Raw genomic sequence first — 57,671 nt, forward strand, 5'->3', positions numbered from 1 at the left:
GCTCAATCAAATCAATGTGTGCCGCAAGCAAACGACGTAATCGCCCAACTTGATAACTGTGCTTTATCGAGGCGCCAATTAAAGGCAGGTTGGCCGTCTTACAAACATGAATCAATAACTTTTGTCTTTCTATCTTACCCTTGTTTAGCTCCTGCCCATTATCCAATTCAACGATAACGCGCGGCTCTAGTGTCCTTGGGTCACAAATAACGTAATCAAAATAGCTTCGAGATATACGATTGTTCGCGACAAAAAACTGCTTCTTATTTTTGATTTCTTTTGGCGTAACCAAACTGGACATGTTTACTTTCGCGAATACTACGGCATGCTCCCCTACCGCCGCTCTTAACGCATTATAGAACGCACCCTCTTGACCTCTGAGCAGAGGGCCTTTCGAGCGATAAGGATAATCACGCGTGTCATCGTGCTTAATCACGTACTTTTGAATAACAAAGAAGAATAAAACCAGAAGAACAACAATGATAAAAATGTTGGTCATAAATAAAGTGCATCCAAAACAACTCGTTGCTCAAAGCGTAAATGGAAATGTTATGCAGAGCAACAAAACCTCGCAATTTTGAGGCGCCACGACGATAGCGAGAAACAGAAAATTTTGCTCACCAATAAAAACGAGCCAATCACACACTTGGATTGGCTCGTTTAAATTTTGTTAATACATTATGTATGCTAAGAATCAACTATTAGCGTCTGGCTGATTCTCTGGCATCGCATCAATAAAAGCTGGCAGTTGATTGCATGACTGCACAACAGCGTTAATGGTTGGATAAAGAGAAGTATCTACACCAAAGCGTTGTGCGTTATAAAATTGTGGTACCAGACAAATATCGACAATAGATGGCGAGCTTGTCAGGCTAAACTTGCAATCACCATTTAGTTTACGATGCTTCTGAAGTTTCTCTTCTAATGCTGTAAAACCTTTGTGGATCCAGTGATGAATCCAAGCGACTTTGCGCTCTGGTTCGCAAGCTAGCTCCCCCTCTAAATACTGTAGAACTCTTAAGTTATTCAGGGGATGAATCTCCATTGCAATATCCTGAGCCAAAGCTAGCGCTTGGTATCGAAGCGGCGTTTGCTCGGGGATCACAGTGACATCCGGGTAGTGTTCTTCTAAGTATTGAATGATCGCCAGTGACTGGGTTAACTGAACCTCCCCATCCACCAGCAAAGGAACCAGTTCAGAAGCGTTTAACTCATGGTACTCGTCACTGTGTTGTTCGCCACCATTGCGCACCAAGTGTACCGATTTTGAATCATACGATAACTCTTTAAGATTCAAGCAAATACGCACACGATACGCCGCCGATGATCGCCAGTATCCGTATAAAATCATGCTATCGCTCATATCGTCTCCCAACCAGCATTGTTAGTGCTTGAGATATTGGCTAACTTGTTGGTCAATCGAGCCGAATATGTTGTTGCCATCCGCATCGAACATTTCCAATCTAATTGAATCTCCAAACGACATGAAGTTAGTCGACGGCTTACCATCACGAATGGTTTCAATCATGCGAACTTCCGCGATACATGAATAGCCAACGCCACCTTCTTCAATAGAAGTGCCATGTTCCGTTCCCTGCTTGTTGGATACCGTACCTGAGCCTATAATCGCCCCAGCAGATAGCGGGCGCGTTTTAGTCGCGTGAACAATTAAGTCTGCGAAATCAAACGTCATATCGATACCTGCATTCGGGCGACCAAACGGCTTGTGGTTGTAGGTCGAGACCAATGGTAAATGCACTTTGTTTTCGTACCACGCATCGCCTAGTTCGTCTGGTGTTACTGCCACAGGAGAAAACGCAGAAGAAGGTTTAGATTGGAAAAAACCAAACCCTTTAGCTAATTCTGCGGGAATTAGCCCACGCAGTGAGACATCATTCACCAGCATGATCAAACGAATCGACTCCTGAGCCTCTGCAACACTCGCGCCCATTGGTACGTCACCTGTTACCACAGCCACTTCACCTTCGAAATCAATACCCCATTCATCACTCGCAAACTCGATGTTGTCACAAGGACCAATAAAGGCATCAGAGCCTCCTTGGTACATCAACGGATCCGTCCAAAAACTCTCTGGCATTTCAGCGCCGCGAGCTTTTCGAACCAACTCAACGTGGTTTACGTAAGCACTGCCATCAGCCCACTGATAAGCGCGAGGAAGCGGCGACTCGCAGTAGTGCGCTTCAAACTCTTCATACCCTGCAACCGTGCCATTGTTCAGTGCAACGTATAGCTCTTCCAGTTGCGGTGCTAGCGTATCCCAGTTATCAAGTGCCACCTGCATCGTCGGTGCTAAGTTCATGGGGTGGAAAATTTCTGTCGCTGGTACGCAGCGCGTTAAGTCTTTGCTCACGACCATCAACAAACCGTCACGAGTGCCATTTTTCTTGGTTGCTAATTTCATCCTTGCCTCTTACTTCTCTTGCCAGCTATAGACGTATTCTTTGTTTTCTACTTTTTCCAGCTCATCCGAAAACTGAAGTGCGTGACGCGTATCAATCATGACCGCAACTTCGTCGGTGAAAGTCTTCTTATGCTCTCGCCCTGCTTTGAATGCTTTCGGGTGAGGACCATGCGTAAATCCTGCTGGATGGAATGTCACCATGCCTGCTTCAATGTTGTCACGGCTGAAAAAATCACCTGCATGGTAGAACAAGACTTCGTCATAATCGTCATTGTTGTGGTAGAACGGTACTTTGAGCGCTCCAGGATCACTTTCAATTGGACGAGGAACGAAGGTACACACCACAAATCCTGCTCCTACAAATGTAGTATGTGCAGAAGGCGGTAAATGGTAACGATGTGACATAAGTGGACGAATATCACGCCAGTTCACTTTTACTACCGCCAAATCACCATGCCACCCAATCGCATCCAGCGGGTTGAATGGGTAAGTGATAACACTGACTTTATCGTAGCGTTTCACCTGAACCTGTGTTTGATTCTCAGAATATTGAGCACGGAACTGATCGTTGATCGACGGCGTTTCTAAAACCGCCGGATCAAACACCGCGTGGTTTCCAACCATGCCTTTTTCGGGCAATGTATAAGCCGCATCGGTGTTTTCAATCATCAGAATGAACATCGGCTCGCTTGGTTCTAAACGCCAGCTCGTTGAGCGCGGGATCATGACATAATCCCCTTCGCTCACTTTCAAATGACCATAATCACAGTAGAGATCTGCCGTACCTTGGTGGATGAATAGCAGTTCGTCGCCATCTGCATTTCTCACCAAGAAGTCCATTTTTTCATCCATACGCCAAACACGAACTTTACAATTCGCGTTGTGTAATAGATGCGGGACTGCCCAAGGGGTAATATGGCTGGCTTTTTCGACTAGATTAAAATCAAACGCTCGTGGACGTAGCTCGCCCTCCCACTCAGACCACCCCGTTGGGGCATGTTGATGATGAAAATGTGTTGCGGGGCCGAAGAAGCCACTTCGACCTGCCTCACGTTCATAAATTGCCTCTTCCGGGAAGTCAGCATGTGCTTGTTTAGAGCACACTCCCTCCCGATGAGGGAATGTGATCCATTTATGCATCGCTCAATACTCCTCGGCGAATTTGGTCTTCTTCTATCGATTCAAACAACGCTTTGAAGTTACCCTCGCCAAAGCCTTCATTGCCTTTACGTTGGATGATTTCGAAGAACACAGGGCCGATAACGGTTTGAGTAAAGATTTGTAGCAAGATGCCATCTTTCGTTGGCGCACCATCAATAAGAATCTGCAAATCACGAAGCTTGCTTACATCTTCGCCGTGGCCTTCAACACGCTGATCGACTTTCTCGTAATAAGTATCTGGTGTTGGCATAAAGTCCATGCCTCGCTCACGCAAGGTTTTGACCGTTTCGTAGATGTCGTCAGTGGTCAATGCGATGTGTTGAATACCTTCGCCATTGTATTCACGGATAAACTCTTCAATCTGTGATTTATCATCTGACGACTCATTGATAGGAATTCGGATTTTGCCGCAAGGTGCGGTCATCGCACGGCTGACAAGACCAGTCAGCTTACCTTCGATATCGAAATAACGAATTTCGCGGAAGTTACCAATGCGCTCATAGAAACCTGACCAGACATCCATGTTGCCTTGCTTAACGTTGTGCGTTAAGTGGTCGATTTCGTAAAGACCAACATTCGCTTTTGATAAACGCTCATCAGCATCATCATAAAAACGAAAATCGACATCATAAATGCTCTGCTTTCCATAACGATCGACAAAATAAAGCAAGCTTTCACCGATGCCATAAATAGCAGGAATGCTAAGCTCCATCGGCCCAATTTCCGTTTTATATTCTTTACCGCCATTCTCTAACGCATGCGCCAGAGCAACGGTGGCGTCTTTCACACGAAATGCCATGCCACAAACCGACGGACCGTGAACTTTGGCGAATCCCTCAGCTTGGCTATGCGGCTGCGCATTCACAATAAAGCTAATGTCACCTTGTCGATATAACCACGCTTCTTTTGAGCGATGCTTTGCAATCTCCGCAAAACCTAACGATATAAACAGATCTTTAAGCTGTTGAATGCCTTTGTTGTCAGCAGCGGTATATTCAACAAACTCAAATCCGTCTGTTCCTAGTGGGTTATATGCATCAACCATGACTTTCTCCTTGTCTCAGTAGCTTTTGTTTGGACTTATTTTTCTAACTTGGCGCAGGTCTTGAGAAATTGGAATACGTGGGGAGAAATCTTTATCTTGGCGATTTTTACGCATAATTGTAAAATATATGTTACACATAGAGAGCACGTCGAACCCACTTTCGTAAACATCAAACAAACTGCTTATTTTCAATATATTAGATTGATATTTTCGGCTTTACGCCACCACATAAAATGTAAACAAGTTGTTACTTTGGCATTTTATCTTGGCAACGTAGCTCAAAAAGCAAAAGGGGATGGAAAGTCTATTGCACCCTATCTCTATCCGATTTATTCATTTGATCCTGCAAAACATCAAAAGTAATATTTCGTGACGCTTCATACAGTTCGAAAGGCTCATCGGTCAGAATCGTGTCATGGATACCCCTTTATTGATTCACCTCAGTTTTATTCAAAAGTAACTGTGCCATAAGTGGTGCTCTGTTCCCTATCGAGCCGAGCCACAAGGCTTCACGCTCGATCAGAAAAAGAGACATCTAATGACACACATCAATCAAGAACGCTTAGTTGAACACTTTTGCCAACTAGTACGTATCGACAGCGAATCAAAAAACGAAAAACAAATTGCAGAAACACTGGCAGAACAGCTAGGCGAGCTAGGCTTTACCGTACGCAAACTTCCAGTACCTGAGCACATTTCTAACGGTTTTAACGTGTACGCCCGTTTAGACGGCAAAAAAGACGGCTCTATTCTAATGAGCTGTCATATGGATACGGTCACTCCAGGTATTGGCATTGAGCCACTCATCGAAGACGGCGTTATCCGTTCAAAAGGCAATACGATTCTTGGTGGCGATGATAAATCTGGTATTGCTGCCATCATGGAAGCCGTTCGTTGTATTCAAGCGGAAAACCGTGAGCACAAAACGTTAGAACTTGCTTTCACCGTGTATGAAGAAGGCGGTTTATTCGGTTCACAATACTTCGATATGTCACACGTCACTTCAACGGAAGCAATCGTGTTAGATACGGGTGGCCCTATTGGCACCATTGTGACCGCAGCCCCAGGCCAGCAAAAGATCATGGCAAAAATCAAAGGTCGACCAGCACACGCAGGGCTTGCGCCAGAAGAAGGCATCAGTGCGATCATGGTGGCGGCAGATGCCATCAACCAAATGAAGCTGCTTCGAATCGACGAAGAAACGACAGCCAACATCGGTATGGTTAACGGCGGTCAGGCCACAAACATTGTTATGCCCGAATTAAAAATCGTGGCAGAAGCACGCTCCCTGAATGGCGATAAACTAGATGCTCAGGTCAATCATATGATCTCAACATTAGAGTCTGTCTGTAAAAAACACGGTGCAGAAGTCGAAATTGAATCTAGCCGAGCCTACGACGCTTTTGTTATTGAAGAAAACCACCCACACGTAAACGCTATAAAAGCAGCGTTTTCAGAGTTGGGCATTGACGCCTTCACAAAAGGCACTGGCGGCGGTAGCGATGCCAACAACTTTAACAAGAAAGGTCTCACAACGGTCAACCTTTCAACTGGCATGGCAAAAGTACACACGACAGAAGAGTTTATCGCGGTAAGTGATATGGTCAAAATCACTGAGTTCGTGAAACATTTCCTAGTCAGTTAACGTCGTGCCTTTTGAAGAGCAGACTGACTATCTTCCCCTTCTAGCCTGTGCTTGAAGGGGATTTTAATTTGTATCGAAGCAAAATTACTTCCCGTCATGCCAACTTGATATCAGATCTTCAAAGAAATTCCCCTAGCTCACTTTTTGAGACCAGACAGCTCAACACCCGACACCCTGTTACAGTAATGTTAAAACTCGATTGTGTAGACAATTTATACAATATACATTTTTGGCATCTTTCAGGATGAAAAGAGTGAGACAAGGATGAAATTACCTAAGTTGCTTTTATTAACGTCGATGATGAGTCCAATACTGGCAACATCAAGCTATGCCGCGCCGTATCCCGCAGGTGTGACCCTCGATGAGACACAAGAAATTACGCTAAACAATGGGGCTGAAGTTACTTCTATTGACCCAGCCAAGCAAGCCGCAGAGCCCGCTTTTAATCTTGGTCGAGACCTGTTTGAAGGTCTGGTCATTCAAGATAAGCAAGGTAAAACCATTCCTGGTGTTGCTGAGTCTTGGTCAGTCAATGACAACAATACGGTTTATACCTTCCACTTACGTGATGCAAAATGGTCAAATGGCGAAACGGTCACTGCACAAGATTTTGTCTACAGCTGGCAACGCTTACTGAATCCAAGCACTGCTTCACCGTACGCTTGGTTTGCGGCCATTCCAAATATCGAAAACTCGCAAGCCATTATGAAAGGCGACGCCGCACCCGAGTCTTTGGGCGTGAAGGCGCTGGATGAAAAAACGTTCCAGGTAACACTCGAAGAGCCTATTCCCTTCTTTACGAAACTATTAAGTCATCCAGTGCTTGCCCCCGTTCATAAAGCGACCATTGAAAAACATGGCAACCGTTGGACCCAGCCAGAACATATAGTTACAAATGGTGCGTTTACTGTCTCTGAATGGAAAGTTAACGAAAAACTGGTGATGGTTAAAAATCCACATTATTGGGACGCAAGCAATGTAGTGCTGGAAAAAGTCACCTGGCTACCAATTGGTGATGCAAACGTAGTGCTAAACCGCTACCTAGCTGGTGAGATAGACCAAGCGGTTTCCATTCCTGCCGCTCAGAAGAAAAAGTTAATTCAACAACGCCCGCAAGAAGTGGCAAGCACCAGTGCGTCTCTTGGCTCCACATTCTATTACCTCAACACTCAACAAGGGCCAACAAAAGACGTGCGAGTTCGTAAAGCCCTCTCATATGCCATTGACCGTCAACTGTTAACGAGTGCTATTTTGAGAAACGGTGGGGTTCCAATGTATACCCTTGTGCCACCTCAAACAGATGGTTTTAAATCTCACACTCCTGAGTTCGCAACTTGGAACCGCCATAAACGTATCGAAAAAGCGCGGCAATTACTGTCAGAAGCTGGATACGATAAAAGCAATCCGCTTAAGTTAACGTTTACCGTACCAACTTTCTCGATGGACGTAAAAATGGCAACCACCATGGCAGGCATGTGGAAAAGCCGATTGGGTGCGCAAGTCACGATAAAACAGCTAGAACCGAAAGTGTTCTACGCACTTAAAGAGCCGACCGACGTTACTCGCGGCGGCTGGACGGCCGACTACAATGAAGCCTCTACATGGTTGGATATCTTCGTTTCTAGTGGCGAGTACAACGATTCTCGATATAACAACCCGCAATACGACGAGTTAATGGCTCGCTCAAAGACCATGAGCAACCCATCAGAACTGTATCTACAAGCAGAAAGCATGCTGATTGAAGACATGGCCCTTATTCCTATTTATCGTCCGGGTAACGATCAATACCTCATCAAGCCTTACGTGGGCGGCTACGAACTGACAAACCCTGAGTCGTCGTACTACCGCAAGAATGTCTATGTAAAAGCCCACTAAAAGCATGTTTTCGGTCTGAGTCGGCAAGTTCAATGTTTACTTGCCGTTCCTCATATCTCTCGGTGGAGAAGGCAACCTGAGCTCAGACCATTTTTTATTCATAACCGTTCGAAGTGATTTCGGATGACCAAAGGATGATGGATCATGATTTGGTACATTGTTAAGCGATTAGCTATCGCTATCCCCACGCTTCTATTCATCGCACTCGTATCATTTTGGCTGATGCACATTGCACCAGGGGGGCCATTTGATATGGAACGGCCTATGCCAGAGGTGGTACGTGCGAATATCGAAGCAAAATTCCATTTGGACCAGCCCTTCCTTACTCAGTTTTGGATTTACATTGGTAATTTCATACAAGGAGATCTCGGTCCGAGCTTCGTTTATCAAGACTTCAGTGTTACACAGCTCGTCGCACAATCATGGCCAGTTTCAGCAGTATTAGGCGTACTCTCCTTTTGTATTTCCGTTCCACTTGGCATGTTGCTTGGCACCATTGCGGCATTGAACCGAAATAGCCGCCTAGATTACGGCCTGATGACACTTTCGATGACTGGAGTTGTGGTTCCGGCTTTCGTGCTTGCTCCAGTTTTAGTCATGATCTTCGCTATTCAGCTCGGCTGGTTCCCTGCTGGTGGTTGGGAAGGAGGAAAGCTGGCTTTTCTTGTTCTTCCCGTGCTCAGCCTAGCGATTGGCTCCATTGCGAGTATTGCACGCGTCATGCGTAGCGCAATGATTGAAACGCTCAACCAACCATACATTCGAACGGCAAAAGCCAAAGGTTTGTCCACAACCTACATTTTATTCCATCACGCTTTGCGACCATCCCTGATTCCCGTCGTTGCGATGCTCGGCCCTGCGTTTGTGTCTGTCGTGACAGGCTCGGTAATTATCGACATTTTCTTTGGTACAGGTGGCATGGGACAACACTTTGTGTCTGGTGCTCTCAACCGCGACTACGGCCTAGTAATGGGCATTACTCTGATTGTCGCTTCACTCACTATCTTCTTTAACCTTGTGGTCGACTTGCTATATACGATTATCGACCCTCGTATACGCGTTTAGGAGTCCGGCATGTTAACGATCAAAAAACTGGATACACAAGCTCTTCAAGATCAAGTCGTCGACAATATTGAAGCCGTCGAAGGTCGCAGTCTTTGGCAGGATGCATGGACTCGATTTCGTAAAAACAGAGCCGCGATGACATCAGTGTATGTTTTGGCGTTCATTACCTTATGCATCACTTTCGGCCCCTCTCTTGCCGCTTTTGGCCATGATGAAATTGACTGGGAAGTACTCATCGATCCATACGAGCTAGGGAAACCTTCACTGAGCAGTGGCCATTACTTTGGTACCGATGATCTCGGGCAAGATGTTTTCGCTCGCACGATGCAAGGTGGCAGGCTCTCTATTTTGGTAGGTTTTGTTGGCGCCTTAGTCGCCGTTGTTATTGGTACGATTTGGGGAAGTATTTCCGGCTATCTTGGCGGCGTTGTCGATAGCGTAATGATGCGCATTATTGAGGTGCTCGATTCGGTGCCATTTATGTTTATGGTTATCCTGTTTGTTACCCTTTTTGGCAACAACATCTACCTGATTTTTATCGTGATCGGAATGGTATCTTGGCTGGGCATTGCCCGTGTTGTACGTGGTGTCACCTTCGGTCTAAAAAAGAGAGAGTTCATCGAAGCCGCACACTCTATTGGGGTTTCTAAATTGACAATTGTCCGACGCCATGTTCTGCCTAATGTGCTTGGAATCGTGATGGTTTATTCCTCCTTAATGGTACCAGGATTCATTATGTTCGAATCGTTTTTGAGCTTCTTAGGGCTTGGTGTTCAACCACCAGACACGAGCTGGGGAATCCTAATTTCCGAAGGCGCAAAAACGATTGACGTTGCATTATGGATGCTGCTTTTTCCATCTCTGTTTTTAGTTGCCACCCTCTTTTGTTTTAACTTCATCGGCGATGGCTTACGTGATGCTCTTGACCCGAAAGACCGATAAGGACAAACCCATGCTATCTATTGAAAACATGAACGTGCGCTTCGATACGCCAGATGGGCAAGTGCAAGCGGTCAGTAATCTCTCCTACTCGATTAAAGCGGGCGAAACTCTTGGGATTGTTGGGGAATCAGGTTCGGGAAAAAGCCAATCTGTTTTCTCATTAATGGGGTTAACCGCGGACAACGGCGCCGTGTCTGGAAGCGCAATGTTCCACGGTGATGATTTACTCGCGATGTCGAAAAAGCAGCTCAACCGCATCCGTGCAGAGAAAATCGGAATGATCTTTCAAGATCCGATGACGTCACTTAATCCATTCATGAAAATTGGCAAGCAGCTTTGTGAAGTTCTCATGATTCATAAAGGAATGAGCCGAAAACAAGCAAAAATGGAATCGATTCACATGTTGGATGCGGTGCGTATTCCCTCTCCCGAAACTCGGATGAATCAATACCCTCACGAATTATCTGGCGGAATGCGTCAGCGAATCATGATAGCGATGGCGTTGTTGTGTAAGCCCGAGTTGTTAATTGCAGACGAACCAACCACCGCATTAGATGTAACCGTTCAAGCTCAAATTTTGACGCTATTACGAGACTTACAACAAGAGTTCAACACCGCAATTTTACTGATCACTCACGATATGGGCGTCGTCGCCGAGATGTGTGATCGCGTATTGGTCATGTATGGTGGTCAAAAAATGGAGCAATCAGATACCGAGACATTGTTCGCTCAACCTGCGCACCCCTACACTCAAGGCCTGCTAAAGGCTATTCCTTCTATCACTGAAGATATGCCACGTTTACCAACCATCCCAGGTAACCCACCAAGTGCGTTGATTAACCATCAAGGGTGTCCGTTTAGAGAGCGGTGCGAGCATCGAGAGACGCGTTGCCAATACGAAACCCCACGGTTTTCTCCATTAAACACGAGCCAGTCCATTGCCTGTCACGTTAACGCACCCAGTGTTATCACTCCTATTCAAATAAAAGCTTAAGGAGGCGTTATGAATAAAAAAGAAGTCCTCATGTCTGCTCGTGATTTAAACGTCCACTTTCCTGTGTCGCGTCACCTTATTCCAAGTCGACGTAAAATCGTGAAAGCGGTCAATGGTATCGACTTAGATGTTTACCGAGGTGAGACACTTGGCATTGTGGGGGAATCAGGCTGCGGAAAATCAACACTTGCACGCGCCTTACTTCGCTTAATTGAACCTACACATGGCGAGTTGACTTGGAAAGGTCAAGACATGCTCGGGTTTAGTAAGAAAGAGCTTTCCTCTCGACGTAGAGAATTTCAGATGGTGTTTCAAGACCCATCCGCTTGTTTGAATCCGAGGTTAACCATCTCAGAATGCATCGCCGAACCACTGCTCACCCATGAGCCGCAACTTAAACGGGCTGAGGTAGAAAAGCGTGTCATCGCTATGATGGATAAAGTGGGTCTCTTGGCGAGCCAGCGAAACCGCTATCCACATGAATTTTCCGGAGGTCAATGCCAGCGTGTGGGCATTGCTAGAGCGTTAATTCTCAATCCAGATTTGGTCGTGTGTGATGAACCCGTTAGTGCACTAGATGTCTCCATACAAGCTCAGGTCATCAATCTTCTAGATGATCTTAAACAAGAAATGGGGTTAACACTGGTGATGATTGCGCATGACTTAAGCGTGGTGCGCCATATCAGCGACCGCGTTATGGTGATGTATCTTGGTAAACCTATGGAAGTAGGACGTTACGATCAAGTATTTGATGATGCACAACACCCCTACACCAAAGCACTGTTATCTGCTGTCCCGATAGCTAATCCGCAATTAGCACGTGACCGTGAAATACAACTATTGCCCGGCGACCTTCCTTCTCCACTTAATCCACCGAGCGGTTGCGTTTTTCGTACTCGATGCCCAGAAGCAACAGAAGTATGCGGGCAACAGAACCCAATAAAAACAGGCTCGGAGCAGCATCATATCTATTGCTCAAATATGACTTTAGGAACCATTTAATGAACAATACTAACTCAGTAAACCAACGCCTTACGTTATTGCGTGAGGCAATGTCCTTTCACAACGTGTCTGCATATATCGTGACCAACAATGACCCACATAACAGTGAATACTCAGCGGATCATTGGTTAGCGCGAAGCTGGATTTCAGGTTTTACCGGTTCTGCAGGCGATGTCGTCATTACCCAACAAGGTGGTGGCCTGTGGACTGATGGTCGTTACTATATTCAAGCTGAAGAACAGTTACACGGCACAGGACTTGAACTGTTTAAAGCCAAACAACCAGAAACACCGACAATTGCCAAATGGCTGGCTACCACGCTACCAGAAAACAGTATTGTCGCGGTTGACGGGCGCGCCATCAGTTACGCTTTTTATCAAGGCCTCAAACAAGCCTTTGAAGCGAAAAACATTAAGATCATTCTCGACCTGGATTTACTCACACCAATTTGGCTTGAAAGACCACCTCGCCCAAGTGCACCCGTATTCGAGCACCCCACCGCTTTTGCTGGCGTTGACACTGAAAATAAGTTAGCGAGAATCCGTTCTTGGTTAACCGAGAACCAAGTAGATAGCTTATTAGTGTCAACGCTAGATGATGTCATGTGGACAATGAATATTCGAGGTGGTGATACGAATTACTGCCCAGTTTCTGAAGCCTATCTAGTCGTAGAGCAATCACTTGCGACACTGTTTATTGATAAAGCCAAACTGCCTCAAGACGTTGAAAGAGCGCTGACCGAGCAGAGTGTACACATTCGCCATTACAACTACGTAAGTCAGTATTTGAATCAGCAATGTGAGGGATTATCGCTCGCTTTTAACCCGACCCACACAGACAGCTTATTGGTGAGTTCGATTGAAGGGAATGTGAATCTAAAGCCAATGGCTTGCCCTGTAACGGCAATGAAGGCCATAAAAAATGCGACCGAGCTAACTAGCCTAGAACAGGCATTAACAGATGATGGTGTGGCAATCGTAAGGTTTATGAACTGGCTCGAAGAGCAAGTTCCAAGCGGACTCGTTACAGAATTGTCTGCTGAGGCACAACTGAATCACTATCGCCGTCAAACCCGACATTATGTGAGTGACAGTTTCCGCACTATCGCAGGCTTCGCAGCTCACGGGGCAAAAATGCATTATGCCGCCGATGAAGAAAGCAATGCGGCAGTCAATGAAAGCAACTTCTTTCTCGTCGATTCTGGTGGCCAATACCTTGGCGGGACAACAGACATCACCCGTACTTTCCACTTCGGGTCACCGACCATTAAGCAGCGCAAAGATTATACCTTGGTGCTCAAAGCGGTCATCCGACTGACTCAGACTCGATTCATGAAAGGCTCTACGGGTGCCAATCTTGATATCATGGCGCGTGGCGTCTTATGGCAACATGGTATTGATTACAAGTGCGGCACTGGACACGGCGTAGGCATTTGCTTGAATGTTCACGAAGGCCCACAAAATTTCTCGCAAAGCCACCATGAGGTTGAGCTAAAACCGGGTATGGTCATTACTAATGAACCAGGCGTTTATCGCGAAGGTGAGTACGGGGTAAGAATAGAGAACATTCTTAAAGTTGTAGAATTAGAACAAAATGAGTTCGGCACGTTCTACGGTTTTGAGACCATCACTCTTGCTCCAATTGCGACCAACGCCCTTGATTTATCAATGCTAGATCAAGCAGAGCTAGACTGGCTCAATCATTACCATTCACGAGTCTATCAAGCGCTTAGCCCTTTTCTTGATTCGCAAGATAAAAACTGGCTTCAACGCACAACCCAACTTATTGAGAAATAGGATATCAGCAAGTTTTATAACGTTTTCATTTTCATCTCAAACTCCTTGTTTGCCAGCCTTCGGGCTGTTTTTTTTATAGAGATAACGGCGTGAAAAACAAAAACGCCCCGCAATGTTAGCGAGGCGATCAATTAAATTAAAATGATGCAGTTAAAATGCCCTACTGACGACACTTCTGAGCATCAAAATCAACGACGATGGCGGCATTCTCAAAGTCACCAGAGACTTTAACGTAGCCCCAGTAGTTACTCTGATTTGACAACGGAATACACTCTCCATTACCAATATTATCTGACCACCCGTGAAGATTAGTATCATCCGGCCAACCAGAGTTACTGTATTCAAGCTTTAGGTTGCCCGTACCATTCCCCGTCGTTATCGCCAGATTTGAGCTCTCATTCACCGCTGGCACGCTTAGCCAAATGGTTTGTTGATTTGCCAAGCAAACGGGCTCTCCTGTTGTTAGGCGCCCACCGCTTACTTTACTTTGCACCGCGCAGTCTTGTGGCAATGTGTCATTACCGCCCAACGTTGAGATAACAACACTATGAGTGGCGGTTGCCGTCAAGCCTTCACTGTCTGTCACACTTAGACTGACCGAATACTCCCCTTCACTCCCATATTGGTGCGTCGGCTTGGTTTGTGTACTTGTCGAGCCATCACCGAAGTCCCATAAGACGCTGACGATCTTCCCGTTTGGGTCTGTACTGTTTTCACTGCTAAATGTAATGCTTTCACCGACTTTCCCCTTGTTGTTTGCGGTTATGACTGCATTAGGTGCACCATTTGAGACAAGGGCTTGCTGCCACTGCTCAAACTCACTTTGATATAAATTCGCCCATTGGGTGATCGTGGCCTTGTAATTGCTCCAATTCCCTTGGCGTGTTTCCACCAGCATTTGGTTTACGTCATCTTTATGATTTTCAAACATAAAACGTACAGCTAAGTACCCCCAACGATAAATTCGATCGACATCAAACCCATCATAAGTAGTCTCGAAAATCTCACTTAAGGTATATGTCGAACCGTCTAGAATCGTCTCAAGTGCTGCTTGGTTGTCATTTTCTTGAGCGACATACTCTGCAATGCCTTCACTCCACCACACTATTTTTTCAGTTGGATGACTAAACCCTCCATAGAGATCAAATCGACCATCTAAGTAATGCACGTATTCGTGCTCTAGGTTCCAGACAAAGTGATCCGCGTTCGCATAAGAGGCTTCATAAGCAATAAAGTTGGGAATATTCCCCGGCTGGGAAGGGTCGCCCTCCAAGTACATACCGCCATTGTCAGTACTAATATCGAAAATTGGCCCTGCGTACTTACCATAATCAGTGCTTGAATCGAAGATATTGACTTGGAGCTGAGTGTTGTGGTCATCTTTTACTGGCTGTTCACCCGTTTCTAAAGACTGATGAAAGTAACCCTCTTCGTAACCCATTTTAGAACATGCGGCCGCGTGTTGCTCTTGCATCATATTCTGGGACAATATTCGAATTGTCGGACTACAGGTATAAGTTTGCGATAGCACCAAGCCTTTTAGCTCAGTTTCGAAATTACAAATTCCGAACTCACTACAATCTGCGTAATATGAGGCGGTGTCCGCCGCCGCAAGCCAAACCGCGTCACCCCGACCATACATTTCATACTGTTCAAAGATTCGACTCAGCTGACTCTTCACAACAGAACTCGCGTTACCCGTATATTTGGTCAGACGCCCGAGCTCTCGCCCCGCATTCGCGGCCATAAACTCATCTTCAGCACCGATTGATGACGCCCTCAGAGCAAAATCGCCTAAAGCTTTGGCAAGGTCTGTTTGGTTACCAACTACTTGCACAAATTGCTCGTTCTACTGCCCACCAAACAAAATAGTGAAAACACCATTAACCGCATTGCGCATATACCAGTGCTGGGCGTATTGATCATTCCAACGTGTAAGCCACTGAGTCACTTGCGGTAAGTACGCGTGCTGCAAGCCCGCACTATCCATAGTGATGATGACTTCACTAAGCACTTTGCCGTGACGGTCGCTGTTCTCGTAGAAATTTGCGTTGTTAACAAACGCATCCACTGATTCTTTCACCGCTGGTGTGACCCATTCAATAAATGAGATGTTGTCATTGTAAAACTCGGCGTAATAACCTGCGCGTAAGTATAAGAACAACGTTTCTAGTTCATCGCTCCCGCCACCTGTATACCCCTTCGCCAATGTCGTAGTACGCTTCGCAATGTTGTACATATGATCGGAGCTAAATACCGACTCTTGAATCCGACTTTCAGCAGAGAATAGCTGGTTCACACACGTCGCGCCCTGACTTAAAATTTCGCCGATCAATTGGTTACTGCTTTCGGTAACCAATGCTTCCAAATCACAAGCAGTGCTCGACTCATCAAGGCTTTCAAGTGACTGTACTCGAGTTGCCTTGGAGGGCTGAATAGGGAGAGTTGCGGTTGGTTGGTATTCAACTCGATTGGATTCAACACCGTGTGTATGAGCCGAATGTGCATGTTGCTCTGTAACTTGAGAAACTGGCTCGCTTAACGCAAATACGCCAGTGCTGGTTAATGTTGTCGCAATCGCGACACTCAAAGTCTTCAGTTCCATCTAATTTCTTCTATATTGAGTTTTCCTTAGATGCATTACGTCTTTTGCATCGCCACTGCCCTTATTACTGCAAGAGCATCTCCATATAATCTACTCGCAAGACAAGAAGAAACATTTTGTTAACAACTAGATGTGGCGGTATCAGTTTTTGGTACTCGAGTTGCCGTTGCACGGGCTTGCCAGAAATCGATTTGCTTTAGTAATATTGATCAACTAGTTGTTTATCTTTCCATTCAAATATCTTTTATTGCTCCTCACAAAAGCTATAAAATGGTTTCTTTTCTTTTTGCTAAACAACTCCTATGACCGACGCTGATATTGAGCTACAACACCTTTGGTTAGAAGTCCAAGCCGAACGCTGGCAAAACCTGCCACGCTTTTTATTCAGTTACTACTGCTACAAGCACAACCTTATCAGTAAAACCAACAAAGTTTGCTGGGAGACGGCACGTGCAAACCTGCCCGCTTCAACGTCAATAAAAGAGCGAAAAAACGCGGTGGTTGAACCGTTAGTTTCTGAGGAAACCGTCGCTGGGTTATTGAAAGCCATCAGCAAAGATGGGGAAATGACATTCGACGTGATGGGAACCACACTTGATACGTTTTTGCATTATGTTGTGATTAGCAAGGAAGAAAAAGCGCGACTTAAATCAAACATGCCAGCTAGTTGGTATCAGCGATCAAACAAGTCGCCTTTGGCACGTTTCGAGCAAGCTGGCATTAAGCTACCAGAGTGATATGTCAGTCATCGCTGATGATAAACACAAAAGACAAGCGCCTACAATGAGGCGCAGTTGGTCAAAAATTGAGGTGCCCCTAAACAAAAGTGCATAGTGAGCAACAAAGAAAAAGTTTGGCTATTCTTGAATGCCTCGAATGCGTACATTACGCCTACGTAGAACTTCTAAAGTCACGAGCAAACACACCGACATAAAAATCAGCAACGTAGCGACCGCCAATATAGTCGGACTGATTTGCTCTCGAATTCCTGACCACATCTGCCTAGGAACGGTTTTTTGTTCTGCCCCAGTCAGGAATAACGCCACCACAACCTCGTCGAACGAAGTGCCAAAAGCAAACAAGCCGCCAGAAATCATCCCCGGACGAATCAGAGGAAAGGTAATGTGTCTGAAAGTATAAACAGGGTTTGCTCCTAAGCTAGCCGCCGCTTTTACCAAGCTATGGTCAAAGCCGCTTAACGTCGCAGTAACGGTAATGACGACAAAAGGCGTACCTAAAGCAGCGTGTGCCAAAATGACGCCTAGATAAGTTTGTGACAAGCCAAGGCGCGTGTAGAAAAAGTACATCGCAGCAGCAGAGATAATGACTGGTACGATCATGGGTGAGATCAACAGCGCCATAATCGTATTGCGAAAAGGCAAGTTACTACTTGCTAAACCCAACGCCGCCAGAGTTCCTAGCCCTGTTGCAACGAGTGTCGCCATAAAAGCAATAAACGTGCTGTTTTTCAGCGCCAACAGCCACTGATCACTAGTAAACATTTCTTGATACCAGCGAGTAGAATACGCTGCCGAGTCAAGGTTTAACATCCCCTCGGTAAAAGTAAAGTAAGGCGTTGCATTAAACGATAACGGGATGATGGTCAGAATTGGAGCGATTAAAAAGCACAGCACCAACCCACAAAAAACTAAGTAGCCTGCGTAAGCGACTCGCTCTACTTTTGATGCATAGTTTGGTAATGCCATGGTTATCCTCCTACCTTAAGGTTATTCATGCCAACCACACGGTTGAATATATAAAACAGAACCAGTACAACGAACAAAAGCAGTCCACCCAATGCGCCAGCCATCCCCCAGTTCAGTGATGTCTGCATATGATAGGCAATCATATTGGATATCATCTGTCCGCTTCTTCCACCAACCAAAGCGGGCGTAATGTAGAAGCCAATAGAAAGAATGAAAGTAAGCAAGGCCCCCGCACCTATCCCCGGTAACGTAAGCGGCATATAAACTTTGATGAACGCAATGAAAGGCGTCGCGCCTAGAGAACGAGCGGCACGGAAATAAGTTGGGCTAATTCCTTTCATTACGCTATACAGAGGCAGGATCATAAAAGGCAACAGAATGTGCACCATAGACACCACCGTTCCGAAGGTATTGTGAATCATCTGAATTCGCTCAGAAGTAAAACCCGACCAAATAAGGAGATCATTAATGACCCCTTGGTTTTGCAGCAGAACAATCCAAGACGTGGTTCTGACTAACAATGATGTCCAAAATGGCAGCAGCACAATAATTAAAAGTAAGTTCGCGCGCTTATCAGGTAAATTGGCAAGCAGGTAAGCAACGGGGTACGCCATCACCAAACAAATTAAGGTGATTGAAATAGACATCCAAAAAGTTTTAAAGAAAAGGTCGACGTATATTTGGCGTTTTTCTGGTTGGGGCTCAATGTCTCCAAACTCATTCACTTGCAAGTCTAGCACAGCAAGATAATGACTGAATGTTAATGCGCCACTAAGATTCTTAAACGCCGCCCAATATTTAGGATTAGCCCAACGCTTATCCAGCTTAGCCAACTGTGTCACCGAGATCGGCAGCGACGTCAACCGAGACAACTTTCTGCCGGTTTTCATGAGTAAACTGCGCATACCAGACTCTTCAATATTCATCCGGTTGGCTATTTTCGGTAGCTCTTTGCTTTGATAAAGCGCAAGTACCTCAACAGAGAATGCCTCAATGACTTCTTGATGAGGCTGACCTTGATAATCCCAACTTTCTAAAGCTTGAATAGTTTGTGGGAGTGACAGGGATATTTCTCGGTTATCCACGCTTCGATAAAGCATGTCGAGGATAGGAAAAGCAAACGTAAGCAGAATAAAACACACCAATGGCGTTGTGAGCATAATGGAGCGAAGCTTTTTTCGGCGCTCGGCCTTTTGCAACTGCGCTTTCAAATTGGTTTCTTGCTCATGAACTTGGCGTTCGATTTCCAATACAGAATCTAATGCGGTTAGCTCTCGACTCATGCTGCTACCTCGCTACTTTGAGTTTGTGTCCCATCAAGAGCATGGCAATCGTCACTTTGCCAACCAATACGACAAATTGAGCCAGGCGTTAACTGCAAGTGTTTACGATTATCGTTAGGTACTTTAACGATGAAGTGACCAACGCTCTCTACTTCGACGACCAGACGATAATGATCACCGTGATAAATCAATTCTCGTAGGACGCCCGAGACTTGGTTCTCACAAGACGCTTTCTCTGGTTGAATAACAATCTTTTCTGGTCGAATGGAAAGTGTTGTTCTCTGCCCTTGCTCAGAGACTCTGACAGGTTTCGCAGTAAATAACTCTTTCCCAACGAGCACTTGGCAATACTTTCCGTCCCACTCTTTGACTAAACCTGAGAGTTGGTTGTTTTCTCCGATAAACTGCGCAACAAACGTATTACTCGGAGATTCATAAAGCTCGGTTGGTGTCGCGAGTTGTTGCACTTCGCCGTGATTAAAAACCGCAATACGGTCGGACATAGTGAGAGCTTCGTCTTGATCGTGCGTCACATACAAAATGGTAATGCCAAGCTTTTCATGCAAATGTTTAATTTCCATCTGCATTTGCTCACGCAGCTGCTTATCTAACGCGCCTAGTGGTTCATCCATCAAAACGAGTTTAGGCTCAAACACTAATGCTCGCGCTAACGCAACACGCTGTTGTTGACCACCTGATAACTGCTTCGGGTATCGAGTCGCAACATGCTCAAGCTCGACCATTTCTAATACACTCTGAACTTTGCTTTGAATCGTGTCACTGTCGAGTTTTCGCACCTTTAAAGGAAACGCAAGATTCTCAGCAATGGTCATATGTGGAAACAACGCATAGTTTTGAAACACCATACCAATATCGCGCTTGTGCGGCGCGAGATGATTGACAGGAACGCCATCGATATAAATGTCTCCACCGGTCGCAGTTTCAAAGCCTGCTAGCATCATCAAGCAAGTGGTCTTGCCCGATCCTGACGGCCCCAACATAGTAACGAACTCTCCAGGAGCAATATCTAAGTTGAAGTCTTTCACCACCAAATTCGTGCCATCGTAGGTTTTCTTAACGTGTTGAAAGCTGACATAGTCCTTGTTTTCCGTGCTCATGACTTCCCTCTTCTCATTTTTTGAATATTACGAATGAGTAGAGCGTCAGTTAACGCTCTACTAAACAGCACAATTACAGATTGTATTTGGATAGGTCTAAGCGGGTTTCTAACGCATGTTCAACCATTTGAATGACTTGTTGACGCTCTTCACCTTGTAAGAGTTGGCGTGGCGCACGAACTTGTTCAGAGCCACGTCCGCAGACTTGCTCGGCCAATTTTATGCACTGAACCAGCGTAGGAATGGTGTCTAAACGCAATAGGGGTAAGAACCAACGGTAGATCTCTAACGCTTCAGCATAACGACCTTGGCTTGCCAGTTTATAAATCGCAACGGACTCTTCTGGGAATGCGTTGGTTAAACCAGAAATCCAGCCGGTCGCACCTAGCATCAATGATTCAAGAGCGATGTCATCAACACCACTGAACACGGTAAAGCGGTCATCAAATTTATTGTAAAGCTCGGTGATACGACGAGTATCAGTGGTCGACTCTTTGATAGCTACAATACTTTCAAACTCAGCCAGTTTCGCCATGATGTCGAGGTTTACATCGACACCATAAGCAACCGGGTTGTTGTAAATCATGATTGGCATTTCTGGCGTTGCTTCCGCTAGCGTGCGGTAATATTCGAACGTTTCGCTCTCAGACGTGCGGTAAACCATGGCAGGCATCACCATACAACCATCGATACCAATTTTGTACGCATCCTGCATGTAATCAACAGCTGCTGTGGTAATAGACTCTGCTGTACCAGCAATCAAAGGCACACGGCCATTTACGACTTCTTTTGCCGCTTGCAAGACCTGGCGTTTCTCCTCCGGGTACAACGCACAGTTCTCACCGACAGTACCCAAGCAGATAATGCCATTCACACCATCTTTAATTTGGTTATCTATAACAGTTTGCGTTGCGTCTAAGTCGATTGACTGATCTTGACGAAATTGCGTACTGACCGCCGGATAAACACCTTTCCAATCAATTTTCATGAACTACTTTCCTTATATGTATATTGTATGCAATTTAAATGAACGAGCAAAAATGCTCAGGCATGGCTATCTATGCCATTTTCTAACAACACCGCCTTTACAGCGGCCAAATCAGCCAAAGCACTGCCAACTGATTTGTATAAAGTAATGACCTCATCGTTTTGACGTCCTGAGATTTGTTGGGCGCAAAGCTGCGGTAATTCCCCTCTAATATCGTCTGACGTGAACACGCCCTCTTGAATTGGAATGAGAAGATCGCCCGCTTCGGCTAATACATTAATACGGCTATCAACATACACCTGTGCTCGTTGCACTGCTTCGGAGTCGCATTCACGCTTATCCAAGTCATGATTACCGACCAAATCAATATGGGTGCCCGGCTGCACGTCTGCGCCATTAAACAAAGGCTCTGCTGATGCAGTAATACAGCTGATGATGTCAACGTGTTTGATAACGTGGTCCACTTTTTCTACGACTGAAACGCGAAACCGACGCTCATCAGGAAGCGACTGATACTCTGAAGATGACACAATGGCATCTACCGTCGCCTCGGCTTTATCTGAGTTACGCCCCCAAATATAAACCTGCTTAAGTGGGCGAACCGCAGCGTATGCCCACGCAAAATAAGGCGCAAGATTGCCCGTTCCGCAGATCAACAGACGATCAGCATCGGGACGCGCCAAATAGTCCGCTGCCAACGCAGAAGCTGCGGCGGTGCGCCAAAACGTTAAAACTTTACCGTCCACGAGTGCGAGCGGCTCACCATCGTTTCGTCTAAAAACAAGCAGCTTAGATGCAAGCGTATCTTTGCCTTGCTCAGGGTTATGCGGGAAATACGTAAAGGCTTTCACCGCAATTAACTCCTGGTTCCAAGCTGGAAGTAGCGCAAACGCCTCGTATTCTCCCTCTTCTAAGGGCATGACTCGGCGTTGAGGTATTGTTGCTGGCCGCGAGTACATTTCACGCATCGTTTCAATAAGAGACTTCATTGTTAAACATTGCGCGACTTGCTGTGCTTCGATGACTTTCATCATTTCTCCGAAAACATAAATACAGTTGAGGAAAAGTACGGAACCTCGCTTATGGATGAAAACTCGGTCCCATACAAAAATTAACGCCTAGTTAAGCAGCCAGGTGTTGAACTCTTCATTGAGTTCATCAGCGTAGTCTGACCACCATTCATCGTTAATCAGGAAGGCGGTTTGGAAGTTTTGAGGTGCGGTAGGAAGGTTCGCTAAAATGTCTGGGTTCACCTCCGCCGAAGACGACTTACGCGTAGGCCCATAGGCAACGTACTTAGCTTGATCAGCTAATGGTTTTGTTCCTGAAGAAAAAGCAATGAAGTCCAATGCAAGCTTTGTGTTCTCACTCCCTTTAGGTATCGCCCATCCATTCATGTAACCCATTTGACGGTCCCATATAATCCGAAATGGTTGACCCTCATCTTTACGGGCATTGTGAATTCGGCCGTTAAACGCCGAGGCGATCACCACTTCTTTGTCAGCAAGCATTTGAGGTGGCTGGGCACCTGTTGTCCACCACAGCACTTCTGATTTGATCGTATCCAACTTAGCAAAAGCACGCTCACGCCCCGCTTCGGTTTCGAGCAGGCTGTAGACCTCTTTTGGCTTTACACCATCAGCCAATAGTGCCCACTCAAGATTACCCTGAGGCTGTTTTTGCAATGCACGTCGACCTGGAAAAGTTTTTAGGTCAAAGAGATCGGTCAACTTGCTAGGCAAAGCCTTACCTTTAAACGCGTCTTCGTTCACCGCTAATACAGTGGACACTACGATGGTATTGATTGCGCACTCGTGAATCGCACCATCAATAAAGTCCTCTTGTGCTGGTGTTCCATCTGCGCCCGGAGGCAAAATACTTGGGTTCACTGGTTCTAGTAACCCTTCGGCGCAACCACGAACAATGTCTGGCTTGTCGAGAGAAACCAAATCCCAGCGCACGTTGTTCGCTTCCACCTGTGCTTTAATTTCGGCTAATCCGCCGCTGAAATCCTCGGATACGATCTCGACACCTGTTTTTTTAATGAAAGGCTTGTGATATGCCTCCACTTGGCTCTTGGTGAATGCACCACCCCAAGACACGACCGTCAATTTGTCTTCAGCATAAGCAGAGGTCCCCAACAGCATTCCTGAAATCAACAGCGCCAATGGTGCTTTGGTCATTCGTGACATGTTTTACTCCTTTTGGTTGTTTTTCTGGAGGCATCCGAGTACGGCTGTTGGACACCATTTTTGTTAAAATTAAGTTAACATTAGCATTTAATATATTTTATACAATATTTAATATTAAGTTTTTTCAGGCGAATCGTTGTAATGAAAAAGGTGAAAGATCAATCGATGTCGGCTTTCCTTCGATAAGCTCTAAAAGGAGATCTGCCGTAATCGCCGCTTGAGTTAATCCAAGGTGTTGGTGGCCAAATGCCAGTAATACATTTCCATCCCAAATGCTATCAATAACCGGTAACGAGTCGACTGTTGAAGGCCGATTCCCCATCCACTTTTCTCCTTGCTTGAGTGGATGTAACCTCGATTCAAACATCTCATCACCTAACTGAAAAAGCATTTCTGAACGTTTCATATTGGGTGGTGACTCTACATCGGCATACTCAACAGTGCCTGCCAAGCGTAGCCCGCCAGACATCGGAGTCATGATGAATTTTCTATCGGCAGAGCTAATAGGAAATGGCAATACATCACGCTTGTCATCCACCATTAGGTGATAACCACGCTCGGCTTGAATAGGCACTTTGACTCCGGTTAGCTGCCGTATCAAAGGCTTAGAATGTACACCAGCGGCAACAATGATTCGGTCAAATGAATACGTTTGAGACTCAACCAGCACCTCGCCATTTTTCGCCAACGCAGATACACCTTTTTGTAAAACCATACCGCCAAGAACTTCAAAAGCTTCACTTAGCTCAACACAGAGCTGATAAGGGTCTAGCGTATGACCTGTATCGGGAAAAAAGACGCCGACAAAAACCTTATGGCTGAGATCAGGTATCCTCTCTCGAATCGCCTCTTGTGTCCAAACTTGATACGCCACACCGTTTTTAGCCAGTGAGTTAAGCGTACTTTGGTAGTCTTTAAACAGTTTCTCGTTTTCAAAAGTGAGCAATGAACCATTCATTTTTATTAGATGCGCTTTTCCGATTGAATCAAGCATGCCACGCCAACTTGCCACTGACCGCTCGTTAAGAGTTTTAATCGCGTTTTTTGCCTGCTCCGCGGCTGATGGCTTTGTTTGTAATAGAAAACGAATCATCCACCCGATAGTGCTTGGAATATCTTGCCAACGGATCGAAACCGGACTTTTGGGATCTAGCAGCATTTTAGGTAATTGTGAAAGCAGCGCTGGCGTTGCAAGAGGGAAGATTTGCTCAGTCGCGATATGGCCTGCATTTCCCTTAGAGCATCCATTCCCCACGCCATTGGGATCAAAAATCGTGACTTGATAACCTTGCTGCTGCAACTTCAATCCAATTGATAAGCCGATAATTCCCGCACCTATCACGGCGATCCTTTCCTTTTTGGTTTCATCCTTGACCAACATAAATATGCTCCGAGTCACACTTGAAAACGTAGATTGTATACAATATATTTTACATTACGTTAACATCGTTATTGTTTAATTCAACCATTTTTTCAGCAAGGAGCGAAAAATGAGACAAGGAACTTTTTTCTGTATTGATGCCCACACCTGCGGCAACCCAGTTAGGCTGGTCGCAGGCGGTGTGCCTCCACTCGAAGGCAATACCATGAGCGAAAAGCGCCAATACTTTCTTGAGCATTATGATTGGATTCGTCAGGCACTCATGTTTGAGCCTCGCGGACACTCAATGATGTCGGGGTCAGTTGTCTTGCCTCCTTGCAGCGATAACGCAGACGCTTCAATTCTGTTTATTGAAACCAGTGGCTGCTTACCAATGTGTGGCCACGGCACCATTGGAACCGTCACTACCGCTATCGAGAATCGCCTTATCACTCCCAAAAAAGAAGGCCGTTTGATACTTGATGTCCCAGCAGGACAAATCGAAGTGCACTACCAAACAAAAGGTGACAAGGTCACGTCAGTGAGGATATTTAACGTACCAGCTTACCTTGCCCACCAAGACGTAACCGTGGACATAGAGGGCTTAGGTGAGCTCACTGTCGATGTTGCTTATGGCGGAAACTATTACGTAATCGTCGATCCTCAAGAAAACTATGCCGGACTTGAACACTACTCTCCAGATGAAATTTTGATGCTTTCACCAAAAGTTCGCGAAGCGGTATCTCGAGCGGTTGAGTGCGTACATCCAGAAGATCCAACAGTGTGCGGTGTTTCTCACGTGCTATGGACCGGAGAGCCCACTCAAGAAAACGCTACCGCTCGAAATGCTGTGTTTTACGGCGACAAAGCGTTGGATCGCTCGCCATGTGGTACGGGAACAAGTGCGCGCATGGCGCAATGGCATGCAAGAGGCAAACTCAATCAAGGAGAAGACTTTGTTCACGAAAGTATCATCGGCAGCCTATTTCAAGGACGTATAGAAGGCATTACCGAAGTGAATGGCAAAGCGGCTATTTTGCCAAGTATTGAAGGATGGGCACAAGTATACGGTCACAACACAATATGGGTAGACGATGAAGACCCATATGCGTACGGATTTGAAGTGAAGTAATAAGGATAGTAAGGAAGAATGATGAACCCACAAGAACCAACCACTTTTTACGCAGTCAACGCCTTTACTGGTGAGCCTCTACCTATAGCGTTTCCGGTACATGGAGAGCAAGAAGTTAATCAAGCCTCCTCAGCCGCCCAAAGCGTAGCGCGTGAGTTTCGCCAACTAAGCAATGCAAAACGAGCGAGCTTACTTTGTTCTATCGCCTCTGAATTGGAAGTGAAGAGTGAAGAAATCGTTGCTCGTGCTCATTTAGAAACTGCCCTTCCCGAAGCACGTTTAAGCGGTGAAATAGGACGTACCGCGAGCCAATTAAGACTATTTGCCGAGGTTGTGAGATCGGGTAATCACCATCAAGCAATTTTCGATACGCCAAACCCAAACCGTCAACCACTGCCAAAACCAGATATTCGCCGTCAACAAATCGCAATTGGCCCTGTAGCCGTGTTTGGTGCGTCTAATTTTCCGCTCGCATTTTCTACGGCAGGTGGTGATACGGCTTCGGCACTGGCAGCTGGCTGTCCTGTGATTGTAAAAGGCCATACCGCCCACCCTGGCACCAGTCAACTTGTTGCAGAGTGTATTGAGGCTGCACTGGAGAAAGAGTGCTTACCGCAAGCCATCTTCACGCTATTGCAAGGCAACAAACGCGCACTTGGCCAAGCACTCGTTACCCATCCAAAAATTAAAGGGGTTGGGTTTACAGGCTCCGTCGGTGGTGGCCGTGCGCTGTTCAATCTAGCTCAGCAAAGACCAGAGCCAATCCCCTTCTATGGTGAACTAGGGGCGATTAACCCAACATTTATTCTCCCTTCAGCCATACGAGCAAACGCCTCATTGGCTGAAGAGTTTGTGGCTTCTATGACTTTGGGCTGTGGACAATTTTGTACAAAACCAGGCGTTGTATTTGTCTTGAATAGCCCAGAAACGCAAGCCTTTATCGAAATCGCTCAAGGGTTAATTCGACAACAATCAACGGCCACTTTGCTAACGCAAGGAATCCGAGAAACGTATGAATCCGAAGTGGATAAGCGAGCTTCCGAAACAGGCATTAACGTCACTCGTTCTGAACAAGCAGAAGCGACCAATGTCTCACCAGCACTGTTCGTGACGGACAGTAAAAACTGGCGTGAAAACCCGCAATGGGAGGAAGAAATATTTGGTCCTCAATCGTTAATCGTAATCTGTGAAGATTTCGATGACATGTTGAAACTGAGTGATTCACTGACTGGATCGCTCACCGCAACCCTTCACGCTACCGCTGAAGACGAAGAACAAGCCAAGCAACTGCTTCCAAGTTTGGAAGAAATCGCCGGACGCATTGTATTCAACGGTTGGCCAACTGGCGTCGAGGTTGGTTACGCTATGGTTCATGGTGGACCCTATCCGGCTTCAACCAATTCTGCCTCAACATCTGTCGGTGCGGAGGCTATTCATCGTTGGTTGCGTCCGGTCGCTTATCAAGCTTTACCAGAATCTTTATTGCCGGATTCATTAAAAGCGTCGAACCCACTGGGTATTCAACGCGCCATAGATGGCAGTGTGTCCCAATAAGCCCACCAAATGGCTCAAAAAGGCATCAACTGATGCCTTTTATTTCACTCTACTTCTCAAAACCTTCTTTCCTAGTTGGTTTGTGCCAGAAAAACAATAAACTACTAAAGTAAAATGGATTGGATACAATATTAATTTCACGGGAGACTTCAATGTCACAGAAACCTGTTTTTAAAACGCGCACTCAGCTCGTTGAGGAAGCAATTCGAACTCAGATCTTGAAGGGCGAGTTAAAAACTGGTCAACCTTTACGTCAAGATGCGTTAGCAAAAGAGTTTAATGTTAGCCGAATTCCTGTGCGTGAAGCGTTAGTTCAATTGGAAGCACAAGGACTCGTTAGCTTTGAACCTCACAAAGGTGCGACGGTCACTGAGCTATCTCCAGAGAAAATCAATGAGCTATTTGAACTGCGCGCTGTCGTGGAATGCCACATTTTAGAGCGCGCGATTCAAAATATGACAGACGCTGACCTTGAACGCGCGCGCGAAGTTCGTGAACGTTTCGAGTCAGTAGTGAACAGTGGCGACGAAGTAGAAGAATGGAGCAACTACAACTACGAGTTCCACAAAGCCCTATATGCGCCAGCCAACATGCCTGAAACTATGGACGTCATTTACAACCTGAACACAAAGTGTGACCGATACATACGCATGCAGCTATTGTTTACTACAGGCATTAAAAAGGCAGAAGAAGAGCACTTAAGCTTGTTTGAAATGTGCCAACATCGCGATATCGAAGGCGCCAAGTACCTGCTGAAAAAACACATTCTAGAAGCGGGCACAGCGATTCGAAACCTGCTGCTTGAAAGGCAAAATATCAGCCAGTAAACGGAATAACGAATAAGGTGATGTTCAAGGATGAATGTTGGACCAAAGTTTTTACTCGCAGCGCTACGACAAAAGATTAAAGAAGAAGGGCTTTGCTACAATTCCTTGTCAGAGAAAAGTGGCATCCCTTTATCTAGTATTAAACGCCACCTACATAATCCAGCTTTAGGTTTGGATAAAGTACTTATTTATCTGAACTACCTGAATACCGATCTCGTCGAACTCGCAACCTTAGCCAACGAGCTTCAGCACCAAAACGAGCAAATGCTAACAGATGAAGAGAGCGACCTTTTCGTTGAGCATCCTTATTTACTTGATTTTATTTATATGCTGACTTCTCGTGATATTAAACCGCAAGAGATAGCCCAAACTTACGGACTTTCTGATACAAGCTTACGATTCTATTTGCGTATCGCGGAAATTCTAGGATATGTCGAAAACTTCGGAGACGGCTTGTTTTACCGTTCTGGTCGTCGATTTATTATGAAAGAAGGTACGGCATTAGACACCTTATTCAAAGAGCGATTTCAACAAGATTCGCTTTCTCATGATATCAACCCAGGCGTATGTATAGGTCGCATTAGGCTCACCGAAGAGCAGAAAGTGCAAATAGAGGACGAGCTTTGTAATAAATTAGCGAAACTTAACGCAGTTAACACTTCCAACAATGAAGGTGAACTAACAAATATATTAATGCGCTGCACTCCTGGTTCTCAGATATTTTTCGCTGATGATTTACCTAACATTGACGGAAGCCTATTAAAGCACGTCGCTCAACTCACTAAATTAAGTTAAATCATCAGACAAATAAATCAAACAAACCCCTGATAACATCATATATCCCTACCAAACTATTGATTCAAAGCGTTTCCTGAATCTAATTCTGATTTAGCAAGCATCGCTTAGTCAACTAAGAACTTGTCTTAATTTCACACTTATTAATTGTCTTGTTAGATCTTTTGAAATAGACAGAAAACTTAAGTAATGACTAATTTAGCTTAAGGATAAAAGACAACTTTTTTACGTTATTTACCTCACACTATTTAACTATAAATTTGCAGACGAACAAATTAAATTAATACATTCACCTAGCTAATAAAAACAAAAGCAAAACACATAATTATAATTCTATTATTTATAAGGACATAGAAAAGTGAAATTTAAGTATTCTTTAGCAACGGCAGTCACTCTCGCATTATTACAAGGCTGTGGCGGTGGCGGCGGTGATAGCTCATCACCTACTCCGTCCACTAGCAGTGCAAACGGTCCAACATGGAAAGTTCATGATTTTAGCCAATCGTCGAAAACGTTTATCAACCAATGTGAAACGCCCCGCGTCGGACTGGACCCATATGACAACTATGCCGCCTATCCAGATAAATTGGGCTCTGCATTACACGAAAAACTCTTTTTAAGAGCTTTTACTAACGAAACGTATCTATGGTATGACGAGGTTCCTGATAATAATCCAGCAAACTACAAAACTGTTACTGATTACTTCAATACGCTGGTCACCTCTGCTACTACCGCGACGGGTAAACCAAAAGATCGCTTCCATTTTACCGTCCCTTATGAGGATGATATGAAATCATCGCAATCCGGTTTAGTTGCTGGATTTGGTTTTAACTGGGCATTCCTACGTGGCGTACAACCTCGAGACGTTCGTATTTCCTACACTGAAGAAGCCTCGCCAGCTGATAGAAGCGGCATTGCTCGTGGTGATAAGCTTCTGAAAATCAATAATATTGATGTGGTTAACACCGGTAGTCAGTCCGACATTGATTTTATCAACAAAACGCTCTTTAACCCTGACATCAATCAAGATTACACCTTCACATTTGAGAGTGTTGACGGTCTAGAGAAAACCGTGACGCTTACCGCCTCTGATGTCATGACCTCTCCAGTTAAAAATGCCAAAGTGATTACACAAAATGGTATGCGGATCGGCTATCTGCAATACAACTCCTTTGAACCAAGCGCTCAAGCCCCGCTTATTGAGGCGTTCAGTACGCTCTCAGCAGAGAATGTTGACGAGATCGTCGTTGATTTACGTTACAACGGCGGTGGCTTAGTCCTTCAGTCCTCGCAAGTAGGCTACATGCTAAGCGGTGCTGGTCAGAACCGAGTCTTCAGTGAGTTGATTCACAATGACAAAGTGATGCGTACCATTAAAGATGGGGATAACATCTATCGCTTTACAAATATAGCAATAGACTGGGCAGCACAGAAATATTCGGACCAAGTGCTTCCGACACTGAACAAAAAGCGCGTATATGTGCTGACTTCAGGAGGCACGGCTTCCTCTAGTGAACTGCTAATCAACGCTTTACGCGGCATTGATGTGGAGGTTATCCAAATAGGCTCAACAACCACAGGTAAACCGTATGGGTTCTCACCAGAACAAAACTGCGGCACTATGTACTACACTATTCAGTTCAAGTCGGCGAACGAGAAAAAATTTGGCGACTTCGCTGATGGTTTTATTCCTACTCCAAAGAGCCAAATCAATACCGAGCTAGGCTTAAACAATAGAGTGGAAGGTTGCTGGGTCAATGACGACCTAACAAAACCGTTAGGCGATCCGTCTGAAGGTATGCTTTCTGCGGCGCTAAACTACATGGAAACAGGAACCTGTCCGCCAGTATCCCCTTCAAGTTTCAACGCCATGCCGCGTAACATTTCATCTCCGGAGTTAAGCGATCTTCGCTCTCCGCTACGAACAGAGGCAATTCATGTTGAGATCAACTAACTTTTTACGAATGCTGATTCGGGTTGCGCTTTTCTTAGGCACTTCGATTTCTTTGATAGGATGCCAAGCTATGTCACAAGAACCCGTTGAAGCATTGAGTAAAAAGAACTCTCCGGAAACAGTCATAGAGATTCAAAACGCGATCGCAGAAATCCAAGGGACACCAGCACCTAGAATCGCAAATAACGTATTTGAATCCTCACCGCATTTGTTGATTGAAAAAGGACGAGTAAAAGGGAACAACAATCAACTGTTGGATGGCAGCTATACGGATCTTCCAGACCAATATACGTTGCAGATAAGAGGTGAAACCTGTGGCTTGTACTATGCCAAAACAGATACTTTTGTCTCTCTCAGTTCACTAGATTGTGAGCCCATCATTAAGTTTTAGATCTCCCAAAAGAGAAGCCCGCTGATATCAGCGGGCTTCCTACTTTATTGTTCAGTGTGAAACGGTCAACGTTACTTTAGTTCAATCCATGCTTTGCGCTGTTGCTTATCCATGTATGACCAAGCTACAAAGCGGCTCACTTTCTGTCCTTGGCTCATTTCAACCACACGAATGGCTTTCACACCCAATTTTTCAAGCTGCTTGCGCATCGGGCGAACGTTGTCTTTTTTGGATATGAGTGTTGTAAACCACAAAACCTGCGCGGCAAAAGCTTGGCTTTCATTCGCCATTTTTCGGATAAACGCCGCTTCTCCGCCTTCACACCACAATTCAGCGTTTTGACCGCCAAAATTCAACGCAGGCTTACTTGTCTTTACTGGTGCGGTTTGAGGTTTTAGCCCTTTCTTGCGCTGGTTTGCTTTTAGATTATCGATTTTACGCTGGCTGCCCATAGCGGCATCTTCCGCCGAACGGTGGAATGGCGGATTACATGTCGTCACATCATAACGATCATTCGGTTGAATGATACCTCGATAAATATTGGCATCATTGTATTGCTGTACCAGTGCAATTTTTCCCGTCAAAACACGATTGTGCTCTACGATCGTTTGAGCCGATTGGATGGATTTTGGATCGACATCGCTGCCCGTATAGTGCCAACCGTATTTTGTTACACCAACAATCGGATAAATACAGTTTGCTCCCACGCCAATGTCCAACGCTTTCACTTTTTGGTGCGCGTACTGACCTTTTGCTTCACCATCAAGTAGCTCTGCCACTCGGTGAATGTAATCAGCGCGGCCCGGAATCGGCGGGCAAAGGTAGGTGTCGGGAATGTCCCAGAACTCGATACCATAATACGCAGCAAGCAATGCTTTATTGAGCATTTTAACAGCATTAGGATCAGAAAAGTTTATGGAGTCTTCCCCTTTCGGATTTTTGATAACGAATGGCTTTAACTGTGGTTCACTTTCCACGAGTTTTTTGAAATCGTAACGACCTCGATGAACATTACGCTCATGCAAACCATTCTTCGCTATTTTTATGAACTCGACTTCGCTCTTTCCTGCAGGCTGCGAGGATTTGCGCGCAACTTTGTCTTTAACACGCTTCGGCTTGGCTTTATTCGCGTCTTTATTCTGACCCGCCATTGAAGTCTTTGGCTTTGCTTGCTTCGCGTTGTGATTATTGTTCTTCATTCAAATTCGCTTTTAAATCGAGGTAAATCATAAACAAACGAGCATCAAATTCGAGTTGGTGATACTCAGGCTCCATATAGCAACATAGCTGATAGAACGCCTTGTCGTGGTTTTTCTCACGAGTATGCGCCAACTCATGTACCACCAGCATTCTTAATAGTGGCTCGGGCGCATCCTTAAATACATTGGCAATGCGAATCTCGTTTTTCGACTTCAGCTTACCGCCATGGTTTCTACTGATTACACTGTGCAAACCAAGCGCGTTGTTTACCGCGTGAATTTTCTTATCGTAGACAACTTTACTGATTGGCGCGGCTTTCTTCATGTAGCGGTTTTTGATTGCCATGGCGTACTCATAGAGCGCCCTTTCGCTTTTGATTTGGTGCCTATCGGGATAACGCTTTTCGAACCAAGGAACAAACTTGCCACTCGCTATCAATGAGCTCACCTGCTCTACGATGTTTTGTGGGTAGCCTTGAATGTATCGAAGTGACGGATGCATAGAATTAACGTCTGTTATGACAAAATAAAGGCGCTCAATATACCTGAGATAAAGGACAGTTTCACCTTAGCTTTCGCCTTTCATTTATGGTGAAAGGTCGTTAAACTTCGCCTCCCAATGATAATGGAGAGAAACTCAATGAAACGTGTCGTCCTTTACGTCAAAGACAAATGCCCTCACTGCAAAGATGCTCAACGTTATCTGGATTCGAAAAATATTAACTATCGTTTGTGCAATGCTAAGATGCAACGCGGTCGCAAAGAACTTGATGCGCTTGGTGCTCGTTCAGTGCCAGTTTTAAAAATTGGTGATCGGGTAATGATTGGCTGGAACCCAAAGAACTTCGAGAAGATGTACAAAGGCGACTAGTGCTCGAACAATGAATCTGCGCTGCGTTTAAACGTAGCGCTTGATAAAGTCGATAAACGTTCGATCTGCTATTGATAAATACCCCTGCTTGCGCCAAGCAAGTGCCAGATCCAGCGTCACTGGTGGTTCAAACGGCACGCCAACAACGCCTGACTCATGTTGGGTCACCAATTCCAGTAACGCGGTAATCGCAAACTCTTGTTTCACAATACTCAAAATCAAAGGCAGTAAGTTGGTTTCGAATGATGACTTCATGGTAAACCCATGCTCCTCACTCACCTGATCCAAAAATTCACGGTGAAAATAGCCATGCTGAAACATAACCAAATCGTGTTCAAAGAACTCATCAAAAGTAAGAGATTCTCGCTGGGCTAACTCATGCTCAGGTGAAACAACTGCGACCATTTGGCTAGTAAACAAATGGTCAGTTTCTAGGTCATCAGGCACGTTATCACAACTGATCACACCGATATCGAGTTGACCATTGAGCAGCATACGACGAATCGATTGAGTCCCAGCTTCGACCAAGGTCAATTTTAACTCCGGGAACTGGCTTTTAAACGCCATCACAATTCGTGGAAAGAAATAACTGCCCATCATTGATGGCGTTCCGAGCCTTACTTCGCCTTTCGCTAAACCTTTCAACTCATCAATCGCGAGCTGCGCGTCGTGCAACTGTTGAATCACCCGCTTGGCATGTACAAGTAGCGTTTCGCCCTCTTTCGTTAAGCTGATTTTTTTATCATCACGGCGAAATAGGGTAACACCCAAAGACTGCTCAAACTTTTTGATAGAAATGCTTAATGCGGGCTGGGCAATATGCAGGGCTTTCGCCGCATGGGTAATATTTCCATGTTCAGCGACCGCCAGAAAATGTTTAAGTTGTTTCGATTCCATTAGATCAAAAATATATGGTGTCCATATTTTTAATATATTTTTTTAATTTACAACGAACTGATAGATTGATCACAGTCTCTCCATTTGCTCACATTAGGCAGGATTCATGGTCAGTTTTGGCACACCGGAATACAAACGCATTACGCTCTCGCTAGCGCTTGGTTCCTTCTTAGTTTTTTCAAATTTATACCTACTACAGCCAATGCTGCCCACTTTTGCCCAAATTTTCACGATCTCAGAAACGCAAGTGAACTGGTTATTTGCGGCCTCAACACTCGCTCTCTCTTTTAGCCTCGTTCCGATGGCTGTGTTGTCAGAATCAGTGGGACGAAAGCCAGTCATGATGGCTGGTCTGTTTTCGATTCCTACCCTTTCCGCTTTGATGCTGTTTGGTGACTCATTTCTGTTTTTGGTGGTATGTCGAGCACTGATCGGTGTCGCGCTCGCCGCTTTTGCTGCGGTCGCCGTGGCTTACATGGCAGAAGAGCTCGACAAGCACGCTTTCTCGATGGCAATTGGAACGTACATTGCGGCTAACTCATTAGGCGGTATTGCAGGGCGTATTAGCGGCGGCTTATTGACGGACAATTTCAGTGTTGATGTCGCCATTGAAGTTATGATGGTGTTCACTCTTCTTGGTGTCATTGGCGTTCACTATTTATTGCCAACACAGCGCAACTTCACCCCGTCATCAAGCAGCTTGCGCCATCAAAATCGTGCGCTTATTGGTCATTTTAAAAACCAACGCGTGTGGTTCGCGATGCTGATAGGAGGACTCAACTTTGCTTTGTTCGTCAACCTTTACTCCGTCATGGGGTTCCGTCTGGTGAGTGAACCTCACAATGTGCCCGTCGGGTTGGCCTCACTGATCTTTATTTGTTACTTGGGAGGGACTTTCTCCTCTCGTTGCGCAGGCCACTGGAGTAAACGTTATTCATCAATCCTCGGTATGTTCTTAGGCGCGATAGTGAGCATGACGGGGATGTGGATTGCGGCGGTTGAAAGCTTGACTGCAATGCTATTTGGGTTGTTGCTGATAAGTTTTGGTGCCTTCTTTACTCATACCCTCGCCTACGGTTGGGTCGGTCAGAACGCCACTCGCGCCAAAGCCACCGCGACAGCGCTCTACTTAGTACACTACTACGTAGGCGGTAGCTTAGGAGGATTCTTACTTCTTTACTGTTGGCAGCATGGTGGTTGGTCGAGTGTTCTTATGGGGGGAAGCGCAGTCTACCTAGCGATGTTTGCTGCGATTGCGTATTTGAAACACATTGCCGAAAGAAAGCACACTGACCAAACACCTGACGCTGCGAGTTTAAAGAGTAGCTAAGGTACGCTCACTTGCGTAATACCTCTCTGGTTACTTGGATAACCAACTCTGCTATGCTTGCGCTACTTTAATAAAAAACCAGAAAGTCGTATGTCAACGCGTTCAACACAAAACACAGATATCGAAGCGATCACTCAACAGGTCGATCAATGGCTCAACGATGTAGTAATCGGTCTCAACCTTTGTCCGTTTGCTGCCAAGCCGCAACGTAATAAACAAATCAAAATCTTTGTTAGTGAAGCGACTCAAGAAGAAACGCTTCTTGAAGATATTTTATTGCAACTGATTGAGCTGAGTAACACAGAGCCCGAACAACTTGAGACCACGTTGGTTGTGGTTCCCAACATGCTACAAGATTTCTGGGACTACAACTTTTGCATAGATTGGGTTGAAGGATTAATTAAGCAGCAAAACTGGGAAGGTATTTTCCAAGTAGCGACTTTCCATCCTGATTACTGTTTTGGCGGCGCAAAGCCTGAAGACGACGAAAACCTGACCAATCGTTCTCCTTACCCGATCTTCCATTTGATTCGCGAAGAGAGTATGGAAAAGGTACTAAAACACTATCCTGATCCTGAATCCATTCCCGATACAAACATCGCTCGTGTTTCCTCCCTCTCAGAGGAAGAACGTAAAAAGCTGTTCCCTTACCTATTTCGTTAAGCACCACCATTCCCAAAGGCAGATTTATCACCAGTTAGATGCAATGCCCTTGGGGTTCAAAGTGCGGTTTGGTATCATTGCCGCTTCAATCGATTCAATGGAAATTAGAATGCAACTGTCAAAGCTAACCCAAGAGATTTTTGATCACTTATACCGTGATATCACCGAGTTCCGTAGTACGTTCGACTTACCAGTCGCAGACGCTGCAAGCCTTGATACGCAAGCAGACACACTACACACCTCTTTGGCGATCGAAGAGCTAACAGAGCTAGCAGAAGCAGATTGTAAAACTGAGCAAGCAGATGCCATCGTAGACAGCGTGTATGTATTAATGGGCCGTCTCGTTCATCTTGGCCACAGCAAAGTAGAAGACAACCTAGCGATCAGCTACTTAATTGATCTTCTATTAAACGTTGCAGTAAACCGTGGTATTGAATTTATTCCTTGCTGGGATGAAGTGCACTCAAGCAACATGAGCAAAGTATGCCGTAACGAGCAAGAGTACTCAGAAACAGAAGCATTCTACGCAGAACAAGGCATCAAGTTGATGGCGGTGCAGAAAGGTGAATACATCATCGCGAAATGCGCCGAAGATTTCGTATCGGAAGGTAAAACCATTCGTAAAGGCAAAGTACTCAAATCTGTTTACTACCGCCCAGCAGATCTAAAACCGCTAACTCAGTAAGCGTTGAGTTTGGCTTTCTCGATTAAAAAAACGACCTCAAGTAGGTCGTTTTTTTATTGTCCCTAAATACTAATCAAAGATTAAATAAGGTTGCTCATCTACGATGACCTTTTTGACTTGAGTATTGAACACTTCCCCGAGAGCTTCTTCCGTTAGCACAGTATCGGCACTTCCTGATGAGTGCAGCACACCGTTGTTAAGCAGCAATACTTTATCTGCGTGCTTTAATGTGCGATTGAGATCGTGATTAGCAACCAATACTCCAATTCCCTGCGCCGCCATAGCGTTAATCAATTGATAGAGCAGACCCTCTTGCGCAATATCTAACGGTGCTGCTGGCTCATCCAAAATTAAAAACTGCGAAAAAGGATTAATGGTACGCCACACCTGCAAACATACACCTGCTAATCGGACACGCTGCCACTCACCACCGGATAATGTTTGAATACTGCGATGAAGCTTATCTTGCAGTTGTACCAGCTCCACCACCATATTGACGGCATCACGCACTTTGATATCCGCAATCTCAGCACCACTTGGCAGAGATAAAGCGAGATACTGAAACACATCAACATTAAACGCTGGGCGCGATTGCTGACACAAATAACCTCGAACATGAGCTTGCTCTGACAACGGTAAAGTAAGCAAGTTTTTGTTGCCAACGTACACTTCACCACTCATACCGTCTCGGTGACTTAACGTACCAGAAATCGCAGCCAATAAAGTACTCTTACCGGAACCATTAGGCCCAACGATATGTACGATTTCGCCAGCTTTGCATTCAAAAGAAAGAGGCAATAATCGACTACCAACCGACATATGTTTAACGTGCATCATGACTCTTCACCAGCATCCAGATGAAAATAGGTGCGCCAATCGATGTTGTCATGACACCTAAAGGTAACTCTGCGGAGTCCAATAACAGTCTTGCGCCGATGTCAGCAAATACAAGCAACGCAGCACCAGATATTGCAGAAAGTGGCAATAAATAACGGTTTTCCGTACCAAAAGCCAAACGCAACAAGTGCGGCACCACCAAACCAACAAAACTGATGATGCCACCCAAAGCGACTGAACTACCCACCAAAACAGAAATGGCGAGGATCAATTTCCAACGCATTTGATGCACATCGACACCCAATTGGGTCGCATGAATCTCACCCAGCATCAATTTATCAAGCGACTTGCCTTTACAACATAACCAGATAAGCACCGGTAACATCACCAAAGTAACGGTATGTTGATACCAACTTGCACCGCCAATACTGCCCATTAACCAATACATCAGTTGGCGTAAACTGAGATCATCACTAAAGTAAAATGCCCACGTCACAATCGCGCTCGATAAAATACCCAATGCGACCCCAACCAAAAGCAATCGAGCCGTCGTCAGGTGCATTGCCCTTGCTATCGCCACCAAAACAAACGTGAATACCATCGAGCCAGCAATCGCTGCCAACATAAAAACAATCGGGGTAGGAAGAACAGGTGACGCGAACATGATTAAGACCATTGCTAAGCTTGCGCCACCAGAGATACCAAGCACGCCAGGTTCAGCCAACACGTTCCCAAGCAACACTTGTAACGTCGCGCCAGATACCGCTAACGCAGCACCAATAATTGCCGCAGACACTAACCTCGGTAAACGCAAGTCCACCAATAACTTCTGTTCAAATGCAGATAAGGATTGAAAAGGAGAAAGAAAAATTTCTCCGACCATCAAGTGAATGGCAGAGAGTACAGCGAGCACGATCGACATAACCATCAGGTTACGTTGCCAGCGTCGCTCCTTGTTCAGGATAAGTTGTTGAAAATCCATAGCAGCCGATACAAACAAACGAGGCTTAACCTTACAGTTAAGCCTCGGTAAATTGCAATTAACTTCTCAAAGCAATGTTGGATTAATCGTAAACCAACTCACCCTCTTCAAAACGGGTTTTCACTTCACAAACCATCAGAGCTGCGCGTTGACCTATTGCGACGTGGCGATTCGGGAAGACAATCGCTTCGTTTTCATTCTTCGCCATTAATGGTTTGTCGCCATCATGACCAAACACTTCGCCGTGAACAAATGAGGTGAAGTTTTCAACATTGTCGTCGAACATAAAGTCAAAGTCTTCGTTCAAACGAACGATTGTGCGACTTACGCGATACTTAATGCATGGTTTTGGTAGGTGTTCTGGCTTCGTTTCCGCAATCAAATTACGTAAAGACAAATCAAACGCGGTCAGTTTATCGAGGTCATTTTCACCGATACGAGCCACACGGCCAAGCTCCATTGTGAGAGCCTGCGCACCAAAGTTCTCGGCACTGTACCAGCTAAACGTGCTCGATGGTGAGTTTGACAGGAGCACTGCTTCAATGTGTGCACTGTCCAAGAAATCGATCAATGCTTTGCTGCGCACAGGATGACGAGTCTTAGGACTTACTGCAAACGTATAGTGCTTCGAGCCTCTAATCGCGCAGTGTAAATCAAGGTGCCAGCGTGTTGTCGGGTCGGTATCCTGATAAAAATCTCGAACAAGCAGCTTAAGTGTATCGGCGATAACAAGCTCTTTTGTCTGTTTGTGTTCTTTTTCGTCAAACAGACGGTTGAGGTTTTCTTCGAGGAATCGCGTGTGCGCCAGAGTGGATTCTGGGTGAGCGATAATGAACAGACAACGGGTATCGACCGTCTGGAACCCAGATTCTATGTCTTGAATAATGGAATCCACCAGCTCCATCGGTGCGGTTTCATCTCCGTGAACCCCACAAGAGATGATGATGTTCTTCGTATCCTGAGTATAATTCGCAGGGATTACTTCTAATACACCACGCTGATAGAGTTTAAGTTTTACACCGCTAGAAAGCACCTGCTCCGCTGGTGCAACATCAATATGAACATCTAACGTGTCAGTTAAAAACGATTGGCGAAAGAGAGACTTCGTCATGCGTTACTCCTTAATAGCACGGCGGATATGTTAATAAATTGTACAAAGGATTTTTGTTGCTGCGATCTCACTTATGAGTAGAAATCACTATTTCCCTCGAAAATCCGATGCCTTTTCGCGCCAGGCACTCAAATCAAGCATTGAGGCGTTTAATTTTCAAACAATTACAAAGTGTTAGGGCTGTGAACTTTACCACAGCCCTGATTAAGATCATTATGATTTGATCAAATTTTTGTAGCTATAAAGCAGATTATGCATCAACACTGCGAAAAACTTAGCCGCGCTGTGCGAGCAAACGCTCAAACTCATCGACTTTTTCACGCACTAGCTCAACACTCTGCTGCCAAAACGTTGGCTGGGTTAAATCCATCGACAGATGCTTTTCGACGACATCTTCCGCCATCATGCAGCCTGTATCGCGCAGCAAATTGATGTAATCGGTGTAAAACGCTTCGCCTTTGGTTTCTCGCTGTGCATAGATACCCTTGCTAAACAAGAAGCCAAATAGGTATGGGTAGTTATAAAAGCTCACGCTATCAATAGAAAAGTGCAGCTTGCTTGCCCAGAAGTACGGATCCGGTTCGCTCATTACGTCGCCATACCATTCTTTCCAAGTTTCTGACATCAACTCACAGAAATCATCTGCGGTTAACTCTCCATCCTGGCGGCGTTCATAAAACGATTTTTCAAACTCGTAGCGAACCGGAATGTTGATCATTAAAGCTAGCGCAGATGACAACTCTTCCCACAACATCTCGAGCTTTTCATCAACGCTCTCAGCTTTCGAAATCAAATGATCACGAACGATGTTTTCTGCAAAGATAGAGGCGGTTTCTGCTAACGTCATTGGGTAGTAAGTTTGGCAAAGTGGCAAATCACGAATAACCCAGTTATGGAACGCATGGCCAAGTTCATGTGCCAGAGTCATAAGGTCTGAACGGCTGCCACTCCAAGTCATAAACACAAGTGGTGTTCGCGTTGCTGGCAGTTTGGTGCAGTATGCGCCAAGACGCTTGTTAGCATTTGGCGCGGCATCAATCCAACCATTTTGTACCATCAAACGGACAAACTCCGACATCTCAGGGTTTACTGTTTCAAATGCTTCACAAATAACATCAATCGCTTCATCAAAGTCGTAAACCTTCGCTTCACCGCTCAAAGCAGGCATAGCCGCCAGATGATTCCAAGGTTTCATCTCATCCAGACCATGTACTTGCGCCATCAATAAACCTGCTTTCTGACCAATAGCTCGACTGTCTTTGGCGACTGTCATCATCGCATTTAAAGTTTCAGCTTGGATTCGGCTACCATGCAAACTCGGCTCTAGGAAGTGAACTTCACGCTTCGTAGAACGCTTTTTGTTTTCAGTTAAGCGCCATCCTGCTAACGCATTCAAAATCGCAGCGAATGATTCTTGGTGCGTTTGCATTGCATCTTGTACGCCTCGCCACGCGGCTTCTTGACGCTCGAATTCAGAACCATAAAGAATGCTTGCCGCTTGAGAAAACCCAAGCTCTTCACTCTTACCATCTGTGTACTCAAGCTTCACTTTCAATGAGCCAGTCAGGTTATCGTATAGGTTACCCCAAGCCGATTTGCCATCCACACTCATCGCAGCCAGTAACTGTTCTTCTGCGTTGCTAAGACGAGTATCCGCCAACTTTCTAGAATTCAAGATAGAAAAAGCTTGCCCACTGATATCAGGATTCTCATGGTCTAACACGCGCAAGATAAACTCTTCGTCGGCATGAGTTAATGTCAAATCAAAGGGACTGAACGCTTGGGAAAGCTCCGAAAAGATGCGGGTCATTTTACCAAGTAACGATTTCGCTTCGGCGTTTGTTGCATCAACAGAAGCATAACAACTCGCAAAATTTGCAACTGTGCCCGCTAAACGACTCGCGGCTTCATTGGTTAAAATCGCATTTTGCATGATCTCTACGTTGCCACAATCTGCTGATTGTTTATTCAAAAGATCAATACATTGTTCCACAAGAGCAATATCGTCTTGAATTCGTGGGTCAGAAAGGTCGTTATAAACGATGGACAAATCCCAACTCGGCGTTGTCATTTCTATATTTCCTTTTTATGTAACTGAGTCAATTTTCGCTTCCTGCACCTAGCAGATGGGCTTCCACTGACATCTTCCGTGACTATGCCCGTAAGCAATATCGTTCTGGGCATTTTAATATTTATAAATTAACGAGTTAAAAGAGGTACGCCAATCGAACGCACCGAGGCGTAAATTTGCTCATCTATAGTAATTGTTATATGCGTGACAGAAGCGTTTCCTATCGACAACGTCGAATACCACTTTGGGTTACGCCAATCTAACTCCAATACATGAGCAAGAACCATACGAATGACGCCACCATGCGTGACGATAAGTAGATTGTCATTGATATCGTTGATGATTTGAGACCAAACGCGACATATGCGCTCAGAAAATGTGCTTAAGCTCTCAGCATTCGGCAACGTATGTTGTGCTGGCGATTGCCAAAAAGCATCTAGCTTTTTCCACTGCTCAGTGAGCAGATCAAAAGGCATACCATCAAAATCACCAAATGCCATCTCTTGTAAAGATTCATCCGTCATTACTGGTAATAATTGCTGTTCAGCAATGATGTTTGCCAGTTCTTGACAGCGTGAAAGTGGAGAAGAAATTATTCCACCCACACCTCGTCCACTCTCAGCCCAAGCCCGAGCAATACTCTCTTGATCAGCAGGCGTAACTTTTACATCTGTTTGGCCATGGAGTCCTGGTGGAGCGTCTACTTTTCCATGACGCACAAGATAGATATTGAGTGTTTTCATTTTGTTCCATCCTACTCTTTAAGAACCAACGGCAAACCAGCAGCAACAAAGGTAACGCGATGGCAAACACTGGCTAGTTTTTGATTCATCCGTCCTGCATTATCCACAAAATAACGACTAACCGCCCCCAAAGGTACAATGCCCATTCCAACCTCGTTAGAGACGAATATTAACGTCGCATCTGAGCCACGTACCATCTTTATAAGCTTTTCAATTTCTGCTTCTAGCTTCTCATGGGAACATTCATCACCTAACTCAAATATCCAATTGTTGAGCCACAAGGTTAAACAGTCGACCAATACAACATCGGTGGTAGCGAAATTTGTCAGTAACTCAGATAAATGAAGGGGGCATTCATGCTCTTGCCACTCGCCCCCGCGTTGCTTTTGATGATGCGCTATTCGCTCTCGCATTTCTTGGTCAAATGGCAGCGCGGTTGCAACATAGTGTAATGATCGATGAGAAGCGACCGATAATTGCTTAGCTGTTTTTTCTGCCAAATGCGACTTCCCAGAGCGCGCGCCACCGAGTATCAATTGCTTCATGAGGAGTGATACAACCCTATCATAGTGAGATAAACAAGCAGTTCCGATAGCTGCTGCGCTGCGCCAAGGCAATCCCCCGTAAAGCCGCCAATTCGCTTGGTTAACCAACGTTTGAACATCAAACGAAATACAACGAGAACAAGCGATATAAAGATCGCATCCGCGATACCAAGCACAAGCAATGTTATGCCACCAGTAAACAACAAAATGGAGACTTCTAGAGAAGACTGGCGACTTGCTAGCGGTTTACTTTTCGACGTATCACTGTCACTGACATAAGGTATGTCATAAATAAGCGTCGCTGCTAGTGCTCGGCTTGCGGTGTAAGCGACGACAATGATCAACCAAAAGTGCGGCAAGTTCGCCAGTTCACTCCAAAAAACATACTTAGCCAATAACGCCATAATGAGAGTGGCGGCACCATAAGTGCCAATACGACTGTCTTTCATAATAGAGAGGCGTCGCTCTACGGTCATGCCACCGCCAATGCCATCCGCCATATCGGTCAAGCCGTCTTCGTGAAAAGCCCCAGTTAACAATAAGCTAAACACCATCGTTAATACTATGGCAACCGACTCTGGGAAAAAAATTGAGGTGAGCGAGAATACCAAAGCGCAAAGTGCTCCAAGCACGAGACCAACTAACGCAAAGTAACGGCCTGCCTGATTCATGCGTTCTTCACTGTAAGGCAACGCTTGGGGCACGGGTAAGCGGCTAAAAAAACTGGTAGCTAATAGAAATAACTCCCACTGGTATCTTAACGATGACGGCGTGACTTTCTCAGAATTATCAGGGACTGACACTATACTGTAACTCCTGCACTCTCGAAGCTCGCCATTTTGTTGTAAAACTGAGCGGCAGCTTTTAACAAGGGTAAGGCAAGAGCGGCTCCTGTTCCCTCCCCTAGCCGTAAACCAAGGTCGAGCAGAGGTTCTGCTTTAAGATGTTCCAATACAAATTTATGTCCATTTTCTTCAGAGCGATGGGCAAACAACATGTATTCACGCGTTTCTTCGTCTAACAACGTCGCAATATAAGCCGCTACCGATACGATAAACCCATCCACTAAAACTGGAGTTTTAAGCCGCTTGGCTTCTAAAAAAGCGCCCACCATTTGTACGATTTCAAAGCCCCCAACCTGTGCGAGAATCGCTTTGGTATCAAGACCTCGACATCGGTTTACCCCCTGTGCTACCAGTTTATATTTGCGGCTCAACTGCTGTTGATTGATTCCGGTGCCAACGCCAACACAATAATCAATATCTAATGAGCTCAGCGCCGATAACAGTGCTGAGGCCGAACTGGTATTACCGATGCCCATCTCGCCGAACATCAAGAGGTTTGAACCATGCAAAATGGTATGCTCAGTAATCTTCGCACCATATTCTAAACCTAACGCCACTTGTTCTGGGGACATCGCTGATTGTTTAGAAAAATTAGCCGTACCGTTACCCAACCGTTGTTCAACCAAGTTGGGATGGGATTTAAATTCTGGAACCAGCACATCGATAGGAGCCAACATGCCGCAATCTATTACTTTGAGTTGAATGCCATTAATGTCGCAAAAACAGTTGATGGCTGCGCCGCCAGCGAGAAAGTTAGCCACCATTTGCTGAGTGACTTCGCTTGGCGCAATGCTCACGCCCTCCTCTGCAACGCCGTGATCTCCAGCAAATACCAGCATGCTTGGTTTGCAGATAGCGATGGAATCAACTGGCTGAGGTTTATCCTGGCTTTGAATAAGAGCTAACTGCAGTGCCACCTTTTCCAATAAGCCTAAAGAACCGACGGGTTTGATTTTGTTATCTATGCGTGCTTGTATCTCCGCAGCAAAAGAGTCATCCATTTTTTACGTTCCTTTGATGTTGTCTGGGTGAGAGGTGTTCTGTTGTTCAAGAGGTCTTGTTCAGCGACAGTTTTTGCGCGCCCCACTATTGTATACACTTGCATCCAAGTGGGGCAGCGCTAATCAAGTTTATCTCAGGATAGTCTGCCGAGTTCGCAGAGCGTCTCACCTTTCTTGCACGAGATTATAAGTAACTCGTTGAAATCCGCTACAATAGCTGAGACTATGTTCCCATATAGGAGAAAAGATATGGATAACAACACCTGCGCAATCATCGCCGGTGCAACTGGCTTAGTAGGCTCAAAAGTCATTGCAAACCTCATAAATCAATCAGGTGTTGGAACATTATATTATCTTTCTCGCCGCACACTCGATGGCGTCCTAGATGTGGACAACAAGCTTATTCCTCTCATTGATGCAGACCTTTCTATCCACCAATGGGATGAGAACCAACCAACACCAACCATCGGCTTTATCTGTTTAGGCACGACCCTTAAGCAAGCAGGCAGTAAGGATAATTTGCGTAGAGTAGATGTTGATCTGGTGTGCAAAGTCGCCCAACAAATGAAAACAATCGGAGTCAAACGCCTTGCGGTTGTTTCTAGCCTCGGTGCAAATAGTAAATCGCCATCCCATTACTTAGCTTGTAAAGGACAAATGGAACAACGAATCGAAGCTATGGATTTTGAGGAAATCGTATTTGTTCGCCCAGGCCCGCTTGTTGGTCAACGTCAAAACCCAAGAATGGACGAGAAGTTAGTACAAACTCTGTTTAAGGTAATTCGCCCACTTATGCTAGGCAAACTGTCCAACTTTTTACCGATTCGAGCAGAAGATGTCGCCAAAGCGATGATTTATCAACTTTTCAGTTATCAAGAAGACTCGGTGGTTTACTTACAAAGGAAAGAAATGCGTGACTTACTGCATCACTACGAATAACCATTTTGTACAATTAACGTGCTAATTCACACTCTCACGCGACTTAGATCTCGTTTTTATATTCATTTTAGATCTAGCTAATACCCGTTTGTCATTTTTAAAGTTATATCACGAGCGTTATCTTACGCTCCATAAATAAATCCGTATAAAACCCCGTATAAAAAACAACCGCCACTTCGGCTGGTTGATAAGGTCAAATTATGAATTTTGCAGTGATAGCCTCTCTAGCCGTCTTTGTTGGAATATTGTTCTTTCTATTTAATCAACAACAAAAGAAACACACTCTTTCACGTCTCGTTTTGATCGGTCTTGTTACCGGTTCTCTTTTTGGGCTTGCTTTGCAACTCATTCACGGTGAAGGCAACAGCGCAATTGCTCAAACACTTGAATGGGTAGGCATTGTAGGCAGTGGCTACGTTGGTCTACTGAAAATGGTCATCATGCCACTGGTGTTAGTATCGATGATCTCTGCAGTTGTTAAATTGGAGAAAGGTGGCTCTTTAGGTAAAATTTCTGGCCTGACCATCTCTGTTCTTTTAGTAACGACTGCAATTGCTGCACTTATCGGTATCTTGGTGACAACGACATTTGGCCTTTCAGCAGAAGGGTTAACTGAAGGTGCGCGTGAAACCGCTCGTATCGCCGTTTTAGAAAGCCGTGCCGGTACAGTAAGTGACCTAACTATTCCTCAAATGCTAGTTAGTTTCATTCCAACCAACCCATTTGCTGATCTAACAGGTGCTCGCTCGACATCGATTATCGCTGTTGTGATTTTCGGCGTGTTAACTGGTATCGCCGCTCGTAAAGTGATGATAGAAAAAGCAGAGTTGGAATCACCGATTCGTACTTTCGTAGAAGCTGCTCAATCTATCGTTATGCGATTAGTGAAGATGATCATGGCCCTAACGCCATACGGCATCGCAGCACTGATGGCAAAAGTGGTAGCGACATCAAGCGCAGGGGACATCCTAAACCTACTTGGCTTTATTGTGGCGTCTTATGTTGCTATCGCACTGATGTTTGTTGTTCATGGCGTATTGGTCTCTTTTGTTGGCGTTAGCCCTGCGGAATACTTTAAGAAAATCTGGCCTGTACTGACCTTCGCGTTTACATCTCGTAGCTCAGCAGCAACAATTCCACTAAACGTAGAAGCGCAAATCACCAAGCTTAACGTACCACCAGCGATTGCAAACCTATCAGCATCGTTTGGTGCCACTATCGGCCAAAACGGCTGTGCGGGTATCTATCCTGCAATGCTGGCAGTGATGGTAGCTCCAACAATGGGCATCAACCCACTTGATCTACACTTTATCCTGTCATTGATTGCGATTATCACCATCAGCTCATTTGGTATTGCAGGTGTCGGCGGCGGTGCGACGTTTGCAGCCTTGATTGTTCTTCCTGCAATGGGCTTACCTGTGACCATCGCAGCGCTGCTTATCTCTATTGAACCATTGATTGACATGGCACGTACCGCACTAAACGTTTCAGGCTCAATGACTGCGGGTACAATTGCTAGCCGAGTGCTGAAGTCACCAGAAAGTGAAGCAACATTGGAAGAAACACGAGCATAGAACTCAAATTCCTTCCAAAGCGATAAAACGTAAAATATCAAGCCGATGGTTCGCCATCGGCTTTTTTCATTTTCAAAAATTCAACTTGCATCTTTCGTTGCTAGTCAAGGCGTTGAATGGTCTAATACTGTCATCGGTTTTGTAAACGGTAAGCAGAATGCACCAAGATAATCAGCCCACTTTTTTCTTCTTTGATTATGAGACATGGGGAACCAACCCCGCGAAAGATCGCCCAAGCCAGTTTGCTGGTGTTCGTACAGATGAAAACTTTAATATCATCGGCGAGCCTTTAGTCATGTACTGCCAGCCACCTGCTGATTATCTTCCGTCTCCTGAAGCTGCGCTTATTACTGGTATTACTCCGCAAAAAACGGTTCAAGAAGGCCTTTCTGAGCCAGAGTTTATCGCTAAGATTCACGCTGAACTCGCGAGACCAAATACCACCAGTTTAGGCTACAACAGCATTCGCTTTGATGACGAAGTGACCCGTTATACTTGTTATCGCAACTTTATCGATCCATACGCATGGAGTTGGCAAAACGGTAACTCGCGTTGGGATTTACTCGATGTACTACGCGCGTGCCATGCCCTTCGCCCAGAAGGCGTAGAATGGCCAGAAAACGAAGATGGCTTCACTAGCTTTAAATTAGAACACTTGTCTGTGGCTAACGGCATAGAACATAGTAACGCGCACGATGCCATGGCAGATGTGATTGCGACTATCGAAATGGCAAAGAAAGTAAAAGCAGCGCAACCAAAATTGTTTGATTACTTTTTTTCTATGCGCCAAAAGCGCAAGCTCAATGATTTAGTCGACATCGTCAACATGACACCGTTGATGCACGTTTCAGGCATGTTAGGGCGCGAATGCCAGTACACTAGCTGGATTGTGCCTGTTGCTTGGCATCCAACCAATAATAATGCCGTTATCACCATCGATTTAGCGAAAGACCCTCAACCTATTCTTGAGCTATCCGCAGAAGAGCTGCACGAAAGACTCTACACTAAGCGCGAAGATCTTGGTGAATTGCTACCAGTGCCAGTTAAACTAGTTCATTTGAACAAATGCCCTATTCTCGCCCCTGCAAAAACGTTAACGGCTGAAAATGCAGAGTCTATTGGCATTGATCGCCAGCAATGTCTCGCTAATCTCGCTTTGTTGCGCCAACATCCTGAAATTAGAGAAAAGCTGATTAGCCTCTTTTCAGTCGAGCGTAAATTCGATAAAAGTGATGACGTCGATACACAGCTTTACGACGGGTTCTTTTCTCCGGCTGATCGCGCAGCTATGGATATCATTCGAGAAACCGACCCGAATAATCTTGCTGCATTAGACATTGAATTTGATGACAAGCGTATTAAACCTCTATTGTTCCGCTATCGTGCGCGTAACTTCCCAGGCACATTAGACGAGCAAGAACAAAGACGCTGGGCACTACACTGTCGAGAAGTGTTTGAAAGCCAAATTGAAGAGTACATGCTGAATTTAGAAAACTTAGTTCACGAACATGAAAGTGACGAAAAGAAGATTGCGATATTAAAATCCGTGTACTGTTATGTAGAGAGCTTAGCTTCCTAACTCCTCCTAATACAAGCGCACCTTATGGTGTGCTTGTTGTTTATATACTGTCAAAATGATTAAAGAACGATTCTTACAACTGATCCAACTGCTCATTTCAATCTTCCTCATCATGGGAGCACTTGGCATCGGAATTACCATTCAAAAGTTCACTGGCGTTTCCGTTCCAGGAAGTGTCATCGGTATGCTCGTACTGTTTTTCTCCATGACTCTTGGGCTTGTAAAAGTCGACTGGGTCAAACCGGGCGCCACGCTATTTATCCGCTATATGATCTTATTGTTCGTTCCTATTAGCGTCGGATTAATGCAACATTTCGATATGCTACTCGCTAATGCCCTCCCTATCATTGCTAGCGCAGTTGGAGGCTCACTCATTGTACTAGTCAGCCTCGCTTGGCTGCTGGACTACTTGTTAAAGGAGAAGCACTGATATGTGGTTAGTTGTTACCATTGCGGTTTTTCTTGTCGCGCGCCAAATTGCAATCAAAGTGAATAATCCTCTAGCAAATCCTTTGCTGATCAGTATTGCAGTGCTCATTCCTTTGCTTACTTACTTAAATGTACCGTTTGAAACGTATTATGCGGATAACGAAGGGATCAGTTTTTTACTTCAACCAGCCGTAGTTGCTCTGGCTTATCCACTATATGAACAACTACCACAGATTAAAGCAAACTGGCGAATCATCACTTTTGCTTGCACAGTAGGCAGTGTGATGTCGATGATGACAACCACCTTGATCGCAGTCGCTTTCAAAGCGGATATCAGTTTAATCGCGAGTCTAGTGGGTAAGTCCGTCACTACACCAATAGCGATGGAAATATCGAGTCACCTCGGTGGTGAAGCCGCCGTTGCAGCGATCTTGGTTCTGATTGTCGGTTTATTGGGCGCAATTTTGGCATACCCAATTTACAATTTGATTGGAATTAAACACCCGATTGCACGTGGTCTGACAATGGGTACAGTCTCTCATGCCTTAGGCACCGCTACTTGTGCAGAGAAACAGCCCATAGATGCCGCGTTCTCATCACTCGCATTGGTTTTATGTGGGATCATAACTTCTATTTTGGCTCCAAGCTTTTTTGCTTTGGCTGTCTGGCTATATCAATAGTTAAGCGCTCTCGGTCTGCCCTCCTTCCGGCAGGCCGTAGCCTTTCCGCTTCTTCCTTACCCTTTTCAAAACCCTATCTTATCTATCAACCTCACCCAGTAATATCGTGAAGGGACTTGATCGAGATATACATTCATAGCATTAGCATTCTAGGTGCTACCACTCGCTCTAGATTACGTAGGTATAAAGTAGCATAGCGGTAAAAGTCGCGTTAGTAACATACTCCTGCTCCTTGGTCATATGAATATATACTGATATGGTTAATTGTGAGACGGAGATAACGCTTCACACCTGTGCAATCGAATACATGTGTGAGCTCACTCTAATTATGTAACAGAATTATCAATTGCATTATTTATCGTGATCTAACGCACGGAACATTTCTATCTTTCACATAGAATAACTGTCCATGCAATAACAAGGATTCAACATGAAAAGTCGCATTGAACAGGCGCTAGCAGGCGCTCCAGAAGCACTTTCCAAACAACTTGCTCCTATCATCCAAGCTGATGATTTTGATGCTACGCTTTCAGTTCAACAATTTGAGCAGTTGCTTTCAGCTACCGGTCTATCAGACAAAGAGCTTCGTGTTGCGCTACTTCCTTTTGCCGCAGCGTACTCCTATGCTCCCCTTTCTGACTTTTATGTCGGCGCTATCGTTCGTGGTCTTTCAGGTCGCCTTTACTTCGGTGCCAACATGGAATTCTTTGGTGTACAGTTGGGTCAAACGGTTCACGCAGAGCAGTCTGCGATTAGCCATGCTTGGATGAAAGGCGAACGTGGTGTTAAGGATATCACTATCAACTTCAGCCCATGTGGTCACTGCCGCCAGTTCATGAATGAGTTATCTACCGCAAACGAGCTTAAAATCCAGCTCCCAGAACGCGAAGAAAAGTCACTTCATGAATACCTGCCTGAAGCCTTTGGACCAAACGATCTCGGTATCGAGTCCGGCTTAATGGCAGAAGTTAAACACCAGTTCTCATGTGATGATGAAGACGCACTCATCCAAAGTGCAGTTGAAGCGATGAACATGAGCCACTCACCATACACCAACAACTTGAGTGGTTTAGCATTAGAGATGACTAGCGGCCGTGTATTCCAAGGCGCTTATGCAGAAAATGCAGCGTTCAATCCTAGCTTGCCGCCGTTACAAGTTGCGCTAATCCAAGTTTTACTTGCGGGTGAAACCTTTGACAGCATCAAAGCCGCTGCATTGGTAGAGAACTCAGAAGGTAAGATCAGTCATTTAGCCGATACGCAATCAACGTTGGAAGCGTTGAATCCAGATATTCCGCTTAGTTTTGTCAACGTATAAACGACAAATTCAACAAAAAGCTCTACAACATGTAGAGCTTTTTTATTACCTAAAAACCAAAAGCAAACGTTTGCTTTGTCATAAAACTTCAGTATGATCTCCTGCAATTTCTGTCTCATCACTCTATTTTGTAAGGGAACACTATGTTTGGCACTGCAACTAGCGCAAATGCTACCCGTGTATTACTTTTAGGCTCTGGCGAACTCGGTAAAGAAGTCGCCATTGAATGCCAGAGACTTGGTTTAGAAGTGATTGCTTGTGATCGCTATGCCAATGCTCCAGCGATGCAAGTCGCTCACCGTAGTTATGTTATCGACATGTTAGATGGAAACGCCTTAGAAGAAGTTATTACGAAGGAACAACCTACTTACGTCGTACCAGAAATTGAAGCCATCGCAACCGGCAAACTGGTAGAGCTTGAAGAGAAAGGACTGAATGTTGTTCCAACCGCTAAGGCAACCAGGCTAACAATGAATCGTGAAGGTATCCGACGTTTGGCAGCAGAAGAACTGGAATTGACGACTTCACCTTATCGTTTTGCAGATAACTTTGAAGACTTCAAAGCCGCGGTTGAGCATGTGGGTCTTCCGTGCGTGGTGAAGCCTGTGATGAGCTCTTCAGGTAAAGGGCAAAGTGTTATCAAGACCGAAGACGACGTTACAAAAGCATGGGATTACGCTCAGGAAGGCGGACGTACGGGTGCAGGTCGCGTTATCGTGGAAGGTTTTATCGACTTCGATTACGAAATCACTTTATTGACCATCAGAGCCGTTGACGGTGTGCATTTCTGTGCTCCAATTGGTCATCGTCAGGAAGATGGCGACTACCGCGAATCATGGCAACCGCAAGCTATGTCAGAAAACGCAGTAAAAGCAGCTGAATACACGGCTGAGAAAGTGGTAAACGCGCTCGGTGGCTACGGCATCTTTGGTGTAGAGCTGTTTGTCAAAGGCGATAAAGTCATTTTCAATGAGGTCTCTCCTCGCCCTCACGATACGGGTATGGTTACAATGATTTCGCAGGAAATGTCTGAGTTTGCTCTCCACGTGCGCGCGTTTACCGGAATGCCAATTAATAATATTGTGCAATATGGCCCATCTGCGTCTGCTGTTATTCTTGGACAAGGGACTTCCACAAACATTCGCTTTGAAAACCTAAGCAAAGCTTTAGCTCAACCTCAAACACAAGTTCGTCTATTCGGTAAGCCAGAAATCGATGGTCGCCGCCGTTTAGGTGTTGTCCTTACGCGACGAAAAACCACCGAAGAAGCCGTTCAAGATGCTGTTGAAAGTGCTTCAAAAGTGAATATCATTTATTAAATACGAACCACTCATACAAAAATAGCGCAGCTCAAATTGCTGCGCTATTTCGTGTTCCAAACCGAAGAGAGCCTATTCACTCTCGATTAAGTACACTTCTTCAGAGAAGCGACTTAAGCCTTTTTTCGCAATTTTAGGATGATTCTCGTCAGCTTCATCTACGTTCAAACAAGTAACTTTGTAACCTGAAAATAACTGCTCAATCTCTTCGACCGGCACGCTAAATGGAGGCCCCGCCATCTCTTCTTGAGGATAGTTGAGTGTAACAAGCAAAATACGACCGCCTGGGTTCAAAAGTTGCTTGAGACGCTCTACATACTCCTCTCGCATATCTTGCGGTAAAGCAACCAACGCGGCGCGATCATAAATGATATCGGCTTGAGATACTGGTGCAGTGAAAAAGTCCCCAGTATAAATAGAGAGCTCATCAAATTGATAAAGCTCGTGCATGCCATTAAGAGGCGTTACCGTTGGCGTGTAAAAATGTTCAGCAAAAAAGGCACGCACAGCAATATGGCTTAGCTCAACGCCTTCAACCGAATCATGCTTCATCGCTAGCCAAATCAAGTCTTCTGACTTTCCACATAAAGGAACTAACACTTTATCTTCACGCTTTGGATTAGTGTGTTTCCAATATACTGGTAATAGCGGGTTTACATCTTCCAAGTGAAATCCGATTTGATTGCTGGCCCATTTGTTATGCCAAAATTCTTGGTCTCTCATTTTACTTTCTACTTGTCGGCTGTTTTCATTTTGAGGGGTAAGACTAACGTTTTTTTTCAATTTGTCTATGCCGTTCATCTTTGGTTAATACTGCGGTGATAGGATGTAATCGGTCTCATAGGAGACGCGCCTTTATCTGATAATCAGAATAAAGAAAAGAGAAATGGTGATCTAACGCACGATTCTACTTCAAGATAAAACTGAAACCTTGGAATCTTTCGTAATGGCCCCATTTATAAGTTAGTACCTGATTTGCCGAACTTAGCGACCTTTATGTTCCCTATTTTCTAAGTACAAGCAAGTTAAGGAGAGTGAATGAGCTTATTTCTTCGTACTACAGCATTGATGCTTTTGGTACTTAGCCGTGCACCGGCATTTGCCGCACTTCCAATTACCCCTGCGCCTAGTGGCGAACAAAATCGTTCAACCAGCCAAAACGAAGTTTGTTCGAAACTTTTTAAACACAGCCTTAGCGGTTTATATGGCATTCAGTCAATCGACACCACACCAACTCAGCCATATTCTGACTTCGACATTCTTTACAGCAAAGCTCACCAAGCACAATTTGAACTTGAAACTATCTGTAAGAGTACCGCACTTCTTAATGACGCTCAGCCATACTTCGCAGGCGTGAAATCCAAACAACGAGCAGAAGAAAAGATAGCTTTAGAGTTAGATGGGAAAGTTGAACGTATTACTGACCTAGCACGTGCAACGATTGTAGCTGAAGACGTCGCGAGCTTAGTCTCCATTTATGAAACGTTAGAGCGTGAAACAACGATTGTGAAAGTAAAAAATCGATTCAAAAAACCTGGCCCTTCAGGATATAGAGACTTGAACTTGCTCGTTCGTTTACCAAAAACAAACCTAGTAGCCGAAGTTCAACTGCACTTGAAAGCAATCGCAGATGTAAAAAGCGGTCCCGAACACGACCTATACGAAAAAATCCAGAAACTAGAACGTCAAGCGATGTTGGAAAAACGTGAGCTAAGCGAAATAGAGCTTGCCTCTATTCGCAACATGCGTACACAGTCTAAGAACTTGTACCAACAAGCATGGCAACCATACTTAACAACGCATCTAGAAGCGGCGTAACCGATATCATTAGGCGTCTCTCATAAACAGAAAAACCACCGCATTGCGGTGGTTTTCATTTGTATGCTCACGAATTTTACGCAAAAAAAAGACCACGCCTTAGCGTGATCCATTTATTCGGCTTACTGTACTTTCTTCAGGTTTTCTACACGAGCTTTTAACTTCTGACCCGGGCGAAAAGTCACTACACGTCGAGCAGTAATTGGAATATCTTCACCAGTTTTCGGGTTACGACCAGGTCGTTCATTCTTGTCACGAAGATCAAAGTTACCAAAACCTGACAGTTTTACCTGTTCGCCACTTTCCAGTGCCTTACGAATCTCTTCAAAGAACACTTCCACCGTTTCCTTGGCGTCCCGCTTACTAAATCCTAATTTATCAAACAGGTTTTCTGCCAGTTCGGCTTTTGTGAGCGCCATAAAACTTTCCTCAAAGCTATGTTAAACAATGCTACGTTAGTGTAGCGCCAGAGCAGTTTTACCCTACCAATTCAACAACATATCGGGGTTACATCAGGAAGTGTATGACAAGCTTATGATTTTCGCCAACTTTTTTCTTGGCGAACAAAAGGAATAGCACTACGTAAATTATTGTTAAACGCCAGAAATTTGATATTTTTGTTTTTGTTTCATCTTTATCAGGAAAAACATCCAGATTATAAAACTAAAAGTAGCTTAAATATCAACATTAAACACTATTTAATAAAAATATCAGATATTGGTTATTTAACAGACACTTGACATAGAACTTGTCGTAAATTCAGTGATTTGTATGTAACTCGATACGTAACAATTAGATTAAAAGGTATGACCACCTGTACTTTGCAACTGTGCTTAGAAAGCTTGATTAAACCCACGCTTCTCGCTGTTTAACGATGACGCCATATATAAAGATTGATAATGTGGAAGTTCGTGTATTTCCTCATTAGCTTCTTACACTGCTTCTAGGCGACCATGATTAATCAAATCATAAATATTCTTTTCCCTGTTTTTGCTCTTGTCGGAGTTGGCTATTTGGTCGGTCGTTACATCAAGCCTGACTTTCGCCCAATAAACCGCATTAATATTGAGGTATTTACGCCAGCACTGGTATTTTCGTCACTCGTTAGCATGCCGCTCGATTCAAATCAGGGGCCGCTTCTTTTGGCGGCAATTGTCGCGGTTTTAATTCCCGCACTACTCATGATCCCGGTATGTCGATGGACGTCACTCTCGTTTAAAACCTGGGCGCCACCACATATGTTTCGCAATAGCGGAAATCTAGCTATTCCTTTGTTTACCTATACGTTTGGAGAAATTGCGCTGTCGTCAGCAGTGCTTTTATTTGTCGTGTCAGCATGCTTGCATATCAGCTTAGGCGTAATGCTGCTTAGTCATGGCAACCCTTTTAAGCAAATAGTCAAGATGCCAATCTTTTTAGCAGCGTCGCTGGCTCTGTTTCTCAACGTGTCAAATGTGGGTGCATGGGCGCCTTTATACGAAGCCACGGCTCTACTTGGGCAAGCGGCCGTACCCGTGATGCTTTTATCTCTGGGGGCACAAATGTGTCATTTAAGGTTGGACGGTTTAAAGATTGGTGTGTTGTGTACCGTGCAGTCACTGGCAACTGGTGCTGTCGCTTTTGCACTTATTTATTGGTTAATTCCCCTTCCAACGATGCAATTGCAAATGATGGTGCTCTTCACAATGCTGCCGCCAGCCGTCATGAATTACCTATTTGCGGAAAGGCTGAATATAGAACCCATGAAAGTGGCGTCAATGGTACTATTTGGCAACTTTTTCAGCATTCTTACGCTACCTCTTCTGCTTAGCTATACCCTCTCACTCGCTGCCTAACCGCCAACAAGCTATCGTTAGCGTGTATTAGCTGAAAAACAATACGTTCCTAATCTCGGGTAAGGGCCATCCCTAGTTTGGTCTAGTATTTTAAAGTAATGAGGGATGGTGCGAGCAGTAAGGAACTTGAACAACGATAAGGTAATCCTAAAAATAAAAAACCCTGCCAAACTGGCAGGGTTTTTTATTTCTTAAGAAGATACGTTACGCGAGATTAGTCACGCAGAGACGCACCAAACTTCTCAGAAACGTGAGCAACGATAGCGTCAACCGCACCAGCGATATCTGCATCTTCAAGCGTACGCTCAAGTGACTGTAGAGTCAGAGCGATTGCTAGGCTCTTCTTACCATCTTCAACGCCTTTACCTACGTAAACGTCGAACAGTTTCGCATCTTTAAGGAACTCGCCACCTTGCTCTAGACAAGCGTTAACAATGTCACCAGATGCAACAGCTTCATCCACTACTACCGCGATATCACGACGGTTTGAAGGGAATTTAGAAAGTGCTACCGCTTCTGGGATCACTTTGCTGTTGATTGCAGACCAT

General features: G+C 45.0%; 53 protein-coding genes and 1 pseudogene (2 of these 54 cut by a window edge). 27 read left to right on the top strand and 27 right to left on the bottom strand.

Annotated features, from left to right (window positions below; genetic code table 11):
* The 5 genes from R7P35_RS10515 to hppD all read right to left on the bottom strand — a co-directional run.
* Positions 1 to 499, bottom strand: partial view of a DUF2726 domain-containing protein gene (locus R7P35_RS10515; RefSeq protein WP_005377831.1) — the 5' portion only. It extends 161 nt beyond the left edge of the window; 499 of the gene's 660 nt are visible here — the first part of the coding sequence; the start codon lies at positions 497 to 499; the stop codon falls past the left edge of the window.
* Between the two features lie 195 nt (positions 500 to 694).
* Positions 695 to 1,363, bottom strand: a complete 669-nt coding sequence (gene maiA / locus R7P35_RS10520; protein WP_005377832.1) for a maleylacetoacetate isomerase — start codon at positions 1,361 to 1,363, stop codon at positions 695 to 697.
* 21 nt (positions 1,364 to 1,384) lie between these two features.
* A complete protein-coding gene (locus R7P35_RS10525; RefSeq protein ID WP_025766743.1) occupies positions 1,385 to 2,422 on the bottom strand; it encodes a fumarylacetoacetate hydrolase family protein in 1,038 nt (345 codons plus the stop codon).
* Between the two features lie 9 nt (positions 2,423 to 2,431).
* Positions 2,432 to 3,562, bottom strand: a complete 1,131-nt coding sequence (locus R7P35_RS10530) for a homogentisate 1,2-dioxygenase (protein WP_186584309.1) — start codon at positions 3,560 to 3,562, stop codon at positions 2,432 to 2,434.
* Complete coding sequence (hppD, locus tag R7P35_RS10535; RefSeq protein WP_005377835.1) at positions 3,555 to 4,628, bottom strand: 4-hydroxyphenylpyruvate dioxygenase; 1,074 nt, start codon at positions 4,626 to 4,628, stop codon at positions 3,555 to 3,557. Before hppD ends, R7P35_RS10530 begins: the two co-directional genes overlap by 8 nt.
* A 538-nt stretch (positions 4,629 to 5,166) precedes the next feature.
* Here hppD and R7P35_RS10540 point away from each other — a divergent pair.
* The 7 genes from R7P35_RS10540 (at position 5,167) to R7P35_RS10570 (ending at position 13,947) form a co-directional block, all read left to right on the top strand.
* The gene (locus tag R7P35_RS10540) at positions 5,167 to 6,273 is read left to right on the top strand and encodes a M20/M25/M40 family metallo-hydrolase (protein WP_025766746.1); all 1,107 of its coding nucleotides are present in this window, start codon (positions 5,167 to 5,169) and stop codon (positions 6,271 to 6,273) included.
* Positions 6,274 to 6,537: 264 nt separating this feature from the next.
* Positions 6,538 to 8,148 (top strand): peptide ABC transporter substrate-binding protein, encoded by a 1,611-nt coding sequence (locus R7P35_RS10545; RefSeq protein ID WP_025766747.1) that lies wholly within the window; start codon positions 6,538 to 6,540, stop codon positions 8,146 to 8,148.
* Between the two features lie 144 nt (positions 8,149 to 8,292).
* Positions 8,293 to 9,213, top strand: a complete 921-nt coding sequence (gene oppB / locus R7P35_RS10550) for an oligopeptide ABC transporter permease OppB (RefSeq protein WP_318092068.1) — start codon at positions 8,293 to 8,295, stop codon at positions 9,211 to 9,213.
* Between the two features lie 9 nt (positions 9,214 to 9,222).
* Positions 9,223 to 10,155: an ABC transporter permease subunit gene (locus tag R7P35_RS10555; RefSeq protein ID WP_005377839.1), complete on the top strand. Its 933-nt coding sequence runs from the start codon at positions 9,223 to 9,225 to the stop codon at positions 10,153 to 10,155.
* A 10-nt stretch (positions 10,156 to 10,165) separates the two neighbouring features.
* Positions 10,166 to 11,149, top strand: coding sequence for an ABC transporter ATP-binding protein (locus tag R7P35_RS10560; protein WP_186584312.1), 984 nt, complete (start codon positions 10,166 to 10,168; stop codon positions 11,147 to 11,149).
* A gap of 9 nt (positions 11,150 to 11,158) precedes the next feature.
* Positions 11,159 to 12,151 (top strand): ABC transporter ATP-binding protein, encoded by a 993-nt coding sequence (locus R7P35_RS10565; protein ID WP_158173840.1) that lies wholly within the window; start codon positions 11,159 to 11,161, stop codon positions 12,149 to 12,151.
* Positions 12,151 to 13,947 (top strand): aminopeptidase P family protein, encoded by a 1,797-nt coding sequence (locus tag R7P35_RS10570; RefSeq protein WP_213904713.1) that lies wholly within the window; start codon positions 12,151 to 12,153, stop codon positions 13,945 to 13,947. The genes R7P35_RS10565 and R7P35_RS10570 overlap by 1 nt, the downstream gene beginning before the upstream one ends.
* A gap of 160 nt (positions 13,948 to 14,107) precedes the next feature.
* Here the strand turns inward: R7P35_RS10570 and R7P35_RS10575 are convergent.
* Positions 14,108 to 16,552: pseudogene (locus R7P35_RS10575) on the bottom strand (collagenase).
* Positions 16,553 to 16,854: 302 nt separating this feature from the next.
* On the opposite strand from R7P35_RS10575, the gene R7P35_RS10580 reads away from it, so the two are divergent.
* Entirely contained in the window at positions 16,855 to 17,289 is a 435-nt protein-coding gene (locus tag R7P35_RS10580; protein ID WP_017633960.1) for a hypothetical protein, read from the top strand.
* Positions 17,290 to 17,409: 120 nt separating this feature from the next.
* Here R7P35_RS10580 and R7P35_RS10585 read toward each other — a convergent pair whose 3' ends face one another.
* From R7P35_RS10585 to R7P35_RS10615, 7 genes are all read right to left on the bottom strand, one after another.
* A complete protein-coding gene (locus R7P35_RS10585) occupies positions 17,410 to 18,258 on the bottom strand; it encodes an ABC transporter permease (protein WP_017633959.1) in 849 nt (282 codons plus the stop codon).
* 2 nt (positions 18,259 to 18,260) lie between these two features.
* Positions 18,261 to 19,541, bottom strand: a complete 1,281-nt coding sequence (locus R7P35_RS10590; RefSeq protein WP_170890588.1) for an ABC transporter permease — start codon at positions 19,539 to 19,541, stop codon at positions 18,261 to 18,263.
* Positions 19,538 to 20,659 (bottom strand): ABC transporter ATP-binding protein, encoded by a 1,122-nt coding sequence (locus R7P35_RS10595; RefSeq protein WP_054866064.1) that lies wholly within the window; start codon positions 20,657 to 20,659, stop codon positions 19,538 to 19,540. The genes R7P35_RS10590 and R7P35_RS10595 overlap by 4 nt, the downstream gene beginning before the upstream one ends.
* 73 nt (positions 20,660 to 20,732) lie before the next feature.
* A complete protein-coding gene (locus R7P35_RS10600) occupies positions 20,733 to 21,647 on the bottom strand; it encodes a dihydrodipicolinate synthase family protein (RefSeq protein ID WP_005377851.1) in 915 nt (304 codons plus the stop codon).
* Between the two features lie 56 nt (positions 21,648 to 21,703).
* Positions 21,704 to 22,678 carry an ornithine cyclodeaminase family protein gene (locus R7P35_RS10605; protein WP_170890649.1) on the bottom strand — a complete coding sequence of 325 codons (975 nt, stop codon included), beginning with the start codon at positions 22,676 to 22,678 and terminating at the stop codon, positions 21,704 to 21,706.
* A gap of 87 nt (positions 22,679 to 22,765) precedes the next feature.
* Positions 22,766 to 23,839, bottom strand: a complete 1,074-nt coding sequence (locus R7P35_RS10610) for a polyamine ABC transporter substrate-binding protein (RefSeq protein WP_170890587.1) — start codon at positions 23,837 to 23,839, stop codon at positions 22,766 to 22,768.
* A gap of 124 nt (positions 23,840 to 23,963) precedes the next feature.
* Positions 23,964 to 25,220 carry an NAD(P)/FAD-dependent oxidoreductase gene (locus tag R7P35_RS10615; RefSeq protein WP_170890586.1) on the bottom strand — a complete coding sequence of 419 codons (1,257 nt, stop codon included), beginning with the start codon at positions 25,218 to 25,220 and terminating at the stop codon, positions 23,964 to 23,966.
* Between the two features lie 109 nt (positions 25,221 to 25,329).
* Between R7P35_RS10615 and R7P35_RS10620 the strand changes: the two genes are divergently transcribed.
* The 6 genes from R7P35_RS10620 to R7P35_RS10645 all read left to right on the top strand — a co-directional run bounded on the left by R7P35_RS10620 (position 25,330) and on the right by R7P35_RS10645 (position 31,852).
* Entirely contained in the window at positions 25,330 to 26,331 is a 1,002-nt protein-coding gene (locus R7P35_RS10620; RefSeq protein WP_170890585.1) for a 4-hydroxyproline epimerase, read from the top strand.
* A 21-nt stretch (positions 26,332 to 26,352) separates the two neighbouring features.
* Entirely contained in the window at positions 26,353 to 27,885 is a 1,533-nt protein-coding gene (locus tag R7P35_RS10625) for an aldehyde dehydrogenase (NADP(+)) (RefSeq protein ID WP_205460921.1), read from the top strand.
* A 152-nt stretch (positions 27,886 to 28,037) separates the two neighbouring features.
* Complete coding sequence (locus R7P35_RS10630) at positions 28,038 to 28,712, top strand: GntR family transcriptional regulator (protein WP_213904715.1); 675 nt, start codon at positions 28,038 to 28,040, stop codon at positions 28,710 to 28,712.
* Between the two features lie 30 nt (positions 28,713 to 28,742).
* On the top strand, positions 28,743 to 29,507 hold the full coding sequence (locus tag R7P35_RS10635) for a hypothetical protein (RefSeq protein ID WP_054866062.1): 765 nt from the start codon (positions 28,743 to 28,745) through the stop codon (positions 29,505 to 29,507).
* A 358-nt stretch (positions 29,508 to 29,865) separates the two neighbouring features.
* The gene (locus R7P35_RS10640; RefSeq protein ID WP_205460920.1) at positions 29,866 to 31,461 is read left to right on the top strand and encodes a S41 family peptidase; all 1,596 of its coding nucleotides are present in this window, start codon (positions 29,866 to 29,868) and stop codon (positions 31,459 to 31,461) included.
* A 70-nt stretch (positions 31,462 to 31,531) separates the two neighbouring features.
* Positions 31,532 to 31,852 (top strand): hypothetical protein, encoded by a 321-nt coding sequence (locus R7P35_RS10645; protein ID WP_005397755.1) that lies wholly within the window; start codon positions 31,532 to 31,534, stop codon positions 31,850 to 31,852.
* A 71-nt stretch (positions 31,853 to 31,923) separates the two neighbouring features.
* Here R7P35_RS10645 and rlmF read toward each other — a convergent pair whose 3' ends face one another.
* A complete protein-coding gene (gene rlmF, locus R7P35_RS10650; RefSeq protein ID WP_186584317.1) occupies positions 31,924 to 33,051 on the bottom strand; it encodes a 23S rRNA (adenine(1618)-N(6))-methyltransferase RlmF in 1,128 nt (375 codons plus the stop codon).
* On the bottom strand, positions 33,038 to 33,553 hold the full coding sequence (locus R7P35_RS10655; RefSeq protein ID WP_005377870.1) for a M48 family metallopeptidase: 516 nt from the start codon (positions 33,551 to 33,553) through the stop codon (positions 33,038 to 33,040). Before R7P35_RS10655 ends, rlmF begins: the two co-directional genes overlap by 14 nt.
* A 138-nt stretch (positions 33,554 to 33,691) precedes the next feature.
* Between R7P35_RS10655 and R7P35_RS10660 the strand changes: the two genes are divergently transcribed.
* Positions 33,692 to 33,922 carry a glutaredoxin family protein gene (locus tag R7P35_RS10660; RefSeq protein WP_005377871.1) on the top strand — a complete coding sequence of 77 codons (231 nt, stop codon included), beginning with the start codon at positions 33,692 to 33,694 and terminating at the stop codon, positions 33,920 to 33,922.
* A gap of 27 nt (positions 33,923 to 33,949) precedes the next feature.
* Here the strand turns inward: R7P35_RS10660 and R7P35_RS10665 are convergent, their stop codons facing one another.
* On the bottom strand, positions 33,950 to 34,819 hold the full coding sequence (locus tag R7P35_RS10665; RefSeq protein WP_054866061.1) for a LysR family transcriptional regulator: 870 nt from the start codon (positions 34,817 to 34,819) through the stop codon (positions 33,950 to 33,952).
* A gap of 106 nt (positions 34,820 to 34,925) precedes the next feature.
* Here R7P35_RS10665 and R7P35_RS10670 point away from each other — a divergent pair, with 106 nt between their 5' ends.
* The 3 genes from R7P35_RS10670 (at position 34,926) to R7P35_RS10680 (ending at position 37,497) form a co-directional block, all read left to right on the top strand.
* Positions 34,926 to 36,149, top strand: a complete 1,224-nt coding sequence (locus R7P35_RS10670; RefSeq protein WP_206953240.1) for an MFS transporter — start codon at positions 34,926 to 34,928, stop codon at positions 36,147 to 36,149.
* 90 nt (positions 36,150 to 36,239) lie between these two features.
* Positions 36,240 to 36,812, top strand: coding sequence for a DUF1415 domain-containing protein (locus tag R7P35_RS10675; RefSeq protein WP_005377874.1), 573 nt, complete (start codon positions 36,240 to 36,242; stop codon positions 36,810 to 36,812).
* 109 nt (positions 36,813 to 36,921) lie between these two features.
* Complete coding sequence (locus R7P35_RS10680) at positions 36,922 to 37,497, top strand: nucleoside triphosphate pyrophosphohydrolase family protein (RefSeq protein WP_005377875.1); 576 nt, start codon at positions 36,922 to 36,924, stop codon at positions 37,495 to 37,497.
* Between the two features lie 69 nt (positions 37,498 to 37,566).
* Here the strand turns inward: R7P35_RS10680 and btuD are convergent, their stop codons facing one another.
* The 8 genes from btuD to cobT all read right to left on the bottom strand — a co-directional run bounded on the left by btuD (position 37,567) and on the right by cobT (position 45,632).
* Positions 37,567 to 38,334, bottom strand: a complete 768-nt coding sequence (gene btuD, locus R7P35_RS10685; protein WP_017820884.1) for a vitamin B12 ABC transporter ATP-binding protein BtuD — start codon at positions 38,332 to 38,334, stop codon at positions 37,567 to 37,569.
* On the bottom strand, positions 38,321 to 39,316 hold the full coding sequence (gene btuC / locus R7P35_RS10690) for a vitamin B12 ABC transporter permease BtuC (RefSeq protein ID WP_042521936.1): 996 nt from the start codon (positions 39,314 to 39,316) through the stop codon (positions 38,321 to 38,323). Before btuC ends, btuD begins: the two co-directional genes overlap by 14 nt.
* A gap of 82 nt (positions 39,317 to 39,398) precedes the next feature.
* Positions 39,399 to 40,427 carry a succinylglutamate desuccinylase gene (locus tag R7P35_RS10695; protein WP_017820882.1) on the bottom strand — a complete coding sequence of 343 codons (1,029 nt, stop codon included), beginning with the start codon at positions 40,425 to 40,427 and terminating at the stop codon, positions 39,399 to 39,401.
* A 274-nt stretch (positions 40,428 to 40,701) separates the two neighbouring features.
* On the bottom strand, positions 40,702 to 42,498 hold the full coding sequence (locus R7P35_RS10700; RefSeq protein ID WP_170897132.1) for a M3 family oligoendopeptidase: 1,797 nt from the start codon (positions 42,496 to 42,498) through the stop codon (positions 40,702 to 40,704).
* A gap of 128 nt (positions 42,499 to 42,626) precedes the next feature.
* Entirely contained in the window at positions 42,627 to 43,241 is a 615-nt protein-coding gene (cobC, locus tag R7P35_RS10705) for an alpha-ribazole phosphatase (RefSeq protein ID WP_025766770.1), read from the bottom strand.
* A gap of 11 nt (positions 43,242 to 43,252) precedes the next feature.
* The gene (gene cobU, locus R7P35_RS10710; RefSeq protein ID WP_025766771.1) at positions 43,253 to 43,786 is read right to left on the bottom strand and encodes a bifunctional adenosylcobinamide kinase/adenosylcobinamide-phosphate guanylyltransferase; all 534 of its coding nucleotides are present in this window, start codon (positions 43,784 to 43,786) and stop codon (positions 43,253 to 43,255) included.
* Entirely contained in the window at positions 43,783 to 44,589 is an 807-nt protein-coding gene (locus tag R7P35_RS10715; protein ID WP_025766772.1) for an adenosylcobinamide-GDP ribazoletransferase, read from the bottom strand. The genes cobU and R7P35_RS10715 overlap by 4 nt, the downstream gene beginning before the upstream one ends.
* Entirely contained in the window at positions 44,589 to 45,632 is a 1,044-nt protein-coding gene (gene cobT, locus R7P35_RS10720; RefSeq protein ID WP_025766773.1) for a nicotinate-nucleotide--dimethylbenzimidazole phosphoribosyltransferase, read from the bottom strand. Before cobT ends, R7P35_RS10715 begins: the two co-directional genes overlap by 1 nt.
* A gap of 249 nt (positions 45,633 to 45,881) precedes the next feature.
* On the opposite strand from cobT, the gene R7P35_RS10725 reads away from it, so the two are divergent.
* The 7 genes from R7P35_RS10725 (at position 45,882) to purT (ending at position 53,470) form a co-directional block, all read left to right on the top strand.
* Positions 45,882 to 46,571: an NAD(P)H-binding protein gene (locus R7P35_RS10725; RefSeq protein WP_025766774.1), complete on the top strand. Its 690-nt coding sequence runs from the start codon at positions 45,882 to 45,884 to the stop codon at positions 46,569 to 46,571.
* 200 nt (positions 46,572 to 46,771) lie between these two features.
* Entirely contained in the window at positions 46,772 to 48,145 is a 1,374-nt protein-coding gene (locus tag R7P35_RS10730; protein WP_025766775.1) for an L-cystine transporter, read from the top strand.
* Positions 48,146 to 48,302: 157 nt separating this feature from the next.
* Positions 48,303 to 49,724, top strand: a complete 1,422-nt coding sequence (gene sbcB, locus R7P35_RS10735) for an exodeoxyribonuclease I (protein ID WP_047100708.1) — start codon at positions 48,303 to 48,305, stop codon at positions 49,722 to 49,724.
* Between the two features lie 55 nt (positions 49,725 to 49,779).
* Complete coding sequence (locus tag R7P35_RS10740; protein WP_005397786.1) at positions 49,780 to 50,154, top strand: CidA/LrgA family protein; 375 nt, start codon at positions 49,780 to 49,782, stop codon at positions 50,152 to 50,154.
* A 1-nt stretch (position 50,155) separates the two neighbouring features.
* Positions 50,156 to 50,833, top strand: a complete 678-nt coding sequence (locus tag R7P35_RS10745) for an LrgB family protein (RefSeq protein WP_005377888.1) — start codon at positions 50,156 to 50,158, stop codon at positions 50,831 to 50,833.
* Positions 50,834 to 51,263: 430 nt separating this feature from the next.
* A complete protein-coding gene (cdd, locus tag R7P35_RS10750; RefSeq protein ID WP_005377892.1) occupies positions 51,264 to 52,151 on the top strand; it encodes a cytidine deaminase in 888 nt (295 codons plus the stop codon).
* A gap of 143 nt (positions 52,152 to 52,294) precedes the next feature.
* Positions 52,295 to 53,470: a formate-dependent phosphoribosylglycinamide formyltransferase gene (gene purT, locus R7P35_RS10755; protein WP_054866055.1), complete on the top strand. Its 1,176-nt coding sequence runs from the start codon at positions 52,295 to 52,297 to the stop codon at positions 53,468 to 53,470.
* A 72-nt stretch (positions 53,471 to 53,542) separates the two neighbouring features.
* On the opposite strand, the gene R7P35_RS10760 is transcribed toward purT, so the two are convergent.
* The gene (locus R7P35_RS10760; RefSeq protein ID WP_021707633.1) at positions 53,543 to 54,193 is read right to left on the bottom strand and encodes a thiopurine S-methyltransferase; all 651 of its coding nucleotides are present in this window, start codon (positions 54,191 to 54,193) and stop codon (positions 53,543 to 53,545) included.
* Positions 54,194 to 54,508: 315 nt separating this feature from the next.
* Between R7P35_RS10760 and R7P35_RS10765 the strand changes: the two genes are divergently transcribed.
* Entirely contained in the window at positions 54,509 to 55,288 is a 780-nt protein-coding gene (locus R7P35_RS10765; protein WP_025766820.1) for a phosphoribosylglycinamide formyltransferase, read from the top strand.
* A 122-nt stretch (positions 55,289 to 55,410) separates the two neighbouring features.
* Here R7P35_RS10765 and ihfA read toward each other — a convergent pair whose 3' ends face one another.
* Positions 55,411 to 55,707 carry an integration host factor subunit alpha gene (gene ihfA / locus R7P35_RS10770; RefSeq protein WP_005377899.1) on the bottom strand — a complete coding sequence of 99 codons (297 nt, stop codon included), beginning with the start codon at positions 55,705 to 55,707 and terminating at the stop codon, positions 55,411 to 55,413.
* 534 nt (positions 55,708 to 56,241) lie between these two features.
* On the opposite strand from ihfA, the gene R7P35_RS10775 reads away from it, so the two are divergent.
* A complete protein-coding gene (locus R7P35_RS10775; protein WP_005377901.1) occupies positions 56,242 to 57,123 on the top strand; it encodes an AEC family transporter in 882 nt (293 codons plus the stop codon).
* Positions 57,124 to 57,337: 214 nt separating this feature from the next.
* Here the strand turns inward: R7P35_RS10775 and pheT are convergent, their stop codons facing one another.
* Positions 57,338 to 57,671 carry the final stretch of a phenylalanine--tRNA ligase subunit beta gene (gene pheT / locus R7P35_RS10780; protein ID WP_065274407.1) on the bottom strand. 2,072 nt of this gene lie beyond the right edge of the window, so 334 of the gene's 2,406 nt are visible here — the last part of the coding sequence; the start codon falls outside the window, past its right edge; the stop codon is at positions 57,338 to 57,340.

The organism is Vibrio sp. Vb0304 (genome assembly GCF_033338995.1).
GTDB classification, from domain to species: Bacteria; Pseudomonadota; Gammaproteobacteria; order Enterobacterales; family Vibrionaceae; genus Vibrio; species Vibrio alginolyticus.

What these genes read in the sequence shown, in the direction of transcription:
- cobT (WP_025766773.1), bottom strand. Translation starts at nt 45,632, where the DNA reads ATGGATGACTCTTTTGCTGCGGAGATACAAGCACGCATAGATAACAAA.
- R7P35_RS10600 (WP_005377851.1), bottom strand. Translation starts at nt 21,647, where the DNA reads ATGAAAATTGATTGGAAAGGTGTTTATCCGGCGGTCAGTACGCAATTT.
- R7P35_RS10670 (WP_206953240.1), top strand. Translation starts at nt 34,926, where the DNA reads ATGGTCAGTTTTGGCACACCGGAATACAAACGCATTACGCTCTCGCTA.
- R7P35_RS10635 (WP_054866062.1), top strand. Translation starts at nt 28,743, where the DNA reads ATGAATGTTGGACCAAAGTTTTTACTCGCAGCGCTACGACAAAAGATT.
- btuD (WP_017820884.1), bottom strand. Translation starts at nt 38,334, where the DNA reads ATGATGCACGTTAAACATATGTCGGTTGGTAGTCGATTATTGCCTCTT.
- R7P35_RS10565 (WP_158173840.1), top strand. Translation starts at nt 11,159, where the DNA reads ATGAATAAAAAAGAAGTCCTCATGTCTGCTCGTGATTTAAACGTCCAC.
- R7P35_RS10560 (WP_186584312.1), top strand. Translation starts at nt 10,166, where the DNA reads ATGCTATCTATTGAAAACATGAACGTGCGCTTCGATACGCCAGATGGG.
- R7P35_RS10725 (WP_025766774.1), top strand. Translation starts at nt 45,882, where the DNA reads ATGGATAACAACACCTGCGCAATCATCGCCGGTGCAACTGGCTTAGTA.
- R7P35_RS10765 (WP_025766820.1), top strand. Translation starts at nt 54,509, where the DNA reads ATGAGCTTATTTCTTCGTACTACAGCATTGATGCTTTTGGTACTTAGC.
- hppD (WP_005377835.1), bottom strand. Translation starts at nt 4,628, where the DNA reads ATGGTTGATGCATATAACCCACTAGGAACAGACGGATTTGAGTTTGTT.
- sbcB (WP_047100708.1), top strand. Translation starts at nt 48,303, where the DNA reads ATGCACCAAGATAATCAGCCCACTTTTTTCTTCTTTGATTATGAGACA.
- R7P35_RS10730 (WP_025766775.1), top strand. Translation starts at nt 46,772, where the DNA reads ATGAATTTTGCAGTGATAGCCTCTCTAGCCGTCTTTGTTGGAATATTG.
- R7P35_RS10545 (WP_025766747.1), top strand. Translation starts at nt 6,538, where the DNA reads ATGAAATTACCTAAGTTGCTTTTATTAACGTCGATGATGAGTCCAATA.
- R7P35_RS10760 (WP_021707633.1), bottom strand. Translation starts at nt 54,193, where the DNA reads ATGAGAGACCAAGAATTTTGGCATAACAAATGGGCCAGCAATCAAATC.
- R7P35_RS10555 (WP_005377839.1), top strand. Translation starts at nt 9,223, where the DNA reads ATGTTAACGATCAAAAAACTGGATACACAAGCTCTTCAAGATCAAGTC.
- oppB (WP_318092068.1), top strand. Translation starts at nt 8,293, where the DNA reads ATGATTTGGTACATTGTTAAGCGATTAGCTATCGCTATCCCCACGCTT.
- cdd (WP_005377892.1), top strand. Translation starts at nt 51,264, where the DNA reads ATGAAAAGTCGCATTGAACAGGCGCTAGCAGGCGCTCCAGAAGCACTT.
- R7P35_RS10645 (WP_005397755.1), top strand. Translation starts at nt 31,532, where the DNA reads ATGTCACAAGAACCCGTTGAAGCATTGAGTAAAAAGAACTCTCCGGAA.
- R7P35_RS10530 (WP_186584309.1), bottom strand. Translation starts at nt 3,562, where the DNA reads ATGCATAAATGGATCACATTCCCTCATCGGGAGGGAGTGTGCTCTAAA.
- ihfA (WP_005377899.1), bottom strand. Translation starts at nt 55,707, where the DNA reads ATGGCGCTCACAAAAGCCGAACTGGCAGAAAACCTGTTTGATAAATTA.
- rlmF (WP_186584317.1), bottom strand. Translation starts at nt 33,051, where the DNA reads ATGAAGAACAATAATCACAACGCGAAGCAAGCAAAGCCAAAGACTTCA.
- R7P35_RS10680 (WP_005377875.1), top strand. Translation starts at nt 36,922, where the DNA reads ATGCAACTGTCAAAGCTAACCCAAGAGATTTTTGATCACTTATACCGT.
- R7P35_RS10540 (WP_025766746.1), top strand. Translation starts at nt 5,167, where the DNA reads ATGACACACATCAATCAAGAACGCTTAGTTGAACACTTTTGCCAACTA.
- cobC (WP_025766770.1), bottom strand. Translation starts at nt 43,241, where the DNA reads ATGAAAACACTCAATATCTATCTTGTGCGTCATGGAAAAGTAGACGCT.
- R7P35_RS10775 (WP_005377901.1), top strand. Translation starts at nt 56,242, where the DNA reads ATGATTAATCAAATCATAAATATTCTTTTCCCTGTTTTTGCTCTTGTC.
- R7P35_RS10630 (WP_213904715.1), top strand. Translation starts at nt 28,038, where the DNA reads ATGTCACAGAAACCTGTTTTTAAAACGCGCACTCAGCTCGTTGAGGAA.
- R7P35_RS10605 (WP_170890649.1), bottom strand. Translation starts at nt 22,678, where the DNA reads ATGAAAGTCATCGAAGCACAGCAAGTCGCGCAATGTTTAACAATGAAG.
- R7P35_RS10700 (WP_170897132.1), bottom strand. Translation starts at nt 42,498, where the DNA reads ATGACAACGCCGAGTTGGGATTTGTCCATCGTTTATAACGACCTTTCT.
- R7P35_RS10615 (WP_170890586.1), bottom strand. Translation starts at nt 25,220, where the DNA reads ATGTTGGTCAAGGATGAAACCAAAAAGGAAAGGATCGCCGTGATAGGT.
- btuC (WP_042521936.1), bottom strand. Translation starts at nt 39,316, where the DNA reads ATGGATTTTCAACAACTTATCCTGAACAAGGAGCGACGCTGGCAACGT.
- R7P35_RS10570 (WP_213904713.1), top strand. Translation starts at nt 12,151, where the DNA reads ATGAACAATACTAACTCAGTAAACCAACGCCTTACGTTATTGCGTGAG.
- R7P35_RS10610 (WP_170890587.1), bottom strand. Translation starts at nt 23,839, where the DNA reads ATGTCACGAATGACCAAAGCACCATTGGCGCTGTTGATTTCAGGAATG.
- R7P35_RS10695 (WP_017820882.1), bottom strand. Translation starts at nt 40,427, where the DNA reads ATGACGAAGTCTCTCTTTCGCCAATCGTTTTTAACTGACACGTTAGAT.
- R7P35_RS10745 (WP_005377888.1), top strand. Translation starts at nt 50,156, where the DNA reads ATGTGGTTAGTTGTTACCATTGCGGTTTTTCTTGTCGCGCGCCAAATT.
- R7P35_RS10655 (WP_005377870.1), bottom strand. Translation starts at nt 33,553, where the DNA reads ATGCATCCGTCACTTCGATACATTCAAGGCTACCCACAAAACATCGTA.
- cobU (WP_025766771.1), bottom strand. Translation starts at nt 43,786, where the DNA reads ATGAAGCAATTGATACTCGGTGGCGCGCGCTCTGGGAAGTCGCATTTG.
- R7P35_RS10590 (WP_170890588.1), bottom strand. Translation starts at nt 19,541, where the DNA reads ATGAGTCGAGAGCTAACCGCATTAGATTCTGTATTGGAAATCGAACGC.
- R7P35_RS10665 (WP_054866061.1), bottom strand. Translation starts at nt 34,819, where the DNA reads ATGGAATCGAAACAACTTAAACATTTTCTGGCGGTCGCTGAACATGGA.
- R7P35_RS10580 (WP_017633960.1), top strand. Translation starts at nt 16,855, where the DNA reads ATGACCGACGCTGATATTGAGCTACAACACCTTTGGTTAGAAGTCCAA.
- R7P35_RS10595 (WP_054866064.1), bottom strand. Translation starts at nt 20,659, where the DNA reads ATGAGCACGGAAAACAAGGACTATGTCAGCTTTCAACACGTTAAGAAA.
- R7P35_RS10740 (WP_005397786.1), top strand. Translation starts at nt 49,780, where the DNA reads ATGATTAAAGAACGATTCTTACAACTGATCCAACTGCTCATTTCAATC.
- maiA (WP_005377832.1), bottom strand. Translation starts at nt 1,363, where the DNA reads ATGAGCGATAGCATGATTTTATACGGATACTGGCGATCATCGGCGGCG.
- R7P35_RS10585 (WP_017633959.1), bottom strand. Translation starts at nt 18,258, where the DNA reads ATGGCATTACCAAACTATGCATCAAAAGTAGAGCGAGTCGCTTACGCA.
- R7P35_RS10525 (WP_025766743.1), bottom strand. Translation starts at nt 2,422, where the DNA reads ATGAAATTAGCAACCAAGAAAAATGGCACTCGTGACGGTTTGTTGATG.
- R7P35_RS10660 (WP_005377871.1), top strand. Translation starts at nt 33,692, where the DNA reads ATGAAACGTGTCGTCCTTTACGTCAAAGACAAATGCCCTCACTGCAAA.
- R7P35_RS10620 (WP_170890585.1), top strand. Translation starts at nt 25,330, where the DNA reads ATGAGACAAGGAACTTTTTTCTGTATTGATGCCCACACCTGCGGCAAC.
- R7P35_RS10675 (WP_005377874.1), top strand. Translation starts at nt 36,240, where the DNA reads ATGTCAACGCGTTCAACACAAAACACAGATATCGAAGCGATCACTCAA.
- purT (WP_054866055.1), top strand. Translation starts at nt 52,295, where the DNA reads ATGTTTGGCACTGCAACTAGCGCAAATGCTACCCGTGTATTACTTTTA.
- R7P35_RS10625 (WP_205460921.1), top strand. Translation starts at nt 26,353, where the DNA reads ATGAACCCACAAGAACCAACCACTTTTTACGCAGTCAACGCCTTTACT.